The following is a 57,671-nucleotide window of genomic DNA, read 5'->3' as shown; positions in this document are numbered from 1 at the left end:
CCATCGCCACCCTGGAGACGACCCTCATCCAGGTCACGCGTTCGCTGTTCGCGATGGGCCGCGACCGTACGATGCCGGCCGCGCTGGGCCGGGTGCACCGCACCTGGAACACGCCCTGGGTGGCGATCACCGTGGTCGGCGGGGTGGCGCTGGCGATGTTCATCGCCTCCAACGCGCTCGGCTCGGTGGGCGAGATCCTCTCCGACGCGATCTCGGCGATCGGTCTGCAGATCGCCGTGTACTACGGTCTGGCGGGCCTCGCGGTGGTCGTCGCGTACCGAAAGATGCTGTTCAAGTCCGCGGTGAACTTCTTCTTCGGCGGGCTGTGGCCGCTGTTCGGCGCCCTGTTCATGTTCTGGATCTTCGTCGAGTCGCTCGGCGATCTGAGCAGGGCGGCGATCTCCATCGGCATCGGCGGACTGGCCGTGGGGCTGATCCCGATGCTCTGGTACTGGAAGCAGGGCAGCGACTACTACCGGCCCGCGCGTCTCGACGCCACGCACACCGTCGAGACGGACTACGTACCGGACGACTTCGTGCCCGAACAGTCGCGGGTCCATCAGGGTCTCCCGACCGACTTCTGAGGGGCACCCCGATGGCGCGAGACCGCTACACCCCCGACTTCGACCCCGACTGCGGGGACGCGCCCCTCAGTTCGGCCCGGCAGGACATCGTCATCGGCCGCTGGCAGGGGCTGCGGGACCTGCTGCGGAACACCGGCGCGCACTGGCTCGGCCGGGGCCACCGGATCCGGACGCTCGCGCAGGCCTGCGCGAGCAGTTCGACGGTCGAGTCATGGCTGGCCGCCGAGCCCCACAGCGGCGACGCGCTCACCTTGCGGGCGGCGACGGAGACGGCCCGGGCCTTCCATCTGGCGATCGCGGCGGGCCGGGGCGTGCCGATCGACCGGAACCGTATCGACGGAGCCGTCATGGCCTGCCTCCAGGCCTCGGAGGCGTACCCGGACGACCCCACCCCCTGGATCTCCCTGATCTCCGTGGCCCGCCTTTATCCGTCGGGGGTGCGACGCCAGGAACTCGCCCGCTGGTGGGACGAGTTGCACCGGCGCGACCCGTACAGCGTGGAGGGCCACCTCCAGGTGCTGCACTACTACTCCTCCCGCTGGCACGGCAGCCACGGCCTGATGTACGACTTCGCGCGCGACGCGGCGGGCGTGGCACCGCCCGGCTGCACCCTGCCGGTGCTGGTGCAGTACGCGCGGGTGGAGGAGTACCGCTTCGCCCTCCACGCCGCGACGGGCCGGCAGGCGGCGGTGGGGCTCGGCCAGCACTGGACCCACGACGGCGCCGTCAGCGATGTGCGCCGCACCTGGCAGCGCTGGATCACCGCCCGCGAGGAGGGCCCCTTCCCGCCCGGCGAACTCCGCGACCTCAACTACCTCGCCCACGCGGCCTGTTACGCGGGCACGAAGGACATCTCCACGGAGGTCCTGGCCATGATGGGCCGCCGGGCGACAACGACTCCGTGGTCGTACACCGGGGACGCGGAGAAGCAGATCGTGAAGTGGCGCAAGGAGATGGGGGTGCGGGCCTGACGGACCTATTCGGCGGGCTGCTGCGCCGGCTGGGCCAGGCTCGCCGTCCACTTGTCCTCGATACGGCCGAACTTCCAGACCAGCAGGGCCACGATCCAGGTCGCGAAGAACAGGCCGACGATGAGGAAGCCGATGACGTTGAGGTCCAGGCCCGCGATCCAGTCCCAGAAGAAGCCGTGCAGGTCGAGCTTCTCGGCGAACAGGCCCAGGAGTTCGACCGTGCCGATGATCAGGGCGACGGCGACGGACAGACCGGTGATCGTGAGGTTGTAGTAGACCTTGCGGACCGGCTTGGAGAAGGCCCAGCCGTAGGCGAAGTTCATGAACGTGCCGTCGATCGTGTCGAGCAGCGACATACCGGCGGCGAACAGGACCGGCAGGCACAGGATCGCGTACCAGGGCAGGCCCGACGCGGCGCCCGAACCGGCGAGCACCAGCAGCGCGATCTCGGTGGCCGTGTCGAAGCCGAGGCCGAACAGCAGGCCCAGCGGGTACATCTGCCAGGACTTGGTGATCGACTTCATGAAGCGGCCCAGGATGCGGTTCATGAAGCCGCGGTTGTTGAGCTGCTCCTCCAGCGCGGCCTCGTCGTAGTGGCCCGAGCGCATCTGCCGGAACACCTTCCAGATGCCGGCCATGATGACGAGGTTGATGCCCGCGATGACGTAGAGGAAGGTGCCCGAGACGGTCGTGCCGATCAGGCCGGTGACGTCGTGCAGTTGGGAGTTGTCGTCGCGGACCGGGTTGGCCAGCGCCTTGACGCCCAGCGAGAGGAGGAGGGTCAGGCCGAAGACGATGCTGGAGTGGCCGAGCGAGAACCAGAAGCCCACCGACAGCGGCCGCTGCCCCTCGCTCATCAGCTTGCGGGTCGTGTTGTCGATCGCCGCGATGTGGTCCGCGTCGAACGCGTGCCGCATGCCGAGCGTGTACGCGGTCACGCCCATGCCGATGCCGAAGGACTTCTCGCCGACGCTGTAGTGCCCCGGCGCCACGATCCACACCAGGGTGAACCAGCCGATCACATGCAGCCCGAGGACGAAGGCGGCCATGCCGCCGACCCTGGTCCACTCCTGCCGCGTCATCGACGTACGGACGCGGTACCAGACCGATGCCGTGGCGGCGCGGGGCGAAGTGGTGTCAGGGACGGCCGTCATCGAGGAGGGTCTTTCTGCCGGGTACGCGGTTGCGGCCTGCAACCTTGTGCCATCCTCCCGTACCTGCAACCCATTCGCAGTAACGCCCGGCAAAGACCACGGCAGGTCTTGCCCAAAGGAGAGAAAAATACCTGGTCAGGACGCCAGCAGACCTCGCCCGAGCCAGTCCTTGGCGTCCTTCGCCCCGGGTAGCGCGTAGAAGTATCCGCCGCCCGTCGGAGAGATGTAATCGACGAGGGGCTCGTCGATCAGCCGGGTCTGGGTCGCCTCGAACTGCCGCTTCACGTCCTGCTGGTAGCAGCAGAAGACCAGGCCCATGTCGAGGTTGCCCACGGCGTCGATGCCCCGGTCGTAGTTGTAGCCCCGGCGCAGGATGCGCGAGGTGTCGGTGGCCGCGGTGCGCGGGTTGGCGAGGCGGATATGGGCGTCGAGCGGGATCGCCGTGCCCTTGGGGTCCTTGGCGTAGTGCGGGATGTCCGTCTCCTTGGCGCCGTCCAGCGGGGCGCCGGTGTCCTTGCGGCGGCCGAACATCAACTCCTGTTCGCTGAGCGAGACCCGGTCCCAGAACTCGACGAGCATGCGGATGATCCGGATCACCTGGTAGCTGCCGCCGCTCGCCCAGGCCGGCTCGCCCTGTCCGTCGCCGATCCAGATCAGCCGGTCGGTCTCGCGGGTGGACGTCACGTCCGGGTTGGCGATGCCGTCCTTGAAGCCGAGCAGATTGCGCTGGGCGCCGGTGGGGCGCGGGGTGTTCTGGAAGCCGTCGATGCGCCACTTGATCTGCATGCCGCCCCGGGTGTGCCGGGCGATGTCGCGCAGCGCGTGCAGCACCGTGTCCTGGCGGGCGCCGCACACCTGGAGCGACAGGTCGCCGTGGCACTCGGCGGCGCGCAGGTTGTCGTTCGGGAACGTCTTCATGGGGGTCAGCCGGCGCGGCTTGGCCTTGGCGAGGCCGTAGCGGTCGTCGAAGAGGGACGCGCCTACGCCGACCGTCACCGTGAGGGCGTCGGCGGGGACCTCCGGTCCGAGGATGCCGTTGTCGGCGGGCGGCGCCCCCACGCCGAGGTCGGCGGGGGTGCCGCCGGAGGTGAGGAAGCGGGCCCGTTCGGTGATCGTCCGCAGCAGGTCGGCCAGTTCGGCGCGGTTGTCGGCGATCACGTCGAGGGAGACGAAGGTAGCGGCGGCCGGGGCGGGGGTGAGGATGCCGGCCTGGTGGGTGCCGTGGAAGGACACCTTCGCGGCGTTCGTGGTGTCCGCGGCCTGCGCCTGAGCAGTGCCGCCGGTCTCGGCGAGCGCGAACGAACCACCGGCCAGCACCGCTCCGGCGGCCCCGGCACCGAGCGCCGTCCGGACGAAGGAACGGCGACCGGCTCCGGCCGGGCAGCCCGGGGTTTCGGCAGTCGGCATCGGACGCTTCCCTTCAGTACGGATGTTCTTGGTGCCGGGGGTGTCATAGGTACCGCTGGTGTCCTCGGTGCTCATCAGGCGGACTTCCTGATCTCCAGCAGGTCCGGCACCGGTGCCAGATCCTCCAGCAACTGCCCGGTGGCGCCGTCGAGTCGGGCCCTGGTCGGCTGGTCGAGCTGCTCGACGGGGGTCCAACTGCCGCCGTGATGCGCCGAGTCGAGCAACGCCTGCAACCGGGCTACGGCCGCGTCCACGGTGGGGAGCAGCGTCGGGGACTCCTTGGTGAGCAACGGAGTGAGTACGGTGAGCAGTTCGCGGGTGCCGGCGAGGTTGCTGTCGACGGTCGCGAGGTTGGTGCCGCTGCCCTCGTCCGTATCGCCGGTCAGCTCGAACTGAAGGGCGTTCTCGAGGATTTCGTGGGCCCGCAACGGCAGGTCACCGGGGTCGAAGTCCTGGGTGGGGAACGCCTTCCGCAGTCCTACGACAGCGGCGGCCAACTGCTGGGCAGGTACCTTGAGTTCGCTCGCCGACTGCCCGTGCCACAGCCCGTACTCGATGCGGTGGAAGCCCGCGAAGTCCTTGTTCGCCACTCCCCCGGCCAGCCCGTCGGCCCGGCCGTTGATCCTCTGGTCGAAGTCCTCGAACGTGCCGTAGGCGGCGCCGAGGGAGGAGTACGTGCGGTGCGCGGTCAGCCAGTCGGTGCGCGCCTTGGCGAGACGGTCACCGGCGATGTCGGCGGCGAGCTGCCGGGTCTGGGTCTCCAGCGTGGCCAGGCCCTGGTCGACGTACACCTTGTAGGTCTTGAGAGGGACGGCGAGGTCGCTCTCGGAGACGGGGACGACCGCCTTCACCGCGCCTCCCGTGCCGCTGACGTGGACCGTGGCCGAGGTGACGGCCTTCGCTCCGGTGGGCACGCACCGCCAGGCGTACGAGCCACCCGCGACGGTGGCGACCAGGTCCCGGGTGGTGCCCGGAGCGATGCCCTCGACCTCGCCGTAGACCGCGCCGGTGGCCGGGTCGATCAGGTACACCTCGGCGGTCTTGTCGCCGGTGTTGTGCATCTGGAAGGTCTGCCGTCCGGTGTCGGGCGCGGTGAAGCCCTTGCCGCACTCCGTCTCGGAGACGGCCACCGTCTGAGAGCTCGCGGGCTTGGGGCGGGCGAAGGCGACGACACACCCGGCCACGACCGCGGGTACGGCGACCACGGCGACGGGCACCACCCAGACGGGACGGCGACGCGGGGACGACACGGCCTCCGGTGCGGGCGCGGACTCCGGCTCCGGCGTCTTGACCGACCCGCCGCGCACTCCTCGTACGAACAGGGGCAGGACCACGACCAAATAGCCGACGTAGCCCACCACTTGGAGCCAGGTCATCGTGGGCATCAGGTTGAACACGCCCTGGACGAGGGTGCTGTACCAGGAGCCGGCGTCGACGCTGCCGCCGAGGTCGAAGGCGTACGTGGTCGGGCCGGGGAGGACGCCGCCCTCCTGGAGGTCGCGCAGACCGTAGCCGAGGACGCCCGCCGCGATGACGATGAGGACGACACCGGTGGCGGTGAAGAACTTCGTCAGGTTGATCCGGAGGACCCGGTGGTACAGGCCCCAGCACAGGGCCGCCGCGAGGACGAGGCCGATCGCGGCGCCTGTCAGGGGGCCGGAGGACTCGCCGGCCGCGCGGGCCGTGGTCCACAGGAACAGGGCCGTCTCCAGGCCCTCGCGGCCCACCGCGAGGAAGGAGGTGAGCATCAGCACGCCCGCGCCCATGCCGAGCGCGCCGGTCACCTTCTCCCTGATCTCACCGGAGAAGGTGCGGGCCGAGCGGCGCATCCAGAACACCATCGCGGTGACGAACGCGACCGCGATCACGCTGAGGACACCGCCGAAGGCCTCTTGGGCCGTGGCGGAGAGGTTCGCGGCGGTGAAGGTGAGGACCGCGCCGAAACTCATCGCGAGGGCGATCGCGGCCAGGACGCCCGTCCACACCTGCGGGAGCCGGGACTTGGCGTCGGCACGGACGAGGGTGGCGACCAGGATCGAGACGATGAGCCCCGCCTCAAGCCCCTCCCGCAGCCCGATCAGAAAACTCGGAAACGCGTCGTCCCACATTGGGTGCGACCCCTCCTGGGTTAGTGAAGGCATGCCTTACTTCGCGGACCATCATGACTACATGCATGTAGTCGGTCAGTCATGAATCGGCAACGACCGGGCAAAAGTGCGGAACTTCTCCTGCGCGGCGGTCGTCTACAGTTGAGTAGACCGTCTACAGATGTGTAGTCAGAGCGGGGAAGGGGCTGACCGTGCTGGACGCCAGGTCGATGTTCACCGGGGAGGTGCGCGGATGATCCTCGTCGCGTTCCAGGGGTCGTCGATCGACGGCGAGGCCTATACGGATGTGGTCAACTCGGCCGCGCAGGCACCCGGTTGGCTGGACGAGCTGGTGTCGGCGTGGTCGACGTACGGGCTCGTGGTGTTCGCCGCGGTGATGGTCGTGGGGTGGTGGCGGGCGCGCCGGGTCGGTGCCGAGGCCGCGGTGACGGCGCTGGCCGTGCCGGTGGTCGTGGTCGGCGTGTACGGCATCGACTCGCTGCTCAAGTCGGCGGTGCGGGAGAGCCGACCCTGCCGGAGTCTGCGGGTGGTCACACTGGAGGCGTGTCCGGGGCCGGGCGACTGGTCCTTTCCCAGCAACCACGCGACCATTGCCGCGGCTGCGGCGGTCGCCCTGTTCTTCGTCTCGCGCCGGCTCGGTGCGGTCGCCGCCGTGGCCGCGCTCGCGATGGCGGTCTCCCGGGTCTGGGTCGGGGTCCACTATCCGCACGACGTGGTGGTGGGCGTGGCGGTCGGCGCACTTCTGGCGTTCGGCGCGATGACGCTGCTGAAGCGGTGGCCGGACTCCCTGACCCGGCGGATCACGGCCACCCGGCTGCGACCGCTGCTGGTGTCATGAACCGCGAGGACCTCGCCGAGTTGGCGGGCAGCGTGGGCCTCGGCGCCTGGACCGCGTTCGGCGTGCTGAGCATGGTGGTGATCGGGCACGAGGGCGCTCCGCTGTTCACGGACGAGGACGTGCTGTCCTGGTCCGTCGCCCACCGCCCGGACATGGCGCTGGCGGTGGCCCGCGGACTGACCGCGACCGGCACGGGCATCGTCCCGTACGCCCTCGTCGTCCTCGCCGGACTCCTCACCGGCCGCACCGCACACGGCCGCCTCTTCGCCGTCACCCTGGCCACAACCTGCCTCGCCTCCGGCCAGGGCCTGCGCTACGGCGTGATGGCCCTGGTCGCGCGCCCCCGCCCGGCGCCGGGCGACTGGGCCGGGCACGCGTCCGGCTGGGCCTTCCCCTCCGGCCACACCACCACGGCCGCGCTCACCGCCGGGCTGGTGATCCTCGCGATACGCGTGCGCGCCCCGCACGGGAGAGGACCGCTCTGCCTGGCCGTCGGCTGCTGGGGCACGCTGGTCGGACTGACCCGGATGTATCTGGGCGTGCACTGGTTCACGGATGTCGTCGGTGGCTGGCTGTTCGCCGTCGGCTGGCTCGGGGTGTGCGTGTGCGCGGCGGCGCGGTGGCTGCCCACGGGGGTGGTCGCCGAGTGGGCCGATCCGGCGAGGTCGGCACGGGAGCGGACAAGCCGGTAGACGCGCTCAAGCGGAAACGGCGGCCGGCACCGGACGCCGTGGGCGGTACCGGCCGCGCAGACCGAGGTCCTCGGTCAGGTCGCCGTCGGCGCTGTAGCCGTGATCCGTCCGCTCATGGCACAACTCGGCGCTGCCGTGCGCCTCTTGGAGTCGCGGCCGGGCCGGCACCGGAAGGTACACGTCCGCCGCCGCGTCACCCGTGCAGTCCGGTGCCCGGATCTCCAGCTCGAACCAGACCTCCTTGCCCTCGTCCACCAGGCGGCTGCCCCAGCGGTGGGCGAGTGCGTCGACCAGGAACAGACCGCGGCCGTTCTCGCTGTCGGGGTCGACGTCGTGGTGGGCGTCGCTCTCGGTCTGCCGGTGCGGAGGCCGGGGCAAGTGCCGCCGCTCGTCCGCCACTTCGCAGCGCAGTGTGCCGACGCCCAGGGACAGCGTGAGCCGGTAGCGACCACCCGCGTGCACGACGGCGTTGGTGGCGAGTTCGCTGACCAGCAGTTCGGCGATGTCCACCAGGTCCTGGAGGCCATACTCGGCCAGCCGTTTGCGGACGAGTTCCCTGGCCTGGCGGACCGAGGACTTTCCCGGGCCCAGGATCGAGGTGCACCCCTCGCCCACGGTCGGCAGGCCGCGTGGACGGTCGTTCGGCATGGTCGATTCCCTTCGGGCCCTGGGGCGTTCGGCTCGTGCGGTGCGGGCCGGGTCCGCGGGCAGACCCGGCCTTGTCTCCACCATGCGTCCGCCGTGCCCATCGAGGCGCGGGGGGAACTACCCGAATCCGTGGGCCGGTTCGTCAACCTGCCGTGACGAGAGCCGTCTCCATCCGGATGGTCCAGCCCTCCCGCTCGTGGTCGCCGGACCGCATGTCCACGAACTCGCAGACCTGGCGGGTGTGCCAGAGCCCGTCCTCGGGGCGTACTTCGGCACCCGGTGGCCAAAAGCCGAGGAACGGATCGGTGATACGGCCGCGCGGGGTGCGCAGTTCGCAGATGATCCGCTGCCGGGTCGACCAGAGCCGCAGATGTGCGCGGTCGCAGCCCTGGGAGGCCGCGTAGCGCGTGGCACCGGACACGGCCTGCCCGAAGCGGGCCGCCTCGTCGGGGGCCATGCCGCGGGCCCGTGCCTGGGCCGCCGCGAACCGCTGACCGACGGTCAGGTCCCCGTCGAGGCCGACCCCGACCGCGTCCGGCGGCGGTGCGGGCAGCGGGCCGAGGCCCTGGGCCGCGTACACCGCGGGCGCCGTGAAGAGCGGGCTGGGCCGGACGCCGTGCCGGTCCCGTTCGGTCGGGTGGGTGTGCCGGGCGGCGTCGACGACGTCGGGCGGCGCGGTCCGGGTGTCGTAGAGGCACATCAGGTCGGGCGGGGCGCCGGTGAAGAGTTCGGTGGCCAGGGCCTCGTACCGCTTCCACTCGGGGATCTGGCGCGGTGAGCGGCCCTCCCACACCGGCTCGCCCGTCATGTGGAGGCGGCCCTCGGGGCTCGCGTGCGTGACGTAGTAGTCGAGGGCGGTGGCCATGCTGTTGGCGGGGCTGCCGCGGTACCACCGCGCGGAGTCGCGGAAGTCCACCCGGCGGGCGTCCGGGCCCAACGCGCGGCGCAGCAGGTCGAGTTTGCGCGCGGTGGTGATGACCACCGGGTCCGGTTCGTCCTCGGCGACGATGCCCTCCCTGAGGAACGGCACCACCACCGCCAGGAACTCCTCGTCGGACGAGTGGATGCCGGCGTGGTGCTTGACGGCTGGAACGGGTGTGCCGGGTGCGGTGGTTGGGGTGGGTTCTCCGTGCTCCATCGCGCTGCCTTCCTTTCGCTTCGCTCGGTTCACGTCCGTACGGCGTCAGGGGCGTACGGCCCGGCGCGCCTCGGCCCAGACGGCGACCTGGCTGCGCGAGGTGAAGCCCAACTTGCTGAGGATTCGCTCCACATGGCCCTCCGCCGTCCGCAGCGCGACGACCAGCCGGTCGGCGATCTGCTGGTTGGTCAGCCCCTCCGCGACCAGTTCGGCGACCTCCGTCTCACGGCGGGTGAGCGGGCTGTCGAGCACCTGCCGTACCGCGGACTCCCGCTCGCCCAGCGCGTAGGCCACCGCGTGGTCCGAGGTGAGGGCGAGACCCTCGCGGTAGGTGCTCTTGAACGCGTCGCCCAGCAGCGCGCGGGCGCCTTCCTCGGCCTCGGTGCGGACCGGGCCGTGGGACGGGGTGCGGTCCAGGGCGACATGGGCGTCCTGCCAGATCCGTGCGGCGGCGCCCAGCAGTACGGCGGCGGAGCGGCCCTCGCCGTCGCGGGCGTGGACCGCGCCGAGCAGTTCCAGTGTCATGCCGATGCCGAACACGTCACCGACCGCCCGCTTGAGCCGGAGGCACTGCCGGGCGTGGATCCTGGCCGCCGTCCGGTCGCCCTTGGCCCATTCGGCGAAGGCGAGTATGCGCAGGAGGTAGGAGTGGATCCACTGTTCGCCGTGGGCGAGGCAGATCTGCCGGAACTCCTCGCACAGGGCCATGGCGCGGTCGAACTCGCCCTGGATCGCGAGGACATGGGCCAGCTCCACGTACTTGAAGCCGACCAGGCTCATGGACTCGCCCTCGCGCGGCGGCCGGGACAGGGCCTCCTCGTACACGGCCCGGGCCCGGTCGTAGTCACCGCTGATCAGGCGGGCACCGCCCCGGCCGAAGTAGGTGTGCGCCACTTCGGCCTCGGCACCCAGCCGCAGGGCCAGGGCGCGGGCCTCCTCGACGAGGGGCGCGGCCCTGACCGCGTTGCCCTGGCTCAGTAGCATCAGGGCCAGGACCCACAGGCCTCGGGCCCGTTCGACGGTCGGCTCGGGGGCGGCGGCGAGCAGACGCTCCAGCCAGTACCGGCCCTCCACCAACGCGCCGGTCGCGAACCAGAAGAACCACAGGTGCCCGGCCAGTCTCAGCCCGGCCCGCAGCTCCCCCGGTGTGGTCAGACAGAACTCGAACGCCGAGCGGATCAGGTCCGACTCCGTGTGCAGCCGGCGGACCAACTCCGGCTGCTCGGGGCCGAACCAGCGCCGCTCGCACTCCTCGACGAAGTCCAGGCACCAGTCCCGCATCCGGCGCCGGGCCGCCGCCTCCGCGTCGGCGTCGTCCTCGCGGAGCCGGTCGAGGCCGTACTGCCGGATCGACTCCAGCATCCGGTACCGGGCATGGACGGCGTCTCCGTCGCGGACGAGCAGCGACTTGTCGACCAGACCGGCCACGGCGTCCACCATCTCGTCACGGTCGAGTCCGGGCCCGGCGCAGACCTCCTCGGCGGCGCCCAGGTCGAAGGTCCCGGCGAAGACGGAGGCGCGCGCCCACACCGTCCGTTCCTCGGGGGTGCACAGGTCGTGGCTCCAGTCGACGGCCGCGCGCAGGGTGCGGTGCCGAAGCGAGGTGTCGCCGGTATCGGCTGTCTCCGCCGTGTCGGCCAGCAACCGGTAGCGCCGGTCGAGGCGTTCGAGCAACTGCTGCACGCCGAGGGCGCGCATCCGTACCGCCGCCAGTTCGATCGCGAGCGGCAGCCCGTCCAGCCGGTGGCACAGGGCGGCCACCGCGTCCTGGTTGGCCTCGGTGAGGGTGAACCCGGGCAGTACGGCGGCGGCACGATCGGCGAACAGGGCCAGTGCCGGGTACTCCAGCGCGGGCTTGGGCGGCAGCGGATCGCCCGGTGCGGGAGTCGCCAACGGCTGTACTTCCAGGACGTGTTGGGCGGGCACGTCCAGCGGATGTCTGCTGGTGGCCAGCACCCGCACGCCGACGGTCTCCGCGAGCAGTGTCCCGACGAGCCGCGCACACGCGTCCGCGAGGTGTTCGCAGTTGTCCAGGACCAGGAGCACCTCCCGATCCTGGAGTTGGTCGACGAGGACCCGCTCGGGCGAACGCCCGGACACGTCACGGATGTTGAGCGCCTCGATCAGCGCGAGCGGCACCAGCGAGGCGTCCCGTACACCGGCCAACTGGACGAGATGCACTCCGTCGGCGAACGCCCGCGCCAGCCGGGGCACGGCGTGCAGGGCCAGCCTGGTCTTGCCGACACCGCCCATCCCGGTGAGACTCACCAGCCGGTGGACGGCCATCAGACGCTTGACCTCGGCGGTCTCCTGACGCCGGCCGACGAAACTCGACGTCCTGACGGGTTGGCCGGTGTTCTGCCTTGTCACGGATACCTGCACAATCGGTCCCGCCTCCGAAAGTGGACTTCAAGAACCCTATGGGCGGGACACGGGCGAAGCATCCGCAGTCCGACATTGCCAGGGAACGACACTTGAAGGCACTTTCCTGACGGAATGTGCACGGTTTCCGTCGCATGGCGATCACCGGTGGATCAGCCGTGCAACGGCAGGACTCAGCCGGCGCTCAACCGGACGAGAACAGCGGTGCCGGCGCGCGGCAGGGTCACCGTCAACCGCCCCTCGGCCGCGTCCCAGGCGACGCCCGCGTCCGTGGTCCCCGGATACAGCACCGTGGCATGCGCGGAGGCACCGCGCAGGTGCGGGACCGTGAGGGTGCGACCGGTGTCGTCCGACCCGCGGCTCCAGACCGTCACATACGTGGCCTCCGTACCCCGCAGCCCCTGGGCGATCCACTCGTCCTCCCAGCCGGGCAGCCCCAGCGGCCAGAACGGATGCCCGGCGCCGATCTCCGCGCGGATGTCCTTGTAGACGGAGAGCGCCGAGCGGACGAGGTCGAACTGCTCGTCGTCCATGAGGTTGAGGAAGCCGGAGAGGTGGACCCGGCCGAGCAGCGGGGCGGTGAGGGTGAAGGCGATCTCGTCGAGGCTCTGATCAGGCTGCGGGTACGCCCACACGGCGGCCTGTTCCGGTGTCGCGGCGGTAGCGGCTGCCGCGGCGATGGGCGGGTAGCGCAGCGGGTCCTGCTGGTCGCTCGTGGACTGGATCTGCGCCACGGCGAGTTGAGCGTAGTCCATGCGCAGGCCGCCCGATCCGCAGTTCTCCAGGACCAGTTGGGGATGACGGTCGAGGAGCCCGGCCAGCCAGTCGAGGTGGGCGCGGTGATGTCCCAGTAGTCCGGCGCCGGCGCTCTCCGAACCCTTCTCGGTTCCCGGGCCGATGTTGACGTTGTAGTCGAGCTTCAGATAGCCCACACCCCACTCCCCGACCAGCCGGTCCACGACCTCGTCGAGGTGGGCGCGGGCTGCCGGGTGGCGCAGGTCCAGATGGTGCCGTCCGTGTTCGGTGACGCGGACACCGCCGCGCCGGAAGAACGCCTCGGGCGGCAGCGTGCCGGCCAACGGGCTGCGCACGCCCACGACTTCGGGCTCCAGCCACAGCCCCGGGGTCATTCCGTGTTTCGTGATGGCGTCCAGGACCTCTTGAATGCCGCCCGGGAAACGGTTGGGCGCGGCCTCCCACGCGCCGACGGAGTCCCACCAGCCCTGGGCGTCATCGTCGTACCAGCCCGCGTCGATCACGAACACCTCGGCACCGGCACTCGCCGCCGCCTCCACCAGCGGCAGGAGCCGTTCGGTGGTGGGGTCGCCCATCAGGGTGTTCATGTAGTCGTTGTAGATCACCGGGAGCGCACGGTGGTCGGGGTGGTCGCGGCGGATGCCCCGGCGGTAGTCCGTGAGGACGCCGAACGCGGCGTCCAGTCCGCCGCTCTCCGTGCGGACGAGGACGGCGGGAACGGTGTGGAACTCCTCGCCGGGAGCGAGGAGTTGGTGCCACTGGTGGTGGGCGTCGTCGGGGCCGAACAGGGCGACGTAGGCCGCGCCTTCGCGTTCGCCGGTCTCGAAGCGCCAGCCCGCGCTGGACTCGATCTGCCAGAGCCAGGCGTTGCCGTCCCGGTCGGTGAGCGCGCCGAGCGGGAGGTGCCGGCCGGTGGACCAACTCCCCTGCGAATAACGCTCGAAGCAGCCCCGCCCCTCATGCCCGTGCGCGGACCGGCTCAACGGGACGACCTGGTCGCGGAGTTCGGCCTGCCGCCAACGGCACTCGGCGAGCCAGTCGTTGTCCGCCCAGTGCAGGGTCAGCCCGTCGAGGCCGTCCTCGGCGACACCGGACGCGATCCCGCCGAGCGTCAGGGTCGTCACGCTCTCCAACCGGATCGGCTCGACGCCCTCGTTGACCAGCCGTACCCGGGAGCGCAGAAAGCCCGCATCGATGCCGACCTCCAGGGTGACCTCGGCTGCCAGCCCCGTCGCCGGGTCCGCCAGCCGGATCGTCGTACGCTCCAAGTCCCCGTCCCGCACGGTCTCGTGGTCGCGGTAGGTCATCCGCTCGCCGACGGCCGTCTCGATGAAACGCTCCCCCGACCACATGCGCCCGTGCCCGGTGGCGGTGACCTCGACGAGAGGCACCAGACAGGCCCAGTCCTGGTCGGGCGCGCCCAGCCGGACCCCTCCGGCGGCATCGACGACGGCGTGCAGCCCGAGCGCCGGATGCGACCAGATACGGGACCCCTCGACTGTTGCTACGACACTGGTCAACGCAATTTTCCCTTCTGGGGCAGTTCGGTCCTGCGGCTCTCGTACAGGCGCTGAGCTGGGCCTTCTCGCTCGACGGGAGGGAACTCGCCACTCCGGTCGGTGTGTTCGAAAGGTAAATCCCCAGTTACGGTCTCTTGACGCCTACGTTGTGACCGCTCACAATCCTCGCATGGATGTGACCGGTCACACAAGCTCCGACGGCCACGGCGACTCCCCTCAGGGGCCGCAGAAAGCCGCCAGTATCCGCGACGTAGCCGCCGCGGCGGGCGTCTCCTATCAGACGGTTTCGCGGGTCATCAACGGCCACCCGAACGTCAAGGAGGAGACCCGCAAGCGGGTCGACGCCGCCATCCAGACCTTGGGATTCAGGCGCAACGCCACCGCGTTCGCCCTGGCCAGCGGGGTCACCCGGTCGGTCACGGTCATCACGTCGAACACCGTCCTCTACGGCTATGCGGCCACCCTGCAAGGCCTGGAGGAGGCGTCCCGCGCCGCCGGATACGCGCTCGGCGTACGAGTCGTGACACCCGAGGACGATCTGGACCGTACGATCGCCGCAGCCGCCGACACCGGTGGTGGCGTGGTGGTCATCGGCTTCGACCGCCTCGGTGCCGCCGCTCTGGATCGCGTACCGGCGCATGTACCGTGCGCGGCGCTGGTGGAAGCACCACCGCCGGGCCGGACACCCAGCCGTCCGGCGGTGTGGGCCGACGACCGCGAGGCGGCCCGTACCGCCACGGAGCACCTGCTGGCGCTCGGGCACGCGAACGTCCACTATGTAGCGATCCCCGCCTCGACCGGAACCCGGCGCCTGGCGAGTCCCCGTGCCGAGGGCTGGCGTCAGGCGCTGGAAGCGGCCGGCATCGCCCCGCCCCCACCGTGCGGCAAGGGCTGGGATGCCCAGGCCGGCTACGAGGCAGGGAAGAAGCTCGCCCGGAACAAGGCCGTCACCGCGATCCTGTGCGGCAACGACGATCTGGCGCTGGGTGTGCTGCGGGCCCTTCATCACGCGGGTCGGCGGGTCCCGGACGACGTCAGCGTCATCGGCTTCGACGACGCCCCGCACTCCGGTTTCGTCACCCCGTCCCTCACCACCGTCCGCATGGACTTCCACGGGCTGGGCCGCGCCGCGTTCGGGCTGCTGCGCGCCCAACTCGACACCGATCAGCAGGAAACCGCGCCGGTACCGGCCGAACCCACCCTCATTCTCCGGGAGAGCTCGGGGCCGCGGGACGCCTAGCCGGGCCGGACGTCCGGCCTCGCCCTGTCCGTCACGTCCGCCGCGCTCGCCGTGTCCGTCAGCCGTCTTCCCCGTAGTCGTCGCACATCAACGCAGCACCGCCCTGCCTTCCTTCCGCGTACGAACAAGGATCCGCCATGAGAAGAGCCGTCTCCGTCCTTGCCACCGCCTGTGTCCTCGGGCTGACCGCCACCGCGTGCAGTGACAGCACCGGTGCCACCACGGCCGCCGCACCCGAGGGCTCCGTCAACCCGACCGCCTCCCTCAAGGGCGTCAACCTCACGATGTGGGTCGCCCAGAACAGCGTCTCGGAGCCCAAGCAGGCCATCGAGGCGTTCGAGAAGGCCACCGGCGCCAAGATCACCACCGAGGTCATACCCGACCCGTACGAGTCGAACGTCCCGACCAAGCTCGCCTCGGGCGTCAAGCCGGACCTGATGTTCTGGCAGCCCACGGGCAGCACCCTGCCGTTCGTGCAGCCCTCGAAGAACCTGCTGACGCTCGACAACGAGGACTGGGTCTCCAAGCTCGGCACGACCGAGAAGACCCTCGGCCAGGTCGACGGTCACCGCTACGCCGCCATCGTCACCAGCCCCGCCGTGCTCGGCGTCTACTACAACAAGGACGTCTTCGCGAAGGCCGGCATCACCACCATGCCGGCCGGCTACGACGAGCTGCTCGCCGACGCCGCGAAGATCAAGTCGAAGGTATCGGGCGTGGCCCCGTTCTTCGAGGTCGGCGGCGACAAGTGGCCGTTGCAGTGGCAGGTGCAGGCCCAGATGACGGATCTGCCGCAGTCCTTCTGGGACAACCTCAACAAGAACAAGGACAGTTGGACCAACAAGACCATCGTCGACGCGATCACCAAGTACAAGACGAAGGTCCTCGACGGCGGTCTGGCGCAGAAGAACTACAAGACGGCCACGTTCGTCGACCAGGGCAAGGCGATCATGGACGGCACCGCCGCGATGGCCGTGAACGTCACCGCGCTCCAGTCCGAGATCCAGGCCACCTCCACCACCGCCGAGATGGACAAGAAGCTCGGCTGGTTCCCCATCGCCAACAGCGCCGCGAAGGCCGAGTACTCGCCGGACCAGACGAACGGCGTCGTGGCCTTCAACACGGGTGACACCAAGCGGCAGAACGCGGCCCGGCAGTTCATGTCCTTCTGGCTCGGCCCCAACTACCCGGCCTACATCAAGGCCAACAAGCTCGTGTCGGTGGAGCCTTCGGTGGCCAACCCCGACGGCCTGCCGCAGACCGCGATCGCCCAGGCCAAGGCCCTGTCCAGCGCCCAGGGCGTCTTCCAGGTCAAGGCGCTCACCGCCCCCGACCTGCACCTCGCGCTCGCCGACATGATCTACGGCAAGAAGACCCCGCTCCAGGTCGCCCAGGCTGCCGAGGACCAGTTCAAGCAGGTCCTCAAGGCACGCGGCGTCGCCGGCTTCTGACCGGCGCCACCGAGCCAGCCCTTCCCCCGGGCCGCCCGTCGGCGGCGTGCCCGGGGCCCGTACCGGAGGTAAGAAAGTGGTGGACACCGCCACGATGGACGCTCTCGACGCCAAGCGTGCGAAGCACCGAGACCAGGACACCGCCCAGGCGCGGCGGTCCCGGCGCAACCGGCTCCGCGGCAAGGCCAACCAGCCGTGGTGGTTCGCTCTGCCCGCGCTCGCTGTGTTCGGCGTGTTCTTCCTGCTGCCGAATCTGCTGAACTTCGTCTACCCGTTCACCGACTGGTCGGCGTTCCACTCGCAGATCGGCTTCGTGGGACTGTCGAACTTCAGCACCATCCTGCACGACGGGTCGATGGCCCGTGACATCCGCATCACCCTGGAGTACGCGGTCCTCGTGGCCGTCTTCCAGAACGGCTTCGGTCTCGCCCTCGCCCTGCTGCTGGAGCGCGACACCCGCTTCAACCGCTTCTTCCGCGCGGTGTTCTTCCTCCCGGTACTGATCTCCGCGCTCGCCGTCGGCTACATCTTCCGTGCCCTGCTCGCCCAGGACGGCGCCCTCAACAGCGTCCTGTCCTCGCTGGCGGGCCATCATGTCGACACCCCCTGGCTCGGCTCGACCACCTGGACGCTGGTCGTGGTGACCCTCATCCACGGCTGGAAGTGGATGGGTCTGGCCATGCTGATCTACCTGGCGGGCCTGAAGAGCATGCCGGGTGACGTGCTGGAGGCGGCCCGTATCGACGGGGCCGGCTGGTGGCGCACCTTCTGGTCGGTCAGGTTCCCGCTGCTCGCGCCCGCCGTCACCTTCAACGTGACCACCGCGCTGATCGGCTCCATGAACACCTTCGACATCGTGCAGGCGACCACCGGAGGCGGTCCCGGCGGCGAGACCGAGGTCTTCAACATCTACATGTTCCGCATCTTCGGCCAGGGCCTGTACGCGCAGGCGTCCGCGATGAGCCTGGTGCTCTTCCTCATCGTCGTCGTCCTCGCCGTGCCCGTCATCGTCGGCCTGCGCCGCAGGGAGAACAACCAGTGACCACCGTTACCGCGTTCGCCCCCGCGCACCGGCGCCCACTGCGCTGGGTCCAGCCGCTCGTCGTCCTGATCATCGCCGGCCTCACGATCGGCATCCCGCTGTGGCTGGTGGCGGTCACCTCCTTCAAACCGCAGGCCGAGGCGATCAAGCCCAACCTCTCCCTGCCCCACCACGTCCAGGCCGCCGCCAACTACAAGCAGAGCTTCGACGAGGGCAAGATCGTCCAGGGCTTCGTCAACAGCCTCCTGGTCGTCGCCCCGTCCGTCGTCCTCGTCCTGCTCCTCGGGGCGGGCGCCGCCTGGGTGTTCGCCCGCCGCAAGGGACGCCTGGTCACCACCCTGTACGCGCTGAGCATCAGCGGGCTGCTGCTCCCGCCGGCCGTGATCACCATCGTCATGGAACTGCGCCAACTCGGCCTGGCCGGCACCCGACCCGGCATGATCGGCGTCTACGCCGGGATGTACCTGTCCACGTCGATCTTCTTCATGACCGGGTTCATCCGCGCCCTCCCCGAGGAGTTGGAGGAGGCCGCCCGCATGGACGGCGCGGGCCCGGTCCGGGTCTTCTTCCGCATCATCCTGCCGCTCCTGCGCCCGGTCATCGCCACCGCCACGATCATGGTGATGCTCTACGCCTGGAGCGACATCTTCTACGCCTTCTTCGTCCTCGGCGGCGGCGACAAGGCCACCCTGCCGCTCAACCTCTACCAGGTCGCCAACGCGCAGTTGTACCTCAACAACTGGCACCTGATCTTCGCCTACGTCGTGATGATGAGCCTCCCCATGGTCCTCGTCTTCGTCATAGCGCAGCGCCGCATCGTCTCCGGCATCACGAGCGGGGCCGTCAAGTAGCCCCGGGGTAGGGCCCGTTCGCCCGCCCCGGTCCCACCCACTATGCACCCGACAGCCTCCCGCAACGTCGCGGGAGGAGGAGGACACCCATGCCTCGAACATCACGCAGACCTCGCTCCGTCCGTGGCCTCATGGGCGCGGTCGTGGTGAGTGCCGCCCTGGTGGGCACAGCACTGACCGTGCCCACCGCGCAGGCGGCCACCCCGACGCTGACCGTCGACCTCGGCCAGAGCACCGGCGCCGTGATGCACGGAGCCAACGGCACCCTGTACGGCCTGAGCGACGACGGAGTGCCCGGCGACAGCATCACCACGCCCCTGCACATGACGTCGATCGCGACAAAGGCGCCGGACGGCGCCCAGCACCCCAACGGTGACGCGCTGGTCGTCCAGCCCCAGTTCGCCCGCGGGGGCGGCGGCGACAACCTCATCTACATGCAGGACTTCTACGCCCAGTGGCCGTACGAGAACCTGGGGCTGGCCGACTACCTGTCGAAGGTCGACACGATGGTCCGCAAGGTCGCGGCCCGCTCCGACGCGAGCACGTTCGTGTGGGTGCCGTTCAACGAGCCCGACGGGATCTGGTACACGGGCCTGGGCAGTTCGACGACCGCCACGTACAACAGCGCGCTCGCGAGCTTCGAGAGCGACTGGAAGACGGTCTACGACAAGATCCGCTCGATCATCCCGAACGCCCGCATCGCCGGCCCCAACGAGACGCACTACGACACCCGGCTGATGGGCGACTTCTACCCGTGGGCCAAGGCCAACAACGTCCTGCCGGACATGACCACCTGGCACGAACTGAGCCCGGGCTCCCTGTCCGACTTCGAAGGCAACTACAACGCCTACCGGACGCTGGAGCGCGAGAACGGCATCAGCCCGCGGCCGATCAACATAGACGAGTACGGTGACCGCCGCGACCTCTCGGTGCCGGGCCAGATGGTCCAGTGGATGTCCATGTTCGAGCGGAACAAGGTCTACGCCGACCAGGCGTACTGGGACGTCGCGGGGAACCTGGACGGCAACGTCAGCCAGACCAACATCCCCAACGGCGACTGGTGGCTGATGCGTTGGTACGCGGGGCTCACCGGCAAGACCACCAAGGTGACACCGCCGCAGTCCAACGTCATCGACACCCTCCAGGGCATCGCCTCCCTCGACACCGGCCGCAAGCAGGCCCAGGTGCTCCTCGGCGGCGGGACGTCGGGCTCGGCCGACACCGTCGTCCAGCACATACCCTCCTCGTTCGGCAGGACTGTCAACGTCTCGGTGGAGCGCACAGCCTGGAGTGGCTATGAGGGTGCGGGCCCCGCGCCCACGGTCCTGGCCCGCAGCACGTACCGGGTCTCCTCGAACGGCAGCATCACCGTGCCGCTGACCAACCTCGACCCCATGTCGGCCTACCGGATCACTGTCAACCCCGCGGGCAAGGACACGCCCACCGCGGCGCACGTTCCCTGGTCGGCGTCGTACGAGGCGGAGAACGCGACCCTCACCCACGGCACCGTCTACACCCAGGGCAGCGTCACCAACGCCTACGGCTACGCCACTTCGGGCACCAAGGACGTGGGCAGCCTCAACCAGGCCGACAGCAAGGCCGCCTTCACCGTCGGCGTCCCGACCACGGGCACGTACAACCTCAACGTCTTCTACGGCAACCAGTCCGGCGGACCGGCCACCCAGACCCTCACGGTCGACGGCGGTTCGCCCCAGACGGTCGCCTACTCGCCGACGCTGAACTGGACCTACCGCTCCACGGCCGCCGCCTCGGTGTCCCTGACCGCGGGCACCCACACGATCACCCTGGCCAAGGGCACCAACGAGGTCACCCTCGACAAGATCGACCTCACCGCCGCCTCCACCGCGGAGACCACCTACCCCGCCACGTACGCGGACATCACCGGATCCCCCTGCTACAGCTACTCCACGTCCGGCACGACCGGCGCCGGCGCGCTGGCCCTGACCTCGCGCACCTCGGCCGCCTTCGACGTGTACGCGCCGACCGACGGCTACTACACCGTGCACACCGACTACTCCTCCAACGGGTCCGGCACCCTCACCCTGGACGGCGCCACCGCCGTCAAGCTGCCCTCCACAAAGGGCAAAGCCACTGACAAGAGTTCGCGGCTGTACCTGTCGGCGGGCAACAACCGCATCACCGCGGCCACTTCGGGGTCCACCACGCTGACCCTGCGCGACCTGCGCGTCGCCGCGAGCGGTGACACGACGGGCGTCTCCGCCTACGAGGCCGAGAGCGGCACCCTCGCCGGTACGGCCGTCGTCACCTCGGACAGCTGGGCCTCCGGCGGGAAGTACGTCGGCTACGTCGGCAACGCCTCGGCCAACACACTCACCCTCAAGGTGACCGCCGCCACTGCCGGGCGGTACGTCATGAACGTCCGCTACGCCAACAACCAGGTCTCCGGCTCCGGGAACTACAACACCAACGTCGTCTCCCGGGCGGCCCAGATCTCCGTCAACGGCGGCACCGCGCAGACCGTCATGTTCCGCAACAACTACAGCTGGTCCACCTACTGGGACCTGCCCGTCCCGATCACTCTCACGGCTGGTACGAATACCGTCACGTTCGCCAACGCGAGCGCCTACGCACCCAACATCGACCGCATCACCGTCGCGCCGGTCTCCGGCTGACCTCAATTTCCTTCGAGGCCCGGCCAGTTGGGCCGGGCCCCGAACAAGGTCCCCGTTTTGGCGATTTTTTCACTACACTCCATTCATCATTTCGAACACTGGTCGAAATCTCGAACAAAGGAGGGTCCGGCGGTGACCACCGAGCACCTCGATCACACCCATCCCGACACCTACGTCATCGGCGTCGACTACGGGACGCTGTCCGGACGGGCCGTGGTGGTCCGTGTCCGCGACGGCGCGGAACTGGCCACCGCCGAGCACCCGTACACCCACGCCGTCCTCGACCGGACCCTCCCCGACGGCACCCCGCTGCCGCCCGACTGGGCGCTCCAGGTGCCCTCCGACTACATCGACGTCCTGCGCATCGCCGTACCCGAGGCACTGGCCCAGTCCGGCGTACGACCCGACCAAGTCGTCGGTATCGGCACCGACTTCACCGCCTGTACGGTCCTGCCGGTCCTCGCCGACGGCACGCCCCTGTGCGAACTGCCGGAACTCACCGGCCGCCCGCACGCCTACGTCAAGCTCTGGCGCCACCACGCCGCGCAGGCCCAGGCCGATCGCATCACCGAACTGGCCGACGTCCGCAAGGAGCCCTGGCTCAAGCGCTACGGCGGCAAGATCTCCTCGGAGTGGGAGTTCGCCAAGGCCCTGCAACTGCTCGAAGAGGACCCGGACCTCTACGAGTTGACCGAGCGCTGGATCGAGGCCGCCGACTGGATCGTCTGGCGGCTGTCCGGCACCTACCTCCGCAACGCCTGCACCGCCGGGTACAAGGGCCAGCTCCAGGACGGCAGTTACCCCTCCGCCGACTATCTGGCCGCCCTCAACCCCGCCTTCGCCGGCTTCGTGATCGACAAGCTGGACCAGCCGATCGGCCAACTCGGCGACCGCGCCGGTGGGTTGACGGCCGAGGCGGCGGCCTGGACGGGCCTGCCCGAGGGCATCGCGGTGTGCGTCGGGAACGTCGACGCCCATGTGACCGCCCCCGCGGCCACCGCCGTCGAACCCGGCCGGATGGTCGCCATCATGGGCACCTCCACCTGCCACGTCATGAGCAGCGACCAGTGGGCCGAGGTTCCGGGCATGTGCGGCGTCGTCGACGGCGGCATCCTGCCGGGGCTGTGGGGCTACGAGGCCGGACAGAGCGGCGTCGGCGACATCTTCGGCTGGTTCGTGCGCACCGGATTCCCGGCGTCGTACGCCGAGGAGGCCGCCGCGCTCGGCCGTGACCCGCACGAGCACCTCACCGCCCTGGCCGCGCAGCAGCGGGTGGGCGAGCACGGGTTGATCGCGCTGGACTGGCAGAGCGGCAACCGATCCGTCCTCGTCGACCACGACCTCAGCGGTGTCCTGGTGGGCCTGACCCTGTCCACCCGCCCCGAGGACGTCTACCGCGCGCTGCTGGAGGCCACCGCCTTCGGCACCCGCACCATCATCGAGGCGTTCAAGACCTCCGGCGTGCCGGTCCGCGAACTCATCATCGCGGGCGGCCTGATGAAGAACCCGCTGCTGATGCAGATCTACACCGACGTCACCCGCCTCCCCCTCGGTGTCATCGACTCGGCGCAGGGTCCCGCGCTGGGCTCGGCGATGCACGCGGCGGTCGCGGCCGGCGCCCACCCCGACATCCGGGCCGCCGCCGACGCCATGGCCAAGGCCCGCCCCGCCGTCTACCGGCCGGATCCCGAGCGGGCCGCCGCCTACGACCGGCTGTACGCCGAATACCGGCTCCTGCACGACTACTTCGGCCGCGGCGCCAACGAGGTCATGCACCGTCTGCGCCACCTCCGCGCCGAGGCCTCCGCCTGAGCGACACCCCCCGCCCGGTGGTCAACCCCCTTTGAAAGGAACCCTCATGGACACCAACGCAACGCCCTACCCCGACCAGGAGATCTGGTTTCTCACCGGCAGCCAGGGCCTGTACGGCGACGACATCCTCCAGCAGGTCGCCGACCAGTCCCGGAGCATCGCCGAGATCCTCGGCGACCCCGGGAAGATCCCGGTCAAGATCGTGTGGAAGCCGGTGCTCACCGACGCCGACGCGATCCGCCGGCTGTGCCAGGAGGCGAGCTCCTCCGACACCTGTGTGGGCGTGATCGTGTGGATGCACACGTTCTCCCCGGCCAAGATGTGGATCGCCGGACTCAGCGCCCTGGACCGGCCGTTGCTGCACCTGCACACCCAGTACAACCTGTCGCTGCCCTGGCCCAGCATCGACATGGACTTCATGAACCTCAACCAGGCCGCCCACGGCGACCGGGAGTTCGGGCACATCGAGTCCCGGCTCGGCATCGACCGCAAGATAGTCGCCGGGCACGCCACCGACCCCCGGGTCGTCAAGCGCGTCGCGGCCTGGGCACGCGCGGCCGTCGGCAGACACGCCTCCCGCACCCTGCGCCTGGCCCGCTTCGGCGACAACATGCGCGACGTCGCCGTGACCGAGGGCGACAAGGTCGAGGCCCAACTCCGGTTTGGGTACTCGGTGAACACGTACGCGGTCAACGACCTGGTCGCCGTCGTGGACCAGGTCGAGGACAAGGAGGCCGCCCAACTCGCCGCCGAGTACGTCGAGTTGTACGACGTCGTCCCGGCCCTGCGCCCGGGCGGCATCCGCCACGACTCCCTCGTCTACGCGGCCCGCCAGGAGATCGGCCTGCGCGCCTTCCTCACCCAGGGCGGCTTCACCGCGTTCACCACCAACTTCGAAGACCTGGGCGGGCTGCGCCAGTTGCCGGGTCTCGCCGTCCAGCGCCTGATGGCCGACGGCTACGGCTTCGGCGGCGAGGGCGACTGGAAGACCTCGGCGCTGCTGCGCACGATGAAGGTCATGGGCACCGGCCGGCCCGGCGGCACCTCGTTCATGGAGGACTACACCTACCACCTCGGCCCGGGCACCCCGCGCATCCTCGGCGCCCACATGCTGGAGGTCTGCCCCTCCATCGCCGCCGACCGCCCCAGCTGCGAGATCCACCCGCTGTCCATCGGCGGCCGTGAGGACCCCGTCCGCCTCGTCTTCAACGCGGCCCCCGGCCCCGCCGTCGTCGTCGGCCTCTCCGACCTCGGCGACCGCTTCCGGCTGACCGCCAACACGGTCGACGTCGTCACCCCGAGCGAACCCCTCCACCGCCTGCCCGTCGCCCGGGCCGTGTGGAAGCCGCGCCCCTCGCTCGCGGAGTCCGCGGAGAGCTGGCTGCTCGCCGGCGCCCCGCACCACACCGTGCTCAGCTCGGCCGTCGACACCGAGACCCTCACCGACTACGCCTCGATGACGGGCGTGGAGCTGCTGACCATCGACGAGACCACCAGCACCGGGCAGTTCACCAAGGAGATCCGCTGGAACGCCGCCTACCACCGGCTCGCCCAGGCCCTGTGACCCCTGTGATCCCGATCGATCCGCAAGGAGAGCACCGATGACCGCGCGAGTCCGTGACGGCCTGCGGCAAGAGGTACTGGACGCCAACCTGACCATCCCCCAGGTCGGTCTGGCGACGCTGACCTGGGGCAATGTGAGCGGCGTCGACCGCGAGGCCGGCGTGTTCGTCATCAAGCCCTCGGGCGTCCCCTACGAGGATCTCGCCCTCGACCACCTGGTCACCGTCCGCCTGTCCGACGGCAAGGTCGTCGACGGCGACCTGCGCCCCTCCACCGACACCGAGACCCACCGCTGCCTCTACCTCGCTTTCCCCTCCATCGGCGGCGTCACCCACACCCACTCCACCCACGCCGTCGCCTTCGCCCAGGCCCGCCGTGACATACCGGTCCTGGGCACCACCCACGCCGACACCTTCAACGGGCCCGTCCCCTGCACCCCGGACCTCACCGCCGAGCAGTGCGCCAAGGACTACGAGTACAACACCGGCAAGGTCATCGTCGACCTGCTGGAGAGCGACGACCGGCGGGCGACCGAGGTCCCGGCCGCGCTCGTCGCCAACCACGGCCCCTTCACCTGGGGCGCCACCGCCCGCAAGTCCCTGGAACACGCCATCATCTGCGAGGCCGTCGCCGACATGGCCATCAACACCCTGGCCCTGTCCCCGACGGGGCCGCCGCCCCCGCACCTGCTGGCCCGCCACTACACCCGCAAACACGGCCCGGACGCCTACTACGGCAACCCGACTCCCGCCCTGTGACCGGCACCGCGATCACCCGGACCAAGTCGTCGGCTACGGTGCGACGGTCGGCCCATCCGGGTGGTCGCGGCGTTGTGCGACCATCTCGCGGCTGAGGGCCTCGGTCTCCGACTCCGGAAGCCGTTCGAAACCGTCCTCGGTGATGACCGACACGATGGGGAAGATACGGCGGTTGAGGTCCGGGCCGCCGGTGGCCGAGTCGTCGTCCGCCGCGTCGTACAGGGCCTGAAGTGCGGCCAGGGCCGCGTCGCGCCGGGACATGCCCTTGTGGAACAGCTTCTTGAGGGCGCTCCTGGCGTACGGGGAGCCGGAGCCCTCGGCGTGGAAGTCCGACTTCTCGTAGGTGCCGCCGACGACGTCGAAGGTGAAGATACGGCCCTGGGCGCCTTCGGGGGCCGCGGGGTCGTAGCCGACGAGCAGCGGTACGACGGCGAGGCCCTGCATGGCCTGGTCGAGGTTCTGCCGGATCAGGCCGGCGAGGCGGGTGGCCTTCGCGTTGAGGGTCATCGGGATGCCCTCGATCTTCTCGAAGTGCGTCAGCTCGACCTGGTACAGCTTCACCATGTCCACGGCGAGTCCGACCGTGCCGGCGAAGGCGACCGCCGTGTAGTCGTCCGCGGGGTGCACCTTCTCCAGGTCGCGCTGCGCGATGACGTTGCCCATCGTGGCCCTGCGGTCGCCGGCGATCAGCACGCCGTCGCGGTAGGAGAGGGCCAACACCGTGGTGCCGTGCGGGAATTGGTCGGCGCCGGCACGGACACCCTCCGGGAAGGGACGGCGGGTGGGCAGCAGCGCGGGCCGGTGTGCCGCCAGGAACTCAGTGAAGGACGAGCTCCCGGGAGTGAAGAACTCGTCCGCCAGCCGGCCACCGGTCTCTTGCTCCGCCATGCCACTCCACTCCCCTTGGTCCGCGTACCGATGTCGGACTCCTACCTGAACCACCCGCGCGGGAAACACAGTTGAGGTCAGAGCGCCTTGCGCCGCACCAGTACCCCGAGGACCAACAGGCCGGGGATCAGCGGCAGCCACATCGTGAGCAGCCGGTAGCCGAGGACGACGGAGGCGGCGGCCGACGCCGTGGTCCCCGACGCGGTGAGCGCGAAGACCAGGGCCGCGTCGAGGGAACCGATGCCGCCCGGCGTGGGCAGCAGGGCGGCGGCGCTGCTGGCGGCGAGGTACAGCAGCGCCACCCGGGCCGGGGACAGGGGCAGTTCGACGGCCTGGGTGACACAGATCAGCACGAGGGACTGCAGGGCGGCGAAGGCGAGCGAGCCTCCCCAGAGAGCAACTGCCCGGTGCGGCAAGGTGTGTACGGCCCGGATGTCGGTCAGCACCGTGCCGAGGCCCCGCCGACACCGGGGCCACAGCGGGCAGTTGAGCAGCACGGCGACCAGCACGGCGACCGCGAGTACGACACCCACCGCGCCCAGGGAGACACGCGGCACGCGCAGCACACCCGGGCAGACGGCGGCGAGGACGCCGATCAGCACGATCCGGACGACCACACCGGCGGTGGCCTTGACGGCGAGAGCGCTGGCCGAGCGGCCGACCGGCAGCCCGCAGCGCATCAGGAAACGCAGGTTGACGGCGCCGCCGCCGAGCCCGGCGGGCAGCACATGGTTGGCGGCGGACGCGGCGAGCTGCGCGGCCACCAACCGCCCACCGGGCAGCCGTTGGGCCACCGCGCCCTGCTGGGCGAGCGCCGAGGACACCCATGTACCGAGCGCGGCCGTCCCCGCCACCATCAACCACCCCTGGTCGGCGACGGCGAGCCGCCCGGCCCCGCTCGCGAGCACGGGCCAGTGCCGCCGCACCAGACAGACCACTGCGACCAGGACGGCGACGGTCAGCGCGGTCTGCCAGTAGGCACGTCGGCGGCGAGTGGTGGTGGCCGTCTTCGGGGTGAGGGCGGGCGGTGCCGTCATGCGCCGCCGCCCCTCTCCGCCCTCGGGGCCACCCGCAGCTCCAGCGCGCCGTAGCGGTGGGCGGGCCAGTCGTGGGCGTAGGCGGGTGGGCGGGTGCCGGTCGGGGTGAGGTCGGCGACGGGCATGCGGTGGGCCGTGCGGTCGAGGGTCGTGCGGGTGGTGTTGGCGTTGTGGCCGCCGGTCGCGGCGGAGGCGCAGCCCGTGTAGAAGGCGATCGGGATGGCGTCCTGGCCGGTGAGCAGGCAGGGCTTGCTGACGCCGAGGCGGTGGAGTTCGGCGGCGGTGCGGGACCAGTCGCGGTGCTGGGTGTCCGTACGGCTCACCGTCCGTTCCAGGACGGCGAGTTGGACCGCCAGATGTCCGGCGAGGCCGATCGCGAGCAGGGTCACCGCGGGCCGCCGCCATGCTCCGGTCGGTCTGGTGACCAGGTGGATCAGTCCGTCGGCGACGGGGATCGCGACCAGCGCGTAGGCGGGCAGCAGGAAGCGCGGGGCCGCGTATCCGATCATGAACAGGTAGGGGAAGGCGGCCGTGGCGGCGCAGGCGAGCGGGACGAGGGTGGCCGGCGTGCGCCGCGCGCGGACCGCGACGACCAGTCCGACGACGGCGAGCACGGGGAGCACCAGCCACCACACGTCGACCGCCGGGTTGGGCATCTTTCCCGTGCACGGGCGGCACAGGGCGCGTCCGCCCAGGCTGCGCAACTGGTCGACGACCGCGATGTGCCAGCCCAGTCCGCCCTCGATGCCCGAGGCCTCGTGCAGCCGCTGGGCCAGGCCGCCATAACTGACGTACGCCTCGATCACCCACTCCGTGGCGCCGGACGCGAGCCCGGCGAGGAGGACGGTGAGCAGGCGCCACCGGCGGACGGCCACGACGAAAACGAGCAGCGGCAGGGTCGCCCAGACCGCGTCCGTCGGCCGCATCCACGCCATCAGGGACGCGCTCGCCGCCAGGCCCCACAGCGCGGCCCGGTCCGAGCGGTCGGCCCGGGCGCGCAGGCAGCAGCCCGCCGCGGCGAGGGCGCCCACGGCGACCCAGTAGTTGGGCATGGCCTGCGGGCCGTAGAGGAGGGTCACCCAGAGGGAGGCGAACAGGGCGCCCGCCAGGGCGAGGACGCGGGCGGGGAACAGGCCGCGCCAGGTGCGGAGGGCGAGGAAGAGGGCGGTGCCCGCGAGGACGGCGAGGTAGACGCGGAGCAGGGTGGTGGACGAGGACCAGGAGGTGACGGGCGCGACCAGGAGGGAGATGCCGCGGGCCCGGGGTGCGCTGAAGTAGGCGGCGGGGGCGTGCGCGCTGAGCTGGCTGACGTACACGGTCTCGTCCCAGCCGAGGCCCAACCCGGGCCGTACGAAGACCAGTTGGGCCAGGACGAACGCGACCGCCACCACCGCGAGCGGGTATTCCGAGCGGCGGGACGCGGTCGGTGTTCCGAGCCGTCGCGTCCCGGCGAGTGTGGCGTACGCGCTGCCGGACATTGCCCACCCCTCCCCCTACAGTTTGTAGGGTTTCCAGCACCCTACAGCCTGTAGTTCTAAAGACGGGGGCCAGTGAAAACATGGACAAACTACCGCGCGGCGGGCGGGACCGCGGCCTGTAATTCAGCCAAGCGACTGACGGCCCTACACGCTGTAAGGTGACCGCCATGGCTGGCAGAGACCCGCAGGTCCGGGCGGAACGGCGCAACGCCGGTGAGCTGGAGAGCGAGGTCCTCGCCACGTTGTGGGCGACCGACCGCCCCCTGACACCGGCCGAGATCCAGGCCGAGATCGACGGCCCGCTCGCCTACAACACCGTGCACACGATCCTCAAGCGGCTCTACGACAAGGGGCTCGTCCTGCGGGACGCGGCCGGGCGGCGCGGCGCCTACCGGCCGGCGAAGAACGCGGCCGAGCTGACCGCCGAGGCGATGCACGAGGCGCTGGGCCGCGGCCCGGACCCGATCGCCGCGTTGCAGCAGTTCGTGAGCGGTCTGCGTCCCGAGGAGGAGAGGGCCCTGCGCGACCTGCTGGCCGGGGGCGCGGGATGAGGTCCGACGTCTGCACCCCCGTTGCCGTGGTCGCCCTCGCCGTGCTCGCCGGGTCCGTTCAGGGGGCCGTGAGCGCCGACCGCCGTACGCGGCGCGCGCCGCACCGGCTGCGCGAAGGGCGACCTGTTCCGGATGCCGGCGGGAGTGCTCGACCGGACGGGCGGTCCCGCTAGCCGGTTCGACAGCGAAGTCGGCCTGAACGGAAGGCGGTTGTCGGTGTGGCCGGTGTGGCCGGTGTGGTCGCCGTAGCCGTCAGCGGCCGCGGGGCTTGCCGCGCTTGGTTCCCTTGGCGCCGCCGGACGAACCGCGAGGGTTCTTGCCGGTCCGGCCCGTCGTCTTTCCGGTGGCGGGCTTGCGGCGGGCGGGGGTCTCGGTGCGCTTGGCCTTGGCCTTCGTCTGCGGCTCGGCGGGCGCCTGGGTACGGCCCCGCGTGCTGTTGACCGTACGGCCGCGCACGATGCCGATGAAGTCCTCGACCAGGTCGGTGGTCGCGTCCTCGGGCCAGGAGAGGGCGACGTCCGACCGGGGGGCGTCGACGACGGTCCGGTAGGTGAGGTCCTTGCGGTGGTGCAGCCGGGCCAGGGACTGGGGAACGTAGAGGATGCCGATGCCCGAGGCCACGTGCTCGACGGCGTCCTCGGTGGTGGCGGGACGCTCGAACGCGGGCTCCCCGGGCGGCTGTTCCCAGTCGAGGACGTCGTCGAGGGGGTGGAGGACCACCTCGCCGGCGAGTTCGTCGAGGGACACCTCTTCGGCCACCGTCACGACGTGGTCCTTGGGGGCCACGACCACGGTCGCCTCGGTGTAGAGGGGGATCGCGCTGAGGACCGTACGGTCGACCGGCAGCCGGACGAGTCCGGCGTCGGCCTCGCCGCGCCGCAACACGTCGGATGCCTCGGCGGCCGGGACCGGCAGGAGGACGAGAGGGACGTCGGGCCGGCGCTCTTTCCAGATCCGCACCCACTTGGCGGGCGTCACCCCGGGGACGTACGCGAGCCGGAACGGGGGGGATGCTTCCGAGCCTGTCACCCCGCAAGGTTACCCGCCGTGGTCGGAGGCCTCTTACACGGTCGATACTCTTGACGGTATGAGTTCGCACCAGACCACCCAGACGATGAAGCCCGCCACGGCGGCGAAGAAGCTGGGTGTGTACCTAGAGGCCACCCCCGCCGAGTTCCAGGAGGGTGACGTCTCCCGCGCCGAGCTGAACGAGTTGCAGGCCGAGCCGCCCCAGTGGCTGCGCGAGCTGCGCGCCAACGGCCCGCACCCGCGCCCGGTCGTCGCGGCCAAGCTCGGCGTGTCCATCGCCGGTCTCGCCCGCGGCGGAGTCACCGAGCCCCTCACCACCGAACAGATCGAGGCGCTGAAGAAGGACGGCCCCGAGTGGCTGGAGAAGGAGCGCGCCATCCAGGCCGAGGTCCGCAAGGAAGCGGAGCGGATCAAGAACAAGAAGAACGACGAGCGCGACTGACGGCTGCGGGGCGGAAGCGCTCAGGACGGAGACCCGGTCGGTGACGGACGGCCCTGGCAAGCCCCCGGCGATGTACCGCAAGGTCGCGGCCGACCTCGGCCGCGAGATCGGCGAGGGCCGCTACGGCTCCGGCGGACGGCTGCCCGCCGAGGGCGAGCTCGCCGAGCGGTACGGCGTCTCCCGGGGCACCGTCCGCCAGGCCATGGCCCTGCTGCGCACCGAGGGGCTGATCGCCTCGCGGCGCGGCACCCGCCGGGTCGTGATCGGCACACCCCGGCCGCAGAGCTTCGGCGAACTGCTCAGCTTCACCCGCTGGGCGCGCTCGACGGGCGAGGAGCCCGGCGGCCGGATCGTCACCGTCGACACCCGCCCCGCCGACCCGACCGAGCGGGAACACCTGCGGCTGCCCGCCGGGGCCGAGGTCTACGAGGTACGGCGGCTGCGCACGCTCTCGGGGCGTCCGGTGATGGTCGAGCGCACCGTATACCCGTCCGCCGTGGGCGAGTTGATCGCCGAGCTGCCGTCCGACACCGTGTCGCACACGGTGGCCCTGGAGGAGTCGGGCGTGCTGATCGCGGACGCCCAGCACACCATCGACCTGTGCCGGGCCGACGAGGAGGACGCCCGGCTGCTCGGCTGCCGGCCCGGCGACCCGCTGTTGCGCGAGCGCAGGTGCAGTACCGATCCGGCCGGCACACCGGTCGAGTGGTCCGAGGACCGGTACCTTCCCGAGACCGTCGCCTTCACCGTCCACAGCTCGGCGGCGTCCGGCTCGCTGGCCCGCCGCCCGGCCGACGACGCCTGACCTCAGGCGCTCCGCAGCAGGGCCGTGAGCAGCGGGCGGAAGTGCGCGAAGTCCGGGGTCGGCGCCTCGGGATCCTTGCCCTCGTCGTCCCAGCGGCGCACCGCGACCCCGTCCGCCGCGTAGGGATTCGCCTCGTACGCGGCGACCTCGGCCGGGGACATCGGACCACCCTGCACCTCCAGCGTGTACACCGACGCCTCGGAGAGCCGGCCGAAATAGCCCGGCTCGACCGCGCACAGATACCGCTTGGCCGCCACGTGCAGCCGGACCGGTTCGGTGACCTCGGGACCGAACCACCCGGCCAGCCGGTCCGCCCCGGTGTGGCTGTGCCGGTTGTCGGTGCCCTCCATCAACTCCGCACCGCTGACCGGTCCGTGGAAGTGCCCGAGGTCGTGCAGCAGCGCGGCGGCGACGAGTGCGTCGGGGGCACCCGACTCCTCGGCCCGGGCCGCCGCCTGCAACATGTGCTGCGCCATCGTGACCTCCTCCCCCAGGTAGGCACTCGCCCCCTCCTCCGCGAAGAGTTCGGCCAGCTCGTCCACGAACTCCCTTGCGGCTACGGCCCGTTCGCGGCGCAGTAGCGCCAACGTGCCGGCCAGTGCGTCGAGGTCGGCGTAGGCGCCCTGGAGGTGACGGGCACCGCTCTCCTCGAAAGCGGTGCGTGCGTGCAGCAGCCGGACGTTGTCGAAGATCAGGCAGTCGCCGGGCAACAGCCGGAACTCCAGCTGGAGTTCGGGGCGCAGGGTGATCTCGGCGAAGGCGCGGTAGGCCCGGTAGAAGGACTCCAGTTCGGCGGCGGGCAGCAACAGGGTGCCGATGGAACGGTTGTTGAAGCGCACCTCGCGGATCTGCCCACGCCCGTCCACGTCGATCAGCGGCCGGTCGGCGGCCAGCACGGTGTGCGCGTCACTGAACCGGAACGGCACGGGGGTGCGGGTCAGTACGGCGAACGCCTCCGGGTCCTCGGCGCGCAGCAGCGCGGCGGCCTGGAAGCCGTCCACCAGTCCGGAGTCACCGCCGACCGCAGCGTTGGACAGGCAGTGCAGGAGCTGGAGGGTGGGCACCGGGTCGCGGTACGGGTTGTCGGTGTGCGGGGTGATCCGGGCGCCGGTGAAGGCGAGGTTGTTCGGGTCCGGTTCGACCCGTACGTCGAAGAGCCGCCCGTAGTTGGTCTCGCGGACGAAGCCGAAGGTCTCCGCCACCGCCAGCACCTGGCCCTCGCGGCACGGCACCTCACGCAGCAGGGCGAAGCCGAGCCCGAGGACGGACTCCAGCACCCGCGCCTTGACCACCGGGTCGGCCAGGTAGTCCGCCCAACTCGCCTCGGGGAGACGGCCGTTCAGGTCGGCGGCGGTCCACAGGGTCTTGCCGTTCTCACCACGCCGGTCCTCGGAAGCACTCCCGGCTCCGGGTCGCTCGGCTGCCAGCCACCGCTCGGAGTACACGGACCGGTGCCCGTCGGGTGCCCAGTCGATCTCGACGCCGTCGGTGGTCTGCCGTACGGCCTCCAACGCGAGGTCGGTGGGCACTTCGGTGATCTGGAACAGCTTCTGACCGTTGCGCGGGTCGCGGCACCGGGGGCAGGGGCAGTTGTCCCGCAGCCAGGCCAGCGGCAGATCCGCTACGGACGGCGACATCTTCATCACTCTCACACCAAGTTGTATAGCCAACTTTTCGGACAGGGCGAACGTCTCAGCGCCGGATGAGCACCAGGTGACGTACCGACTACCGGCGCATGAACGGAATCGACGTCAGCGCGGCAGCCGCAGGCCCGCGATCAGGACCTCGACCAGGCGGAGCGCGTCGTAGCGCTCGTCGCCCTCCACGCCGGCGCACAAGTTGCCGACGCCGCGCATGAGTTCGTAGGCGGTGAGGTCGGACCGGACCTCGCCGGCCGCCACCGCCGCGTCGAACAGTTCGGCGCACACGGGCAGCAGGCGGTCGAGGAAGTAGGAGTGCAGCGCCTCGAAGCCGGCGCTGTCGGACCGCAGCACCGCGGCGAGCCCGTGCTTGGTGACCAGGAAGTCGACGAAGAGATTGATCCACTCCCGCAGCGCCGCATACGGACTGACACCGCCCGCCAGCAGCGCGGGTCCGGCTTCGGCGCAGGCCTCTACCTGGTGGCGATAGACGGCGATGACGAGATCGGCGCGGGTCGGGAAGTGGCGGTAGATCGTGCCCAGTCCGACACCGGCCTCGCGGGCGATGTCGCGCACCGGTGCGTCCACGCCGGACGTGACGAAGACCTTGGCCGCCGCGTCGAGCAGGGTCTCCTTGTTCCGCCGGGCGTCCGCCCGCTTGGACGGGGCCGCGCCGCGCACGTCCGCCTCGTTGTCGCTCACCGCGCAGTTCCTCCACCACTGGACCTTGTTAAACGGAACAGGGTTCCGTATTGTTTTCGGAACAGCGTTCCGCTTGCTCATGATGTCAGAGCGGGAGCCGGACGACCAAGCCGTGCCCGCCACCACGCGTTGCCGAACAACGGAAGGCGCCATGCCCCGCACACCCCGGACCAGCTTCGGAATCATGACCACCCCCATGCAGGTCGGCTACCCCGACCTCCTCCGCGTCTGGCGCGAGGCGGACACGGTCCCGGAGATCGAGCACGCCTGGCTGTTCGACCATCTCATGCCGATCGGCGGCGACCCGGACGGCCCGGCCTTCGAGGGCTGGACACTGCTCTCCGCCCTCGCCGCGCAGACCCGCTGGCTACGGCTCGGTGTGATGGTGACCAGCAACCGCTTCCGGCCGCCCGCGATGCTGGCCAAGATCGCCACGACCGTCGACATCGTCTCCGGCGGGCGCCTCGACTTCGGCATCGGTGTCGGCTCCCGCCCGGACCATCCCCTCGCCCGTCGCGAGTACGAGGCACACGGCCTCCCCTTCCACGACTCCGCGCACGCGCTGGCGAGCCTCGCCGAGGCCTGCACGGTGATCCGGCGGTTGTGGACCGAGGACGAGCCCTTCGACTTCCACGGCACCCACCACCACCTCACCGGAGCGTTCGGCAGCCCCAAGCCCGTCCAGCGCCCCCACCCCCCGATCCTCATCGGCGGACGCTCGGCCGCGACACTCCGCGTGGTCGCCGAGCACGCCGACCTGTGGAACATCCCCGGCGGCGACATCGAGGACGCCGTCGGCCGTAGCGCGCTCCTCGACCGCTACTGCGCCGAGATCGGCCGCGACCCCGCCTCCATCACGCGCTCGATCCACCTCTCCGTGTCCTACGACAAGCCCGAGGCGACCCGGGACGCGATCCGCGAGGCGCTCGACGCGGGCTTCCACCACATCGTGCTCGGACTGTCGGCGCCCTACCCCGCCGAGGTCGCGCACTGGGTCGCCGACGAGCTGATCGACAAGACGGCCTGAGAGTCGGTCCAGGTCAGTCGTGCGGGAAGGAGTGGTGCTCGTGCGCGACCATCCAACGGCCCCGTTCCTTCCGCAGTCCGAGGGTGAGCCGCAGTCGCAGGGTGGGGGACGCGGCGAACTCCTCGCGAGTACCGCACCGGAGCAGGGCATGGGCGTAGGCGACGTCCGTGCCGGCCGTGATGTCGAGCGAGTCGATGTCGAAGAAGGCGCCCTGGGCCTGCCACTCGAAGAACGGCGGCCAGCTCGCCAGGTAGGCGGCGAGGCCGTGGATGCCCGCGTGCGGGGGCGGGACGTCGTACATGACGAGGTCCTCGGTGTGGTCCGCCATGACACCGGCGAGGTCGCCGCGGTGGACGGCCTCGGCCCAGCCGGTGATGAGGGCGCGGATCTGTGTGACGTCGTCGTGCATGGACGGCTCCTGTTCCTGTCCCCCACTCCATGGTCTCTCCGCTGACTCGACTCCCCGATCTTCGGCGCGTCATCGCCCCGGCCACGCGTCCGAGACGGATGGCACACTCTCCGTGTGCCGCTGACTTTCGACGACCTCCTCACCCGTGCCACCGCTCTCACCGCCCCCGGCCGACGCGCCGTCCTCGGTATCACCGGCAGCCCGGGCGCGGGCAAGACGACCCTCGCCGAGCACCTGGTGCGCGCGCTGAACGGCAGCGGGGAGCCCTGGGTCGCGCACGTCCCCATGGACGGCTTCCATCTCGCCGACGTCGAGCTGGACCGGCTCGGCCGTCGCGACCGCAAGGGCGCGCCCGACACCTTCGACGCGGCCGGTTACGCGGCGCTGCTGCGGAGGGTGCGCGAGGAGACCGACGAGGTGGTGTACGCACCGGGCTTCGAGCGGGTGCTGGAGCAGCCGATCGCCGACGCGATCCCCGTACCGCCCACGGCCCGGCTGGTGGTGACGGAGGGCAACTACCTGCTGCTGGAGGCGGGTTCATGGGCGCGGGTACGACCGTGCCTGGACGAGGTGTGGTTCTGCGAGGCCGACGAGGACGAGCGCGTCCGCCGACTGGTCGCCCGGCACGAGGAGTTCGGCAAGGACCACGAGACCGCCGTGGCCTGGGTCTCGGGCACGGACCAGCGCAACGCCGACCTGGTCGCCACGACGCGTGGCCGGGCGGATCTGGTGATCCCCCCGGCCACGCTGCCTTCGCCGTACGGCGCGCCCCGCGTCTGAGGGCTCACGCGTGGAGCGTCAGCTCCGGTTCTCCGTGGGCGTCGCCCGCCGCGTCCCCGATCACCGCCGTGAACGCCTCGGTGCGGACGGTGAGTTCACCGTTCTCGCCGCTCTCGAACTCGGCGGTGAAGGGTCCGGTGCCGGGGCCGTAGCGGACGGCGAACACCTGCAGGTGCTCCGGCGCGCCCGGTGCCGGGTCGGCCTCCAGTGCCGTGGAGGTGACCAGGTGGCTCCAGCCCTCGTCCGGGTTTCCGTAGCCGCGCGGGTCGGCGGCGAGGGCGAACGCCGCCTCCTGCTGGCTGAGTTCGGAGCGGGCGTCGAAGTGGTCGGCACCCTCGCCGGTCGGGTGGGTGAGACGCAGGGTGCCCGCGGAGCTGACGTCGCCCTCCGCCGTCCTGCGCACCCGGTCTCCGTCGTCCGCCGCGTAGGGCAGCCCGGCGAGCAAGTACGGTGCTCCGTCGAGGCGTTCGACGGCCACCGTCGTCCACAGGCTGATGCCGTCCGTGACGTACAGGGACTGGATGTGCCGCAGGACGTGGTCGCGGCCGACGACCGGCTTGGTGACCAGCTTGGCCGTGAGTCCCTCGGCACGGACGTCACGCACCCGCACCTCGCCCATCGGGCGGCACAGCAGGAAGCCGTCGAGCACCGGGCCGAAGCCGTGCTGGCGGTTGACGGCCGCGGGCAGGTAGTACGTGCCGTCGGCCTCGACCACCGACGGGGTCATCCTGCTGTCGAAGGCCACCGACACACTGCCGGCGCGGAGTTGATGGCGGGTCGCCTCCGTGGACGGGGTGCGGTGCCAGGGCGTGCTGTCCTGGATCTGCCAGACCAGCATCCACGCGAAGTGGCCGTCGACTCCCCCGTCCGGCTTGACCGCGTGCCGGGCCCAGCGGCTGTCGCCCCGGTAGCGGCCGATGTCCGAGCCGATCCGGGCGCCGAAGTAGCGCAGGCCGAGGACCGATTCGAAGGCGGAGTGCTGCTCGCTGTAGCGCGGACCGCCGTTGTCGAAGCCGCCGTTGGTGAGGCGGGCGTCGATGTAGCGGGCCAGTGCCTCGCCGTCCTCGGCGAAGACGTCCTCGCCGCTGACGATATGGGCCTGCGCGAGGAAGGAGAGGGAGATCGGGCCGTAGTTGTTGTCGTACGCGCCGCCGTGCTCGGGCGGGAGGAGGGCGCCGCGGTCGCTCACGCGGTGGGCGCGGATCTCGTCCGCGTACACGGTGAGCGCGCGTTCGCGCACCGACTCCCCTTCCGCCGACGGGAGATGGCCGGCCAGCATCAGGCCGCCGACCACACAGCCGATCGCCTGGTTGCCGGCCTCCTGCGGGTTGAAGAAGGTCGCCTCGGTGAGCCAGCGCCAGTAGCCGAGCGCCAACTCGACCAGCGCGGCGCGCTGTTCGTCGTCGACGAGTCCGTCCGTCGCGTCGAGGATGTTGACCGCCTGGAGCAGCGCCCACGCCGTGCTCGGCCAGTCGCCGATGGGGTGGGCGCCCGCCTCCAGGACGTAACGGGCGTACGGGAGGCCGGAGTTGCGGACCCTCAGGTTCGGGTAGCCGGGGTTGTCCTCGGTGTAGACGCGCTCGCCGAGATGGAAGGCGAGGCTGCGCCGGACCAGCTCCGGCAGGCGCGGGTCCTTGCCGCGCTGCCAGGCGAAGGCCAGCAGGGACGTGATGCCGAGCGAGGTGTCCCCGATGTCGTCGTAGCAGTCGGGGTGTTCGAGGTTGCCCTCCGGTGTGATGCGCCGCAGAGCCTGCTCGACGACGTCGGCGAGGACCGCGTCGTAGGCCTCCGGGGTGTCGGGGAGGTCGTGCAGCGGGCCGCGCTGGTGGAGGAGGTGCACGGGTGGATCAGTCCTTCATGCCGGAGGTGGCCGTGGCGTGGGTCGTCGGGGTCAGAGGTCGGGTGCGGGGCGGCCGGCGCGCAGGGTGACGGTCAGTGTCCGGGGGCCGTTTCCGCCGAGGTAGACGCGGTTCCCGGTCGTCGCGTCGGTGCCGCCCACCACCGTGTGGTCCTGGCCCGGGTCGTACCGTAGTACGTCGCCCTGGTCCGGTCCGGCGAGTGGTCCGCCCGCCTCGACGTGCGCCTCGACGCGGATCTCGTCGTCGCCGACCCGGTAGGCCATCGGCCCGGTCGTCAGGCACCAGCGTCCGTCGCCGATCGGGGTGGCGCCCTCTACAACTCCCCCTGGCCGGAAGGTCAGTTCGAGGGACCAGGGCACCTGCGGTCCGCTGATGTCGATCCGCAGGTCGGCGCCGTCGTCCCGCAGGTCGACCTCGACTCGGGTCGTGTGGGAGACCTCGTCCTGCGGGCGGTCGGGGAAGGCCATGGCGGCGGAGAAGCGGCCCTCGTCCACCAGAAGGTAGGCGCCGTCGTCGCGCCTCCGGTCCTTCGGGAGCGGCTGGTAGTAGGCGGTCGTGAGGGTTTGGGTGAGCCGGTACCGGTTGTCGGCGAGCTGTTCCATGTCGGCGGCGCGGAACGGGCCCAGGTCGAAGAACACCCGCGAGAGGCGGACCGCGTCGAGGACGGCGGCACCGGCGAACAGGCGCAGGAAGGTGGGGTTGCAGGCGAGGCCCGAGCGGATGCGCCGGTGCTCGGGCACGTCGGAGCCGCCGTACACCACGGTGTGCGCGGTGGCCGAGACGTGTGCGGCGAGGCGTGCGGTGGGGAGGTACCGGTCGCGCGGGAGCTTCTCCGCGTCCGGGGCCGGCAGGGCGCGGCACAGATCCGGGGTGAGGAGGGTCTGGGCGAGCAGGTCGGGGTCGTCGATGCCGTCGGCGGCCGCCAGGCGGGCCGCGCGGGCGAAGTCGCCCCGGCCGGTGCGGATCGCGAGCAGCCGGTAGTGCGGCAGGTAGGGCCACAGCGGGAACGAGAGCTTCTGGTCCTGGCGGCGCGAGTGGACGGTCTCCACCATGCCGTCCGGTCTGATCAGGTCCAGGGTCGTGGCGAGGTTGCGTTCGACGATGTCCAGCAGGTCGGTACGCCCGAGCACCTCGGCCAGCAACAGCAGCGACGGGTTGGTCACGAGGGACGCGTAGACGGCGCTGCGTTCCGAGTACAGGCCCTCCGTGTCGATGTCGACACCCTCGGCGAGCCACTCCTCGGCGCGGTCGAGCAGCCGGTCGTCGGGGAACGACCGGTGCAGCCGGGCGAGCGCCGCGCTCAGCTCCCAGCGGTGGTTCGGGGTGTGCACGCCACCGGTAAGGAGACTGGCGGTGGCGGCGCCGGCGATCTCGGCGAGCACGGCCGTCACCTCGCCCAGTCCCGGTCCCGCGTCGGCGGCGAGCACGTACGCGTCGCACACGTCGTTGACGGTGAACGCGGAGTCCGGCGGTGACTGCACGTTGTCGCCGCCCGCGAAGAGGCCGGAGGCCGTCTGCACGGCCCGCAGCGCGCGCAGGTGGGTCGTCGCGGCGGCGACCGCCTGTCCGCTGCCGTGCAGTGCCGAGTCCGCGGAACGGTATGCCGCCACCAGGGTCTTCACCCGGCGAGCCAGAGCGCGGTGCGGCACACCGGTGGGTTCCGCGTCGGGGTCGGCCGCCAGCGGGGCGGCCGACCGGTCGGCGGCACGGGCCGCCGCGCGCACGAACGCGTCGTCGAGCGGGGTGGGCACGGTCAGTCCTTCAGTCCGGCGTTGATGTCGGCGCTCATGACGTAGCGCTGGAAGACCAGGAAGATGAGGATCAGCGGGATCATGGAGATGACCGAACCGCCGAGCAGCACCGACCAGTTGATGTTCTGGGCGCCGACGAGGCTCTGGATGCCGATCTGCACGGTGAACTTGTTGGGGTCGTTCAGCATCAGCAGCGGCCAGATGTAGTCGTTCCAGCGCCACTGGAAGGACAGGATCGCGAGGGTCAGCATGATGGGCCGGGAGATCGGCACCATGATCCGCAGGAAGATCGACAGTTCACGCGCGCCGTCGATGCGGGCGGCCTCGACGAGTTCGTCGGGGACCGTCAGGAAGAACTGGCGGAACATGAAGCAGCCGGTCGCGGTGAGCACGGCCGGGAGGATGATGCCGGCGAACGAGTTGTAGAGGCCGAGGTCGCGGACCACCAGGAACTCGGGGGCGAGCATGACCTCGGACGGCAGCATCGTGGTGGCCAGGATGCAGAGGAAGAAGAACTTCAGCCAGCGGTTGTTGTACTTCGCCAGCGCGTAGCCGGTGCAACAGCTGACGCCCACCGTGAGGATCGTCGTGATCACACACACGAGGGCCGTGTTGATGAAGTACTGGGAGAAGTTGGCGCTGTCCCACGCCGCCTTGTAGCCCGACACGGTGGGGTTGTGCGGAAGCACCGTCAGCGGAAGGGAGAAGAGGTCTCCCGCCGGCTTGAAGGAGCTGAGGACGAACCACAGCACCGGCAGCCCGTAGAGGGCGGCCAGGATCCACAGCAGTGTCGTCGCGGGGACCGCGCGCCGAAGCCCGCCGTCGCGCCCGTTGCGTCGCTGCCGCTTGGAAAGGGTCCGGCCGGAGTCGGCGTCGACCGGACGCGGCGTGTCTGTGGTTGTCATCGGTTCTCCACCCGCCGGTTGACGATCAGCTGGATGATCGCGACGGCCATCAGGATGAGCATGAGCACGAAGGACGCGGCGCTCGCGTAGCCGATCTGGCCCCGGTTGAAGCCGGTCTCGTAGATGTACTGGACGAGCAGGTTGTTCGAGGTTCCCGGTCCGCCGTTGTTGAGGGACACGAACAGCGGGTATTCCTTCATCGCGTTGATCGTGTTGAGCAGGATCACGATGAACGAGGTGGGCGCGATGCTCGGCAGCGTGATGCTGATGAACTGGCGCCAGGGGCCGGCGCCGTCGAGCGAGGCCGCCTCGTAGTACGACACCGGCACGTTCTTGATCGCCGCGATGAACAGCAGCATCGAGAAGGCCGTTCCCCACCAGGCACCGGCCATCACCACGACGCCCAGCGACAGGTCCGCGTTCGACTGCCACGCGATCGCGTGTCCGCCGAACTTCTCGATGACGTAGTTGATCAGTCCGAAGTTCTCACCGAACAGCCACCGCCACAGCACACCGACGACGATCGGCGAGATGAGCCACGGGATGAAGAAGACGACGCGGGCGAACGAGGCACCCTTGGCCTGCCTGCTCACCACGAGGTTGGCGATGAGCAGCGACAGCACGAAGTTCAGCGGGACGACGAGCACGGTGTAGAGCAGCGTCCGGAACAGCGCGTCGTAGAAGGTCGAGTCGCCGAACAGGTTCTGGTAGTTGTCCAGTCCGATGAACTGGAACGCCCCCACACCGGTGTAGTCGGTGAAGGAGTAGACGAGCCCGATCACCGCCGGCCACACGAAGAACAGCGAGAACAGCACGACGTTGGCCGCGATGAGGACGAGCGGCGCGAGGGTGTACGTGCTGCGTCGTCGTCGCCTGGGCGGGCTCACGGACACGTCCGCGGCGCTTTTTGTCATCTTCCTGACTTCCGTGCTGGTGGAATGGATTGCTGTGGGCTCGGACCGTGAACCCGGCAGGTCGTGGGCGGCCAGGGCCGGGCGGCGGTGTGCGATCCGCCGCCCGGGGCCTTGGGCCTACGATCCGCTGCCGACCGCCGTGTTGTAGCCGTCCACGATGTTGTCCAGGGCCTTGTCGACCGACTGCTGACCGTTGATCGCCTTGCCGAGCTCCGTCTTGGTCGGGTCGGTGGTGAGGCTCTTGCCCTTCAGCACCCAGGCCGTCTGCGCGCCGTTGAAGTAGCCCGAGATCGGGGCGTAGAGCGGGATCTCCTCGTTGTAGAGCTTGAACGCCGCCTGCGCCGCCGCCGACTTGAAGGGGTACTTCGGGCTCAGGCCGCTCTCGACCGGGAGGAAGCCGGAGGTCTCCACCAGCTCGGTGTAGTTCTTGGGCTCGTACACCCAGGACATGAACTTCTTCCCGGCGGTGGCCGCGGCGCTGTTGTTGTTGAAGCCGACCATCATGCCGCCGCTGTTGACGTCACTGGCCTGCACCGGCTGGGCCGGGGTCGGGACGCTCGCCCACTCGAACTTCTTGATGCTGTCCGCGAAGGCGGGCACCTGCCAGACACCGGACCAGTAGGCGACGACGTCACCGCTCTGGAACATGGCCGACGGGTCGGCGCCGCTGGTCCACACCGACTTCGGCATGACCTTGTCGTCGTTGAGACCGACGAAGTACTTCACGGCCTTCTTGGTCGCCGCGTCCACCGAGAACTTGCCGGAGGAGTCGGCGTGGACGTACTTGCCGCCCATCTCGTACACCATGGCGCGCAGGCGCGACGGCGACTGGTCGAAGGTCAGGGAGTACTTGGCGCCGGTCTTCTCGCGGACCTTGTTGGCCGCGGCGATGAACTCGGTCCAGGTCCAGGTGTCCGTGGGCGTGGCCGGGACGGCGACGCCGGCCTTCTCGAACAGCGACTTGTTGATGAACAGGCCGGACGCGGTAACGTCCGAGGGGATGGCCAGCACCTTGCCGGACGAGTCCTTGGCGAGGAAGTTGGCGTTGATCTTGTTGGCCTTGTTGTTCGTGATGGAGCTGAGGTCGATCAGCTTGCTCGACCAGATCGGGTCCAGCGCCGGGACGTCCGCGACGTCGGGCAGCGAGTTGGCCTGCGCGGCGTTGTGCAGCTTCGTCGGGTACCCGTCGTAGGGGATGTTGACGAGCTTGACGCTGACGCCGGTCTCCTTCTTGTACTGCGCCACCAGCTTCTTCCAGCCCGCGTCCTGGCCCGGAACGGTGGAGATCCAGAACGTCAGGGACTTGGAGGTGCCACCCGAGCCGGACCCTCCCCCGCAGGCCGACAGCAGGAGGGCTCCTGCGGAGGCCGCGGCGGCGAGAGGAACCAGGCGGCGGATGCCGTGGCGGCCGAGTCGGCGGGAGCGCCGCATACTCACACTGGTCATCTTCGATCCCTTTTCTTCGTAGCGGAAGAAGCACGGCGCCAGCCGAGGCGGCACGGGTGCATTGTGCAGAGAGTTTCGCTTTCCGGGGGCGCGGCCTCGCCCGGCCTCGCCATTCTGAACGGGTGACATCCCCGGCCTTCTCGGCCGCTGCCGCACAAGCTCACCCTGATGCGGTCGCTGTACGTCTCGTACAGGCGGGAGGCTCACCCCAAGTCGATGTCCCGACCGACTTAGAAAGCGCTTGTCCGGACATTGGCAGACCGAGTCCGAGGCCGTCAATCCTTCGCCCCCGCACCATCGGTCACGGTTTGGACTCCTCTGGCGACCGCGAGCCGGGCGGCACCCACCACGGTGCCGAGATCGCCGACCGTGCTGCTCACCACCTCGGTGGGCCAGCTCAGCCTGCCCAGCTCGGCCCGGACACCGGGCAGGAGCTGCGGGTCCGTGCCCGTGCTGCCGCCCAGGACGATCAGTCCCGGGTCCAGTACGGCGGCCACGGCGGCGGCGAGTCTGCCCACGTCGGCGGCATGGCGGTCGACCAGGGCCGTCGCCGTGCCCTGCCCCTGTGCGGCGAGGGCGAACAGTTGGTCGGCGGTAGTGGGGCACGGCCCGTCGGATTCCTGCCAAGCGGCTGCCGCCCGCCGCAGCAGCGAGCGCGCGCCCACGTACTCCTCCAGGGCCTCACGGCGCGGTTCCACGGCGTCGTCCCAGGGGTAGGGCAGCCGGGCCAGCTCACCGGCCGCGCCGTTCGCGCCGCGCAGCACCTGGCCGCCGACGACGATGCCGAGACCGATACCGACGCCGATCCGGAGATAGCCGAAGGAGAGCCGGCCCCGGGCGGCGCCCTCGTGCAGTTCGGCGAGCGCGGCGCAGTTGACGTTGTTCTCCAGGTGGACCGGCACACCGGGCGGCAGGGCGACCGTCATGGCGTCGAACACCGGGCCCGCCTTGGCGGTCGCGGGACGCATCCCGGCGCCCGCCCGGTCCCGCGCGGCGACATCACCGACGGCGACGACGACGGTGCGCAGCGGAGTGGCGGCGGGCAGCGCGTCGAGCGCCTCGCGCACCGCGGCGGCGGCGTCCTCCCGGGGGCCGGTGGCCTCGGCCAGCAGCGTGCCGTCGAGGGCGCAGCCACGCACCCGCGTGAGCGCGGGGCCCAGGTCGACGGCGAGTACGGCACCGGCGGCCGGGCCGAGACGGTATACGGCCGCGTTGCGGCCCGTGCCGCCGGAGGCGGTGCCGGAGTGCGCGGCGAGCCGGACGTTCTCCAGTTCCACGACCGCGGAGGACACCGTCGGCTTGGACAGGCCCGCGAGGGTCGCGAGCTGCGGCCGGGTCGCGCTGCCGGCCCTGGCCAGCACCTCGAACACCGCGCTCGCGCTCTCGGTCAGCCGAGACGCCTGCGCCACGACGTGTTCCACACTTCCCCCAGTTCACAGGCCGCGCTCCCGGAGGGTGTCCATGGGCTGCGGCGATGGGATGTCCTGACGTCACGCGGGCCCGGACGGTACTTCCCGTTGCCCGATACGTGATGCCTCTTGACGCACTGTACTTCGTTAGTTAACTTCCTAACGAACGTCACGGTACTCGCCTGCCGTGGTCCGTCAGAAGCCCGTCCCGGGGCTTCCCGAGTGCTTCAACTGCCTGTCCCCCGGACACGGTTCGCCCACCGTCGCAGCACCGCGCAACGACGAAAGAGGTTCCGTGCAGGACTTCACGCCCCTCGTGGTCGGCATCGACGTGGGTGGCACCAAGACGCATCTCCGCGCCTGCGCGGGCCCGGATGTCGTCGCCGACCACGTCCGTGCGAGCAGCGGCTGGCGGCCGCACGACCCCGCGACCGCCGCCGACTGGCTGACCGCGCTGGTCCATGACGCCCTGCCCGCACACGCGCGACCGTCCGCGGTCGCCGTGGGCGGGCACGCCTGTGAGACACCCCGCCAGTGCGCCGACATCCGGGCCGCGCTGGAAGACCGTCTGGGTGTGCCCGCACTCGTCGTGGGGGACGCCGAACTGCTCGTCCCCGCCGCCGGATTGGACAAGGGGGTCGGCCTGGTGGCCGGAACCGGTTCCGTCGCGGTGGGCCTGCTCGGCGACGGCACCCGGCTCCAAGTGGGCGGCTGGGGCGCCGTGCTCGGCGACGAGGGCGGCGCCGCCGGTCTCGTCCGCGAGGCGGCCCGCGCCGCCTGGGCCGCGCACGACCGGGGCGAGGCCCCGGACCAGCTCGCCCTGGGACTCGTCGAGGCCTTCGCCGTGGCCGAAGTGCCCGCACTCGGCGCCGCGTTGGAAAGCGCTTGTGACGTCTCCGCCGAATGGGGCCGCCACGCCCGTGTCGTCTTCACCGCGGCCGACGCGGGCTCGCTCCTCGCGCGCGAGGTGATAACCGAGGCCGGCCGCTCCCTTGCCGCACTCGTCGTACGGCTCGCCGAACGCGGCGTCCCCGTCGACGACGTGGTGGTCTCCGGCGGCACCGTCCTCGCCCAGCCCCGCCTGTACGAAGCCCTCACTCGCGCGCTCGCCGAGCGGGTGCCCGGGGCGCGTCCGCAGCCCATCCGGGTGCCGCCCGTCGAGGGCGCGGTGGCGCTGGCCCGATCGATCCTGTGAACCGCACGGCCCCCGTTCACCCGGGGGTCACGCGCCGGATGCCGAACCCCCTCCGAAGAGACACGGCCCGGCGCAAATCTTCGCACGTACGCACCAGTTGACGTATGCGCTTTCTCGCGTCGTACGGTGCACCCCGAACCACAGCCGATCGCACGACCCCTCCCTGGTCCCAGGACCTGGCCGGCCGCAATGGCCGTAGAACTCAAGAGAGGCACACCCATGCCGTCACCCGCCGGGCACCGCACTGACGCCGGTCGACTCGCCGTGAACAGACGTGGTTTCCTCAAGACCTCGCTCGGCGCCTCCGCCGGAGTGGTCGCCGCCCCCACGCTGGTCAGCTGGCTGGCCGCCGCGGACGCCAAGGCCACCACGGCTCCGCTCGCGTTCGTCGACGACTACAAGACGAACGTCATCGCGAACCTGACACCCGAGACCAACGCCGTGGTCCGGATCCTCGGCGGCATGGCCCAGATATGGAAGACGGGCGCCGCCTGGAACACCGGCACCCCGCTGCGCCCCGAGATCCTGCGCGCCAACGTGCGGTACTGCGTCGACCTCACCACCCACCGCACCGAGGCACAGGCCAAGGAGGCGTTCCTCTACGACCGGCAGCACCAGAGCTACGCGATGATCGCGGGCCTCGGTCCGCTGGCCGACCTGTACAAGTCCGGTGCCCTGGCGGTCACTTCGATCACCAGCGCCCCCGACGGCACCCCGGCCACCACGATCAACGACGCCGTCCCGGCCGACGCGCCCGCCGGTTCCGCGCTCGGCGCCGGCTCGCACGACTCCGCGCTCGGCAAGGTCGCCGAACTGGTCGACACCGTGCGCGGCAACTACGCGTCGGGCAACCCCGGCAAGTACGCCTACCAGTACCCGCGGCCGTGGCGCATGAACGAGAAGAGCGAGGTCGTCGACACCGGCAAGGTCGACGCGCTCGGCTACCCGGTCTACGACTCCAAGGTGGTCGTCGCCCCTCAACTCCTGCGCCAGCGCAGCACGTCACCCACCGACGACGCCGGTTTCCCCAGCGGTCACACCAACGCGTTCCACCTGGCGGGCCTCGCCTACGCGTACGCCGTACCGGAGCGCTTCCAGGAACTGGTCACCCGTACCTTCCAGTTGAGCCACACCCGGATCATGGCGGGCATGCACTCCCCCGTCGACGTCATGGGCGGCCGCATCATGGCCACCGCGCTGGCCGCCGCCACGCTCGCCGACCCGGCCAACGCCACGCTCAAGGCGGCGGCGCGCGCCCAGGCCCTCGCCTACTTCGAGGCGCAGACCGGCACGACGGCGGACACCCTGTACGCCTACGCCCACTCGGCGACCACCGCGACCGACCCGTACGCGGACCGCGGTGCCAACTCCCGTGTCGTGGAGCCCAAGTTCACCTACGTCCTCACCCGCGGCGGCCGTGACAAGGCGCTGACCGTGCCGAAGGGCGCGGAGGTGCTGCTGGAGACCCGGCTGCCGTACCTCGACGCGGCCCAGCGGCGGGAGGTGCTGCGCACCACCGCGCTGCCTTCCGGCTACCTCCTGCTGGACGGCTTCGAGCAGTGGGGCCGCCTCAACCTCTTCGCGGCGGCGGACGGTTACGGCTCCTTCGACTCCGATGTCGTCGTCGCCCTGGACGCGGCGGCCGGGGGCTTCGGCGCGACCGACGCCTGGCGCAACGACATCGACGGCTGCGGCGGCCTGACCAAGCAGGGCACCGGGACGCTCACGCTGACCGGGCACAACGCGTACACCGGCGGGACCGTGCTCAAGTCCGGTGCGCTGGTGGCCGGTTCGGCGCACGCGCTGGGCCACGGTGACGTGAGCGTGCTCGGCGGCTCGCTGCGGGTCTCCGAGTCCGTGCAGATCCACGGCACGTACGCCCAGCAGTCCGCCACGCTGGAGGTCACGCTGCGCTCGGGCCACCAGCCCGCCGTCGAGGTCACCCGGCGCGCGGTGCTCGGCAAGGGCAGCGCGCTGTCCCTGCGGTTCGACGCCGAGCACCCGCCGGCCGCGGGCTCCACGGTGCGCGTCCTGGGTGCGTCCTCGCTGCGCGGCCAGTTCGACACCATCACGCTGAACTCGGACAAGCTGCGGGCCGTACCCGTGTATACGGCGGAAGGTCTGTCGGTACGACTCCTGAAGCGGTGACGCCCCTGGTGGCGGGAGCGATGCGAGAGTAGGGCCATGACCCGGCTCCGGCTCGCTCCCGCCACCGCGCGGCCGGCCTCACCGCAGGGCGGATGATGGCGCGCGAACAGCACTCGGTCCTCGACCCCGGCACGCTCGGCGACGGCGGGCCCCCTCCGCCGCGCGCCACGGAGAGCCGGCCGGCCCGCCTCCACGCCGGACTGCGGCGCCACCGGCGGTGGCTGTTGCCCCTGCTGGTGGTGGTGCTCCTCGCGCAGATGGCCGCCGTGATGGTCACGACCGCCGTCGAGCAGACCCCGACCATCGACGAACCGGTCTACGTGGCCACGGCCACCGTCTATCTGCGCGAGCACAGCCTCGACTACAACCCCGAGCACCCGCCCCTCGGGAAACTGGTGATCGCCGCCGGGATCGCCCTGGCGGACCCGCACTTCGATGCGAACTACCGTGGTGATCAGGGCGAGTTGGGCCGCCATCTGCTCTACGAGTCGGGCAACGACCCCTGGCGGCTGATGTTCTGGGCCCGGCTGCCGGTGATCGTACTGACCCTGCTGTTCGGACTGGTCGTGTTCGCGTTCGCCCGTGAACTCGTGGGCGCGGCACGGGGGTTGGCGGCGCTCGCCCTCTACGCCTTCTCGCCCGATGTCGTCGCACACGGCTCGCTGGCCACGCTCGACGTGCCACAGGCCGGCTTTCTGCTGACGTCGGCATGGCTGCTGTGGCGGGCCCGACGGCGCCCGTTCCTGTACGTCCCGCTCGCGGGGGCGGCGCTCGGTGCCGCCGTGGCGACGAAGATGAGCGCCCTGCCCGCCGCACCCGTGCTGATGCTGCTGGCCGTCGCGTCGGTGTGGTCCGCGCGCCGCCCGGCCGACCGTGACGCCCGGCGCCGGGCGTTGGCGCTCGGGGTCGCGGGCGCGGCCGTGGTGGCGTTGGTGACGGTCGCCGTCGTGTGGGCGTCGTATCTCGCCGTCGATCCCCGGCTGCGGTTCACGTCCACGGAACCGGTGCCCGTCATCCACGGACTGCGTGGGCAGATCGTCGGTCTGCTGCCGTTCCCGCGGGCGTTCCTCGACGGGATGCGCATCCAGTTCGGCCTTGAGGACTATCCGTGGCAGGGCTTCCTGTTCGGGCACCTCTACACCGGGTCGCACTGGTACTACCTGCCGGTGGCGCTGCTCGTGAAGACCCCGCTCGGCATGCTCGTGCTGTGGGCGGCGGGTGCCGTCGCGGTGGTGGCGGTACGGCGGTTGCGGCCGGCGGCGCCGTATCTGCTGCTCCCCACCGCCGTACTGCTGGGCGCGGCGATGGACGGCTCGCGGGACTTCGGGACGCGATACGCGATCTTCGTGCCGATGTTCCTGGCGGTGGCGGCGGCCTGTGTGCCGGCGCTGCGGTGGCGGTGGGCCGCGCTGTCCACGGGGGTGCTGGTGGCGTTCGTCGCGGTCAGTTCGCTGCGGACGTTCCCCTACTATCTGCCGTACTCCAACGAGGCGTTCGGCGGTCCGTCCAAGACCTATCTGCGGCTGCACGACTCCAACGTGGACTGGGGCCAGGACCTCGGCCGCCTCGCCGACCGGCTGCGCGAGCGGTACGCGGGCGAGCGGATCTGGCTCGTCTACAAGGGCAGTGGTGTGCCGTCGTACTACGGCATCGAATCGTCCGATCCGCGCAAGGCAGGGGTGCGCGAGGTGCACGGGCTGTTGGTCGTTTCGGACACCTCGATCGACAAGGCGACGGGAAAACTGGCCGAGTTGATCGACAGCAGTCGTCCGATCGATCAAGTCGGTCATTCGATCACGATCTACCGGCGTTGATCACCCTCTGGTCACAACGCTCTGTGAGCTATGTTGAGTGGCTGTGGGAGACAAAGGAGGCGCACCGGTGCCATCGCCGCAGCAGGCACGCGCCCAGGCATCCGTGATCACCTCGGGAAAAACCGACCCGGAAGTCGGCGCGGCACCGACGTCCCAACTCAGGGAACTCTTCGACGGGCCACGCCTGTCACCGGGCCAACGGCGCATCGCCCAGTACCTGATCGAGCACATCACCGAGGCGGCGTTCCTCTCCATCACCGATCTCGCGGAGCGCGTCGGCGTCAGCCAGCCCTCGGTGACCCGGTTCGCCGCGGCGGTCGGCTTCAGCGGGTACCCCGCGCTGCGCGAGCGGTTGCAGGCGATCGCCCTGCGCACCCTCGCGGGCGGCCCGGCGGCCGAGGAGAACCGCAGCAACGAACTGCAGGCCGCGGTCGACGCCGAGATCGCCAACCTGGAGAACCTGCGCCGGGACTTCGCCGACCCCGACCGGCTGATCGACGTCGGCCGCGAACTGTCGGCGTCCACCCCGCTGACCGTCCTCGGCCTGCGCATCTCGGTCTCGCTCGCCGAGTACTTCGCGTACGCCGCGCGCCGCATCCACCCCGACGTACGGCTGGTGACCCGCGGCGGCAGCGTCGCCTACGACGCGATCCTCCAGTCCCGCGAGGCGGGCGGCACCTGGCTGCTCGCGTTCGACATGCCGCGGCACGCGCACGAGACGCTCACCACGCTCCGGGTGGCGCGCAGCGCCGGCCTCAAGGTGGCCCTCGTGACCGATCTGGCGCTCGGCGCGCTGGCCGACGAGGCCGACGTCACCTTCGCCACCGGCACCGGCTCCCGCCTGGTCTTCGACTCGTACGCGGCGCCCGGCGTGATGGCCTCCGCGCTGCTCCAGGCCATGACGGACGCCGATCCGGAGCGCACCCAGGCCCGTCTGGAGGACTACGAGCAGATCGCCGAGCAGCACCAGTTCTTCATGCGGGACTGACCGACCACTCCCCCCTCGTATCACTTCAAAAGGGCATCGATCCGCCTATTTCGCGCATGAATGTTTTCATACGCCTTGCAAAGCGGACGGCATATATAAATACTGCTCACGGATCGCACCCGCCCCGAGAAAGCCCGGTCCGCCCATGCGCATCTCCGCTCCACCCGCCGCGCCGGCGACACCTGCCTCCCGGGGCCCTCGCACGAGCACTCCCAGCCGCCGTCTCCTACCCGCGTCGGCGCCGGGCGTGTTCGGTCGGGCATCGCCTGCGCGAGCGCCCAGGGCGGCCCCGGTCATCCCCTGGGCCGGGGCCGCCGCCCACCGTCGAACCACCCCCGCGACGCCGCACATCCGGAAGCGATGACATGCAACTGACCACCACGCGCATCAGCCAGGACTGGCCCTGCCAGGTCAAGACCCCGGGCAGCTACGACTGGGAGCGCTCGGCGGCCAAGTGGCTGCGCGAGCTGGTGCCGGCCCGCTACGCCAGCTACCCAGCGTTCATCCGCCACCCCGTGCTGCTCGCCCGCCATGCGCAGATCCAGGTCCAGCACGAGATCCGCGTGGCCCGCACCGCCCTCCAGACCGCGCGGGCCGACCTGCCCGGCATCGGTCTGCCCGAGTCGGTCATCGAGCACACCATCAAGCTGTACGCCGCCGAGGTGCTCCAGCTCCAGCACATCGCGCGCAGCGTGCGCGCGGTGACCGAGGCGCTGGTCGGGCACAGCACGGGACGCTGACCCCGCCACGGGTCGGGGTGTCGGTCGTCAGGTCGTCAGTCGTCGTCGCGGTGGAGCCAGTACCAGAACACCCCGACGACGAGGGCCAGCAGAAGGACTCCGGGCAGGATCAGACCCGGGACGCGGGAGCCGCTCATCGGCGTGGCCTTCGGTTCGCAGCGGGCACGACACCGCCGACCTGCGGCGCCGCGCTGTCCATGATGAGGCGCTACGACCCCTGGACCATCGACTTTCCGCAGGCCTTGCCGCGTGTTCGAGGAACCGTTCGACTACTGGCCGTCGTCGAGTGTCGTACGGGACTCCAGGTCCTTGCGGGTGTCGTCGCCGTACACGCCGTTCTCGTCGCCCCGGATGCCGTACCAGAGCTGGAAGCGGGCGACCGCGGCCGTGAGGGTCGCGTCGAACCGGCCGCTGGTGGACCCGTTCTCGTAGACGTTGGGGATACGCAGGAGCCGTTCCTCCAGCTCCTTCACCTCGGAGCCGCTGTCGCCCTCGCGGAGGGTGCCGGCGCCGTCCGGGTCGGCCGCGGCGGTGGCCGTGGCGGACACCACCGGGGTGGGGGTGGCGACCGGCTGGGCCGTGCTGGCCTCGCCCCTGCCGGGCAGCAGGAGAGCGCAGGCGAAGCCGACCAGCGCGGCGGCGCTCACCCCGACGACGATCGCGGCCCGGCGCAGACCGGGCCCGAAGGGACCGGTGGCCGGCCCGGGCCCGTACGGACCCGTCGTCGACAGCGGGTGCAACTCACCGGGTACGGGCGGCAGTTCCTCTGTCTCGGACTCGGAACCGAAGAACGGCCGGGGTACCGGCACGGACTCGAAGACGGAGGAGTCCCGACGGGGCTCCCGCAGCAGCTCCGCGAGATTGTCGGAGCGGCGCCGACGCAGGACTCGGGCGGGTTCCAGGACCGGGCCGCCGGACGACGATCCCGGTTCGGGCGGTGTAGACACACTGCTCTCCTTCCGTTCCGCGCGCACGGACCCATCCCCCTGGAGAGATACGCGCGCACGGCCGCCGGAGTTCAGCGCGGCACGCGCTCACTCACCCCGGGGCGGTGACGTCCGGACGAACCGGTGCAAGGACGCCTTCAGCGCGGCGACGAAGGCGTCCCGCTCCGGGTCGCCGAGTGCGTCCAGGGACAGATAGGGGTTCAGGTCCTCAAGTTCGACCAGGAGCAGTCGGCCGTCCCGGGTGCGGCAGGCGTCGACGCGCTGGATGCCGTGGTCGATGGTGTTCCAGTCGATGAACCGCTGCGCGAACTCCAGGTCCCCGGGGGCGAGTTCGTACGGTGCCAGTTGCCAGCGCTGCTCGGTGTCGGGGGCATACAGGGCGTACTGGAAGTCGTGGTCGACGAAGTAGAAGGACACCTCGTACGAGAAGTCGACGCACGGCTGGACAAGGACTTTCCCGTCCGCCAGGGCGGGCAGCCGGTCGGCCGTCACGATCTCCAGCCCTATGGAGTCGGCGCCGAGTTTGGGCTTGACGACATAGCGGTCCGTGCGGGGCAGGCGGTCCAAGTCCTCGACCCGGTCGACGGTCGGGATGACCGGGAACCCGGCGGCGCTCAGGTCGAGGAGGTACTGCTTGCCCGCCATGTCCGCCCGGCCGGACAGCTGGTTGTAGACCCGGGTTCCGCTGCGGAGCGCGCGCTCGCGGAACACGTCGTACTCCTTCTGGCGGCCGAGGACGGGACCACTGTTGCGGACCACGACCGCGTCGAAGCCGTCCATCAGCGCGGCGGCGTCCAGTGGATGACACAGCGCCAGGTCGAAGTCCTCGCGCAGCCGGGACGTCAGGGCGATGTCCTCGTCGCAGTAGCGGCGCCCGCGTGCCGGGTACGTCAGGTCGGTGACGTACAGGACGCGGGGGCGGGCAGGGGGTGTGGCGGGCATGCCGGTTCTCCTTGGTCGAGAGGGTGCGCGGAGAGAGGTACGCGGAGAGCGTTTCGCGCGGAATGATCAAAACGGTCGGCCCGTGGTCAGCGGGCGCGCGCTGCGCCACCGCAGGACGAGCGGATCCTCAACTCGGGGAGGAGCTCGATGTGTTGACGTGGGGCGGGCCTGCGTCCGCTGCCGCGCTCGGCGATCCGTCGCAGCAGGAGCCGCGCGGCCGACTCCCCCACCGCTCGCTTCGGCGGGGCCACCGCGGTGAGCGGGACGTCGGCGAGCGGGGCGACCTCGTCGTCGTAGGCGATGAGCGCCAGGTCGTCCGGGACCCGGATGCCGCGCGCCTGGAGCCGGGGCACGAGCACGATGGCGTCCTCGTCACTGTGCACGAGGGCGGCGGTGACTCCGCGCTCGCGGACCGCGTCGACCAGGTAGTCCACGCTCGACTCGTAGTCGCCGTGTTCGCGGACGGACGGCGCGCCCCGGGCGTCGTCGAGACCGAGGGAGCGTACGGCCGACTCGTAGCCCGCGATGATCTGCGCGGCGTGCGGGCCCTCCTGGAGTACGGCGGTGATCCGGTGGTGGCCGAGGGAGGCGAAGTGGCCGACGGCGACGGCGGCTCCGTGGGCGCGGTCGGTGCGCACCCGGTCCAGGGCGGCCGCGGGGTTGCCGGGCGGGGCGGCGCGTTCGACCAGGACGGTGGGTACGCCCCGGTCGAGGAGCCACTGTTCCTGGCCGCCGACGGGTGCGCCGCCCGGCCAACTGGGCGCGACGAGCAGCCCCTCGGCGCCGCCCGCGAGGAGGTGCGCGGCCTGGACGGCGTCCTCCGCGCCGACGTATCCGGACACCCCGAGCACCAGCCGGCCGCCCCGCGCTCCCACGGCCTCGCGGGCGCCGCGCACTATGTCGGCGAAGATCGAGGCGGTGGTCGGCACGATCATTCCGATCACGACGCCCTCGGCGGACCCGGTGGTCGCCATGGACGCCGCGGACGCGGCGGGCTCCTGTCGTGCCCGCACCCCGGCGGGGCTCGCGCCGCCCGGCCACACCACCGCACCGTGCAGCCGGTGCACCCGGCCCTGGCCGGCCAGGGCCTCCACGTCACGCCTCAAGGTGACGGCGGAGACGCCGAGTTCGGCCGCGAGGTCGGCGACCCGCAGGCTGCCGCGCTCACGGACGAGTTCGAGCACCCGCTCATGGCGCTGGTCGACGTGCGGTCGCATGGGTCCCCCTGAACACGAAACTGGTCGCGGTCACTCTATGCCTCGGATCGTATCGACCGTTTTGAGCGCTGCGGTCGCATCGATCAATACGATCCGGTCGGGCAGGCAGTCCTCCGCGAGGGGACTCAGTTCCCCACCTGGAGCGCACTGAGTGCCATACGGGTCGGCCTGGTGCTACGTTCCCGTCCATGAGCTCCAAGCCGCCCATGCGGGACGCCCTGGTGGCGGCCGCCTTCCAGTTGTTCCTGGAGCGGGGCTACGAACAGACCACCATCGACGACATCGTGGCGCTGGCCGGGGTCGGACGGCGGTCGTTCTTCCGCTACTTCCCGTCCAAGGAGGACGTGGTCTTCCCCGACCACGAACGCTGCCTGGCCGACATGACGGCCTTCCTCTCGTCCGGCGGCGACGAGCACGAGCCCGTGCGGCGGGTCTGCGACGCGGCCCGGCTCGTACTGCGCATGTACAACGAGAACCCGACCTTCTCCGTGCAGCGTTACCGCCTCACCAAGAAGGTGCCGGGACTGCGCGCGTACGAACTGTCGGTCGTGTGGCGCTACGAGCGCGCCCTCGCCGACTATCTGCGCGGACGCTTCGCCGGCCGGCACGACGGGACCCTGCACGCGGACGTGATCGCGGCGGCCGTGGTCGCGGCGCACAACAACGCCCTGCGTTCCTGGCTGCGTTCGGACGGACAGCGCGACGCGGCTGCCGAGGTGGACCACGCGCTGGGCTATGTGCAGTCGGCGTTCGGACACCCGCCGGCGCCGGCCGTCGTCGAGCAGGGACCCGAGGACGTCGTGGTGGTCGTCTCCCGGCGCGGGGTGCCGCTGTGGCGCGTGGTGCAGGAGATCGAGACGGCGCTCGGCAGTGGCTGAACAGGAAAAGTAGAGGGTACGCAGTATCTTTACGCTTGGCACTGAGTGCCATACGCTGTGGTCGTGCACGGTGGCACGACGAACCGCGCACCCGCGTGCCCGGCTCGGCCGCGCGCGGGATTCCGGCCGAGCGCAGGGAGTTGACAGCGTGTACCACCACTCAGGATTCGCGACCCGTCCGGCAGTCGGCTCCCCGGCGGGCCTCCTCGATCCGCCCACCGCGGACGGGGACACCATCCTCTTCCAGCGCTGCACCTGGTGCGGAACCGCCATGTACCACCGGCTGTTGTGCCCGGTCTGCCAGGGCGGCGACCTGCGCACGGAGCGCAGCGAGGGCACCGGTACGGTCCGCCACTCCACGGTGGTGCACCGCAACACCCCCGCCGCCCGCAATGTGTCGCTGATCGAGATGGCCGAGGGCTTCGTGGTGCGCGGCCGGGTCATCGGCCCGCCCATCGGCATCCACAGCGGCGACCGCGTCCGGCTGTCCACGGCCAAGGACCCGGTGCGCGGCGAACCCGTCTTCCAACTCCGCGACGAGCCTTACCGCGCCTGGCACTGACAGCCCGACCCGCCCTGCGCGCGCAGCGGTTGGGCACCGGTCGGCGGGGCGGTTCCTGAACCGCCGTACCGCGAGCCCGGGTTGAGCCCGGGTCCGGACCCGCCGACGAAGATCGGCCGATTCCTCCTCCACAGGCAACCCACAGTCTCCGCTTCCCGTCCTCCGGGGCGCGAGGGGCTCCCGGGACCGCCGGGGCTCCCGTGTCTGGGGTTCGAGGAGGAGAACACATTGTTCCGTGCCCGGCGAATATGGGTCACGGCCGCGACGGTGCTCGCGGTGGCGGGAGGGATGTCCGGGTCCGCGCAGGCGGCGCCGGCGTCGGACGCCGGACCGTTCACGGCGACGGCGGCGGCAGACGACGGCACGCTTCCGCCGGGTTGGCGGATCACGGGGAAGGGTTCCGCGCAGCAGTTGGTGTGGCGCTCGGGCACGCGGGTGCCCATGGGGGACGCGCGTGTGGAGTTCCACGCCGGGGGCCGGCTCCTCGGCGTGCCGAGCCCGGCGAAGGACGGACGGACGTTCCGGCTCGGCCTCGGCGCCATTGCGCCCAAGCAGCTGACATTTCTTCAAGTACTGGCCGCCGGACGCCGGTTGGACGCCGCCGATGACAACAGCGGCTCCGGCAGCGGACGTTCGGAGGCGGTCGCCCGGCCCGCGGCCCCGCTCCCGGCCGGCGCGATCGATCCCGGCAAGCCGGGTGCGTACCGTACGACGACCGGCGAGTACACGCTCAACTCGGTCCGGCTGCCCGGGTATCCGCAGCCGATCGAGATGAAGGCCGTCGTGGTCGCGCCGAAGGGCGCCACCGGCAAGCGGCCGCTCGCGCTGTTCCTGCACGGCCGGCACTACACCTGCTACACGCCGGGCACCGAGGACATCACCGGCGACTGGCCCTGTCCCGCCGGCACCAAGTCCGTCCCGAGCTACCGGGGTTATCTGCGCGACCAGCAACTCCTGGCCTCCCACGGCTATGTGACGGTGTCGATCTCCGCGAACGGCATCAACGCCCAGGACGCCGACGCCGAGGACGCCGGCGCGCAGGCCCGCTCGTCGCTGGTCCGGCTCCACCTGGCCCGCTGGGCCGACTGGTCCGCCCACCCGCGGACGGCTCCGGCGGTCGTCCGGAACGCACCGCGGGCCGACCTCTCCCGCGTCCTGCTGATCGGCCACTCGCGCGGTGGCGAGGGCGTCAACCGAGCGGCGATGGACAGCCTCTACCCGCCGCCGGCCGCCCAGGACGGCTACCACGGCCCGGTGCGCTGGAAGATCCGCGGCACGGTCCTCATCGGCCCCACGATCTTCGGCCAGAACCCGGTGGCCGACGTGCCGTCGGTGACGATCCTGCCCGGCTGCGACGGTGACGTCTCCGACCTCCAGGGCGAGGTGTTCGTCGACGGCACCCGCGGAGTCAGCCGGGGTGCCGCCCTGCACAGCGCGGTCTACGTCGAGGGCGCCGACCACAACTTCTTCAACACCGAGTGGACGCCGGGCCAGGCCCAGGCGCCCGCGTCCGACGACTTCTACGACGACCCCGACCAGCGCGACGCGGTGTGCTCGCCGGGCTCCGCGACCCGGCTGACCGCCGACCAGCAGCACAAG

The 57,671-nt window shown here is 70.8% G+C and carries 48 protein-coding genes (2 of these 48 only partly in view); 25 read left to right on the top strand and 23 right to left on the bottom strand.

Annotated features, from left to right (window positions below):
* Both ACIRRY_RS05720 and ACIRRY_RS05715 read left to right on the top strand, forming a co-directional pair.
* Positions 1 to 584, top strand: the end of a protein-coding gene (locus ACIRRY_RS05720; RefSeq protein ID WP_403968247.1) for an APC family permease. 889 nt of this gene lie to the left of the window's left edge; 584 of the gene's 1,473 nt are visible here — the last part of the coding sequence; its start codon lies beyond the left edge, outside the window; its stop codon occupies positions 582 to 584.
* 11 nt (positions 585 to 595) lie between these two features.
* Positions 596 to 1,555 carry a hypothetical protein gene (locus ACIRRY_RS05715; RefSeq protein ID WP_403968245.1) on the top strand — a complete coding sequence of 320 codons (960 nt, stop codon included), beginning with the start codon at positions 596 to 598 and terminating at the stop codon, positions 1,553 to 1,555.
* 5 nt (positions 1,556 to 1,560) lie between these two features.
* Here ACIRRY_RS05715 and ACIRRY_RS05710 read toward each other — a convergent pair whose 3' ends face one another.
* The 3 genes from ACIRRY_RS05710 to efeU form a co-directional block, all read right to left on the bottom strand.
* A complete protein-coding gene (locus ACIRRY_RS05710; RefSeq protein WP_403968243.1) occupies positions 1,561 to 2,709 on the bottom strand; it encodes a HoxN/HupN/NixA family nickel/cobalt transporter in 1,149 nt (382 codons plus the stop codon).
* Between the two features lie 135 nt (positions 2,710 to 2,844).
* Entirely contained in the window at positions 2,845 to 4,116 is a 1,272-nt protein-coding gene (gene efeB / locus ACIRRY_RS05705; RefSeq protein ID WP_403968363.1) for an iron uptake transporter deferrochelatase/peroxidase subunit, read from the bottom strand.
* Positions 4,117 to 4,190: 74 nt separating this feature from the next.
* Positions 4,191 to 6,224, bottom strand: a complete 2,034-nt coding sequence (gene efeU, locus ACIRRY_RS05700) for an iron uptake transporter permease EfeU (RefSeq protein WP_403968241.1) — start codon at positions 6,222 to 6,224, stop codon at positions 4,191 to 4,193.
* A gap of 235 nt (positions 6,225 to 6,459) precedes the next feature.
* Here efeU and ACIRRY_RS05695 point away from each other — a divergent pair, with 235 nt between their 5' ends.
* Entirely contained in the window at positions 6,460 to 7,062 is a 603-nt protein-coding gene (locus ACIRRY_RS05695) for a phosphatase PAP2 family protein (protein WP_403968361.1), read from the top strand.
* The gene (locus tag ACIRRY_RS05690) at positions 7,059 to 7,754 is read left to right on the top strand and encodes a phosphatase PAP2 family protein (protein ID WP_403968239.1); all 696 of its coding nucleotides are present in this window, start codon (positions 7,059 to 7,061) and stop codon (positions 7,752 to 7,754) included. Before ACIRRY_RS05695 ends, ACIRRY_RS05690 begins: the two co-directional genes overlap by 4 nt.
* 6 nt (positions 7,755 to 7,760) lie before the next feature.
* Here ACIRRY_RS05690 and ACIRRY_RS05685 read toward each other — a convergent pair whose 3' ends face one another.
* The 4 genes from ACIRRY_RS05685 to ACIRRY_RS05670 form a co-directional block, all read right to left on the bottom strand.
* On the bottom strand, positions 7,761 to 8,402 hold the full coding sequence (locus ACIRRY_RS05685; protein ID WP_403968237.1) for an ATP-binding protein: 642 nt from the start codon (positions 8,400 to 8,402) through the stop codon (positions 7,761 to 7,763).
* Positions 8,403 to 8,544: 142 nt separating this feature from the next.
* A complete protein-coding gene (locus ACIRRY_RS05680) occupies positions 8,545 to 9,540 on the bottom strand; it encodes an anti-sigma factor RsbA family regulatory protein (RefSeq protein WP_403968235.1) in 996 nt (331 codons plus the stop codon).
* Positions 9,541 to 9,585: 45 nt separating this feature from the next.
* Positions 9,586 to 11,910, bottom strand: coding sequence for an ATP-binding protein (locus ACIRRY_RS05675; RefSeq protein ID WP_403968233.1), 2,325 nt, complete (start codon positions 11,908 to 11,910; stop codon positions 9,586 to 9,588).
* 185 nt (positions 11,911 to 12,095) lie between these two features.
* Positions 12,096 to 14,198, bottom strand: a complete 2,103-nt coding sequence (locus tag ACIRRY_RS05670; RefSeq protein WP_403968231.1) for an alpha-galactosidase — start codon at positions 14,196 to 14,198, stop codon at positions 12,096 to 12,098.
* 169 nt (positions 14,199 to 14,367) lie between these two features.
* Between ACIRRY_RS05670 and ACIRRY_RS05665 the strand changes: the two genes are divergently transcribed.
* From ACIRRY_RS05665 to araD, 8 genes are all read left to right on the top strand, one after another.
* On the top strand, positions 14,368 to 15,438 hold the full coding sequence (locus ACIRRY_RS05665) for a LacI family DNA-binding transcriptional regulator (protein ID WP_403968229.1): 1,071 nt from the start codon (positions 14,368 to 14,370) through the stop codon (positions 15,436 to 15,438).
* A gap of 137 nt (positions 15,439 to 15,575) precedes the next feature.
* On the top strand, positions 15,576 to 16,889 hold the full coding sequence (locus ACIRRY_RS05660) for an ABC transporter substrate-binding protein (protein ID WP_403968227.1): 1,314 nt from the start codon (positions 15,576 to 15,578) through the stop codon (positions 16,887 to 16,889).
* 76 nt (positions 16,890 to 16,965) lie between these two features.
* The gene (locus tag ACIRRY_RS05655) at positions 16,966 to 17,931 is read left to right on the top strand and encodes a carbohydrate ABC transporter permease (protein WP_403968225.1); all 966 of its coding nucleotides are present in this window, start codon (positions 16,966 to 16,968) and stop codon (positions 17,929 to 17,931) included.
* Positions 17,928 to 18,782 (top strand): carbohydrate ABC transporter permease, encoded by an 855-nt coding sequence (locus ACIRRY_RS05650; RefSeq protein ID WP_403968223.1) that lies wholly within the window; start codon positions 17,928 to 17,930, stop codon positions 18,780 to 18,782. The genes ACIRRY_RS05655 and ACIRRY_RS05650 overlap by 4 nt, the downstream gene beginning before the upstream one ends.
* 89 nt (positions 18,783 to 18,871) lie before the next feature.
* Positions 18,872 to 21,436 (top strand): CBM35 domain-containing protein, encoded by a 2,565-nt coding sequence (locus ACIRRY_RS05645; protein WP_403968221.1) that lies wholly within the window; start codon positions 18,872 to 18,874, stop codon positions 21,434 to 21,436.
* 132 nt (positions 21,437 to 21,568) lie between these two features.
* Positions 21,569 to 23,248 carry a ribulokinase gene (gene araB, locus ACIRRY_RS05640; RefSeq protein WP_403968219.1) on the top strand — a complete coding sequence of 560 codons (1,680 nt, stop codon included), beginning with the start codon at positions 21,569 to 21,571 and terminating at the stop codon, positions 23,246 to 23,248.
* Between the two features lie 46 nt (positions 23,249 to 23,294).
* Positions 23,295 to 24,812: an L-arabinose isomerase gene (gene araA, locus ACIRRY_RS05635; protein WP_403968217.1), complete on the top strand. Its 1,518-nt coding sequence runs from the start codon at positions 23,295 to 23,297 to the stop codon at positions 24,810 to 24,812.
* A 37-nt stretch (positions 24,813 to 24,849) separates the two neighbouring features.
* Complete coding sequence (gene araD / locus ACIRRY_RS05630; protein WP_403968215.1) at positions 24,850 to 25,569, top strand: L-ribulose-5-phosphate 4-epimerase AraD; 720 nt, start codon at positions 24,850 to 24,852, stop codon at positions 25,567 to 25,569.
* Between the two features lie 33 nt (positions 25,570 to 25,602).
* Here araD and prcB read toward each other — a convergent pair whose 3' ends face one another.
* The 3 genes from prcB to ACIRRY_RS05615 form a co-directional block, all read right to left on the bottom strand.
* A complete protein-coding gene (prcB, locus tag ACIRRY_RS05625) occupies positions 25,603 to 26,457 on the bottom strand; it encodes a proteasome subunit beta (protein ID WP_403968213.1) in 855 nt (284 codons plus the stop codon).
* A 77-nt stretch (positions 26,458 to 26,534) separates the two neighbouring features.
* The gene (locus tag ACIRRY_RS05620) at positions 26,535 to 27,494 is read right to left on the bottom strand and encodes a YbhN family protein (protein ID WP_403968211.1); all 960 of its coding nucleotides are present in this window, start codon (positions 27,492 to 27,494) and stop codon (positions 26,535 to 26,537) included.
* Entirely contained in the window at positions 27,491 to 28,972 is a 1,482-nt protein-coding gene (locus ACIRRY_RS05615) for a hypothetical protein (protein WP_403968209.1), read from the bottom strand. Before ACIRRY_RS05615 ends, ACIRRY_RS05620 begins: the two co-directional genes overlap by 4 nt.
* A gap of 167 nt (positions 28,973 to 29,139) precedes the next feature.
* On the opposite strand from ACIRRY_RS05615, the gene ACIRRY_RS05610 reads away from it, so the two are divergent.
* Entirely contained in the window at positions 29,140 to 29,523 is a 384-nt protein-coding gene (locus ACIRRY_RS05610; RefSeq protein ID WP_403968207.1) for a BlaI/MecI/CopY family transcriptional regulator, read from the top strand.
* A 252-nt stretch (positions 29,524 to 29,775) separates the two neighbouring features.
* Here ACIRRY_RS05610 and ACIRRY_RS05605 read toward each other — a convergent pair whose 3' ends face one another.
* On the bottom strand, positions 29,776 to 30,552 hold the full coding sequence (locus ACIRRY_RS05605) for a LysR family substrate-binding domain-containing protein (protein ID WP_403968205.1): 777 nt from the start codon (positions 30,550 to 30,552) through the stop codon (positions 29,776 to 29,778).
* Between the two features lie 58 nt (positions 30,553 to 30,610).
* On the opposite strand from ACIRRY_RS05605, the gene ACIRRY_RS05600 reads away from it, so the two are divergent.
* Both ACIRRY_RS05600 and ACIRRY_RS05595 read left to right on the top strand, forming a co-directional pair.
* Positions 30,611 to 30,994 carry a DUF5997 family protein gene (locus ACIRRY_RS05600; RefSeq protein ID WP_403968203.1) on the top strand — a complete coding sequence of 128 codons (384 nt, stop codon included), beginning with the start codon at positions 30,611 to 30,613 and terminating at the stop codon, positions 30,992 to 30,994.
* Between the two features lie 40 nt (positions 30,995 to 31,034).
* Positions 31,035 to 31,799: a GntR family transcriptional regulator gene (locus ACIRRY_RS05595; protein ID WP_403968201.1), complete on the top strand. Its 765-nt coding sequence runs from the start codon at positions 31,035 to 31,037 to the stop codon at positions 31,797 to 31,799.
* Between the two features lie 2 nt (positions 31,800 to 31,801).
* Here ACIRRY_RS05595 and ACIRRY_RS05590 read toward each other — a convergent pair whose 3' ends face one another.
* Together ACIRRY_RS05590 and ACIRRY_RS05585 are read right to left on the bottom strand one after the other, a co-directional pair.
* Positions 31,802 to 33,436: a TauD/TfdA family dioxygenase gene (locus ACIRRY_RS05590; protein WP_403968199.1), complete on the bottom strand. Its 1,635-nt coding sequence runs from the start codon at positions 33,434 to 33,436 to the stop codon at positions 31,802 to 31,804.
* Positions 33,437 to 33,550: 114 nt separating this feature from the next.
* Entirely contained in the window at positions 33,551 to 34,141 is a 591-nt protein-coding gene (locus ACIRRY_RS05585) for a TetR/AcrR family transcriptional regulator (protein ID WP_403968197.1), read from the bottom strand.
* 151 nt (positions 34,142 to 34,292) lie between these two features.
* Here ACIRRY_RS05585 and ACIRRY_RS05580 point away from each other — a divergent pair, with 151 nt between their 5' ends.
* Positions 34,293 to 35,168: an LLM class flavin-dependent oxidoreductase gene (locus ACIRRY_RS05580; protein ID WP_403968195.1), complete on the top strand. Its 876-nt coding sequence runs from the start codon at positions 34,293 to 34,295 to the stop codon at positions 35,166 to 35,168.
* 13 nt (positions 35,169 to 35,181) lie between these two features.
* Here ACIRRY_RS05580 and ACIRRY_RS05575 read toward each other — a convergent pair whose 3' ends face one another.
* On the bottom strand, positions 35,182 to 35,577 hold the full coding sequence (locus ACIRRY_RS05575; RefSeq protein ID WP_403968193.1) for a YybH family protein: 396 nt from the start codon (positions 35,575 to 35,577) through the stop codon (positions 35,182 to 35,184).
* A gap of 114 nt (positions 35,578 to 35,691) precedes the next feature.
* On the opposite strand from ACIRRY_RS05575, the gene ACIRRY_RS05570 reads away from it, so the two are divergent.
* Positions 35,692 to 36,357, top strand: coding sequence for a nucleoside/nucleotide kinase family protein (locus tag ACIRRY_RS05570; RefSeq protein WP_403968191.1), 666 nt, complete (start codon positions 35,692 to 35,694; stop codon positions 36,355 to 36,357).
* Between the two features lie 4 nt (positions 36,358 to 36,361).
* Here the strand turns inward: ACIRRY_RS05570 and ACIRRY_RS05565 are convergent, their stop codons facing one another.
* The 6 genes from ACIRRY_RS05565 to ACIRRY_RS05540 form a co-directional block, all read right to left on the bottom strand.
* Positions 36,362 to 38,197: a hypothetical protein gene (locus ACIRRY_RS05565; RefSeq protein WP_403968189.1), complete on the bottom strand. Its 1,836-nt coding sequence runs from the start codon at positions 38,195 to 38,197 to the stop codon at positions 36,362 to 36,364.
* 51 nt (positions 38,198 to 38,248) lie between these two features.
* A complete protein-coding gene (locus tag ACIRRY_RS05560; protein ID WP_403968187.1) occupies positions 38,249 to 39,967 on the bottom strand; it encodes a hypothetical protein in 1,719 nt (572 codons plus the stop codon).
* A 2-nt stretch (positions 39,968 to 39,969) separates the two neighbouring features.
* The gene (locus tag ACIRRY_RS05555) at positions 39,970 to 40,872 is read right to left on the bottom strand and encodes a carbohydrate ABC transporter permease (RefSeq protein ID WP_403968185.1); all 903 of its coding nucleotides are present in this window, start codon (positions 40,870 to 40,872) and stop codon (positions 39,970 to 39,972) included.
* Entirely contained in the window at positions 40,869 to 41,786 is a 918-nt protein-coding gene (locus ACIRRY_RS05550) for a carbohydrate ABC transporter permease (RefSeq protein WP_403968183.1), read from the bottom strand. Before ACIRRY_RS05550 ends, ACIRRY_RS05555 begins: the two co-directional genes overlap by 4 nt.
* A gap of 117 nt (positions 41,787 to 41,903) precedes the next feature.
* The gene (locus ACIRRY_RS05545; protein ID WP_403968181.1) at positions 41,904 to 43,232 is read right to left on the bottom strand and encodes an ABC transporter substrate-binding protein; all 1,329 of its coding nucleotides are present in this window, start codon (positions 43,230 to 43,232) and stop codon (positions 41,904 to 41,906) included.
* Positions 43,233 to 43,507: 275 nt separating this feature from the next.
* On the bottom strand, positions 43,508 to 44,641 hold the full coding sequence (locus tag ACIRRY_RS05540) for an ROK family protein (RefSeq protein WP_403968179.1): 1,134 nt from the start codon (positions 44,639 to 44,641) through the stop codon (positions 43,508 to 43,510).
* 295 nt (positions 44,642 to 44,936) lie between these two features.
* On the opposite strand from ACIRRY_RS05540, the gene ACIRRY_RS05535 reads away from it, so the two are divergent.
* The 5 genes from ACIRRY_RS05535 (at position 44,937) to ACIRRY_RS05515 (ending at position 51,526) form a co-directional block, all read left to right on the top strand.
* Entirely contained in the window at positions 44,937 to 45,836 is a 900-nt protein-coding gene (locus ACIRRY_RS05535; RefSeq protein ID WP_403968177.1) for an N-acetylglucosamine kinase, read from the top strand.
* A 219-nt stretch (positions 45,837 to 46,055) separates the two neighbouring features.
* Entirely contained in the window at positions 46,056 to 47,984 is a 1,929-nt protein-coding gene (locus tag ACIRRY_RS05530) for a phosphatase PAP2 family protein (protein WP_403968175.1), read from the top strand.
* Positions 47,985 to 48,076: 92 nt separating this feature from the next.
* Entirely contained in the window at positions 48,077 to 49,798 is a 1,722-nt protein-coding gene (locus ACIRRY_RS05525) for a phospholipid carrier-dependent glycosyltransferase (protein WP_403968173.1), read from the top strand.
* Positions 49,799 to 49,865: 67 nt separating this feature from the next.
* On the top strand, positions 49,866 to 50,786 hold the full coding sequence (locus tag ACIRRY_RS05520) for a MurR/RpiR family transcriptional regulator (protein WP_403968171.1): 921 nt from the start codon (positions 49,866 to 49,868) through the stop codon (positions 50,784 to 50,786).
* Positions 50,787 to 51,151: 365 nt separating this feature from the next.
* Positions 51,152 to 51,526 (top strand): hypothetical protein, encoded by a 375-nt coding sequence (locus ACIRRY_RS05515; RefSeq protein ID WP_019064417.1) that lies wholly within the window; start codon positions 51,152 to 51,154, stop codon positions 51,524 to 51,526.
* 269 nt (positions 51,527 to 51,795) lie between these two features.
* Here the strand turns inward: ACIRRY_RS05515 and ACIRRY_RS05510 are convergent, their stop codons facing one another.
* From ACIRRY_RS05510 to ACIRRY_RS05500, 3 genes are all read right to left on the bottom strand, one after another.
* Positions 51,796 to 52,473: a peptidoglycan-binding protein gene (locus ACIRRY_RS05510; RefSeq protein WP_403968169.1), complete on the bottom strand. Its 678-nt coding sequence runs from the start codon at positions 52,471 to 52,473 to the stop codon at positions 51,796 to 51,798.
* Between the two features lie 87 nt (positions 52,474 to 52,560).
* The gene (locus ACIRRY_RS05505) at positions 52,561 to 53,415 is read right to left on the bottom strand and encodes a hypothetical protein (protein ID WP_403968167.1); all 855 of its coding nucleotides are present in this window, start codon (positions 53,413 to 53,415) and stop codon (positions 52,561 to 52,563) included.
* 86 nt (positions 53,416 to 53,501) lie between these two features.
* Positions 53,502 to 54,632 carry a substrate-binding domain-containing protein gene (locus ACIRRY_RS05500; protein ID WP_403968165.1) on the bottom strand — a complete coding sequence of 377 codons (1,131 nt, stop codon included), beginning with the start codon at positions 54,630 to 54,632 and terminating at the stop codon, positions 53,502 to 53,504.
* Positions 54,633 to 54,838: 206 nt separating this feature from the next.
* Between ACIRRY_RS05500 and ACIRRY_RS05495 the strand changes: the two genes are divergently transcribed.
* The 3 genes from ACIRRY_RS05495 to ACIRRY_RS05485 all read left to right on the top strand — a co-directional run.
* Positions 54,839 to 55,510 (top strand): TetR family transcriptional regulator, encoded by a 672-nt coding sequence (locus ACIRRY_RS05495; RefSeq protein ID WP_403968359.1) that lies wholly within the window; start codon positions 54,839 to 54,841, stop codon positions 55,508 to 55,510.
* Positions 55,511 to 55,658: 148 nt separating this feature from the next.
* On the top strand, positions 55,659 to 56,072 hold the full coding sequence (locus tag ACIRRY_RS05490) for a Zn-ribbon domain-containing OB-fold protein (protein WP_403968163.1): 414 nt from the start codon (positions 55,659 to 55,661) through the stop codon (positions 56,070 to 56,072).
* Between the two features lie 228 nt (positions 56,073 to 56,300).
* Positions 56,301 to 57,671: the start of a hypothetical protein gene (locus tag ACIRRY_RS05485; RefSeq protein WP_403968161.1), read on the top strand. It continues 1,410 nt past the right edge of the window; only the first 1,371 of its 2,781 coding nucleotides appear in the window; the start codon lies at positions 56,301 to 56,303; the stop codon falls past the right edge of the window.

Source organism: Streptomyces sp. NPDC101776, assembly GCF_044766845.1.
GTDB lineage: Bacteria > Actinomycetota > Actinomycetes > Streptomycetales > Streptomycetaceae > Streptomyces.
The sequence above is the reverse complement of the archived record's forward strand: the minus strand, read 5'-3'. Positions and strand labels throughout refer to the sequence as shown.

Excerpts from the sequence above, each read along its gene's own strand:
- ACIRRY_RS05575 (WP_403968193.1), bottom strand. The coding sequence starts at position 35,577 with ATGCACGACGACGTCACACAGATCCGCGCCCTCATCACCGGCTGGGCC.
- ACIRRY_RS05495 (WP_403968359.1), top strand. The coding sequence starts at position 54,839 with ATGCGGGACGCCCTGGTGGCGGCCGCCTTCCAGTTGTTCCTGGAGCGG.
- ACIRRY_RS05500 (WP_403968165.1), bottom strand. The coding sequence starts at position 54,632 with ATGCGACCGCACGTCGACCAGCGCCATGAGCGGGTGCTCGAACTCGTC.
- ACIRRY_RS05660 (WP_403968227.1), top strand. The coding sequence starts at position 15,576 with ATGAGAAGAGCCGTCTCCGTCCTTGCCACCGCCTGTGTCCTCGGGCTG.
- prcB (WP_403968213.1), bottom strand. The coding sequence starts at position 26,457 with ATGGCGGAGCAAGAGACCGGTGGCCGGCTGGCGGACGAGTTCTTCACT.
- efeU (WP_403968241.1), bottom strand. The coding sequence starts at position 6,224 with ATGTGGGACGACGCGTTTCCGAGTTTTCTGATCGGGCTGCGGGAGGGG.
- ACIRRY_RS05550 (WP_403968183.1), bottom strand. The coding sequence starts at position 41,786 with ATGACAAAAAGCGCCGCGGACGTGTCCGTGAGCCCGCCCAGGCGACGA.
- ACIRRY_RS05690 (WP_403968239.1), top strand. The coding sequence starts at position 7,059 with ATGAACCGCGAGGACCTCGCCGAGTTGGCGGGCAGCGTGGGCCTCGGC.
- ACIRRY_RS05665 (WP_403968229.1), top strand. The coding sequence starts at position 14,368 with ATGGATGTGACCGGTCACACAAGCTCCGACGGCCACGGCGACTCCCCT.
- ACIRRY_RS05515 (WP_019064417.1), top strand. The coding sequence starts at position 51,152 with ATGCAACTGACCACCACGCGCATCAGCCAGGACTGGCCCTGCCAGGTC.
- ACIRRY_RS05600 (WP_403968203.1), top strand. The coding sequence starts at position 30,611 with ATGAGTTCGCACCAGACCACCCAGACGATGAAGCCCGCCACGGCGGCG.
- ACIRRY_RS05525 (WP_403968173.1), top strand. The coding sequence starts at position 48,077 with ATGATGGCGCGCGAACAGCACTCGGTCCTCGACCCCGGCACGCTCGGC.
- ACIRRY_RS05680 (WP_403968235.1), bottom strand. The coding sequence starts at position 9,540 with ATGGAGCACGGAGAACCCACCCCAACCACCGCACCCGGCACACCCGTT.
- ACIRRY_RS05685 (WP_403968237.1), bottom strand. The coding sequence starts at position 8,402 with ATGCCGAACGACCGTCCACGCGGCCTGCCGACCGTGGGCGAGGGGTGC.
- ACIRRY_RS05620 (WP_403968211.1), bottom strand. The coding sequence starts at position 27,494 with ATGACGGCACCGCCCGCCCTCACCCCGAAGACGGCCACCACCACTCGC.
- ACIRRY_RS05545 (WP_403968181.1), bottom strand. The coding sequence starts at position 43,232 with ATGACCAGTGTGAGTATGCGGCGCTCCCGCCGACTCGGCCGCCACGGC.
- ACIRRY_RS05505 (WP_403968167.1), bottom strand. The coding sequence starts at position 53,415 with ATGCCCGCCACACCCCCTGCCCGCCCCCGCGTCCTGTACGTCACCGAC.
- ACIRRY_RS05715 (WP_403968245.1), top strand. The coding sequence starts at position 596 with ATGGCGCGAGACCGCTACACCCCCGACTTCGACCCCGACTGCGGGGAC.
- efeB (WP_403968363.1), bottom strand. The coding sequence starts at position 4,116 with ATGCCGACTGCCGAAACCCCGGGCTGCCCGGCCGGAGCCGGTCGCCGT.
- ACIRRY_RS05610 (WP_403968207.1), top strand. The coding sequence starts at position 29,140 with ATGGCTGGCAGAGACCCGCAGGTCCGGGCGGAACGGCGCAACGCCGGT.
- ACIRRY_RS05590 (WP_403968199.1), bottom strand. The coding sequence starts at position 33,436 with ATGTCGCCGTCCGTAGCGGATCTGCCGCTGGCCTGGCTGCGGGACAAC.
- ACIRRY_RS05555 (WP_403968185.1), bottom strand. The coding sequence starts at position 40,872 with ATGACAACCACAGACACGCCGCGTCCGGTCGACGCCGACTCCGGCCGG.
- ACIRRY_RS05645 (WP_403968221.1), top strand. The coding sequence starts at position 18,872 with ATGCCTCGAACATCACGCAGACCTCGCTCCGTCCGTGGCCTCATGGGC.
- ACIRRY_RS05530 (WP_403968175.1), top strand. The coding sequence starts at position 46,056 with ATGCCGTCACCCGCCGGGCACCGCACTGACGCCGGTCGACTCGCCGTG.
- ACIRRY_RS05615 (WP_403968209.1), bottom strand. The coding sequence starts at position 28,972 with ATGTCCGGCAGCGCGTACGCCACACTCGCCGGGACGCGACGGCTCGGA.
- ACIRRY_RS05710 (WP_403968243.1), bottom strand. The coding sequence starts at position 2,709 with ATGACGGCCGTCCCTGACACCACTTCGCCCCGCGCCGCCACGGCATCG.
- araA (WP_403968217.1), top strand. The coding sequence starts at position 23,295 with ATGGACACCAACGCAACGCCCTACCCCGACCAGGAGATCTGGTTTCTC.
- araD (WP_403968215.1), top strand. The coding sequence starts at position 24,850 with ATGACCGCGCGAGTCCGTGACGGCCTGCGGCAAGAGGTACTGGACGCC.
- ACIRRY_RS05580 (WP_403968195.1), top strand. The coding sequence starts at position 34,293 with ATGCCCCGCACACCCCGGACCAGCTTCGGAATCATGACCACCCCCATG.